Annotated in this window: 49 protein-coding genes and 1 pseudogene (1 of these 50 running past the window's edge); 38 read left to right on the top strand and 12 right to left on the bottom strand. The window is 63.4% G+C overall.

The features are described 5' to 3' along the window. Positions 1–749: the 3' portion of a pantoate--beta-alanine ligase gene (gene panC, locus QZ564_RS08815; protein WP_297108018.1), read on the top strand. Its footprint begins 106 nt before the window's first position; 749 of the gene's 855 nt are visible here — the last part of the coding sequence; its start codon lies beyond the left edge, outside the window; the stop codon is at positions 747–749. Here the strand turns inward: panC and QZ564_RS08810 are convergent. After that, a complete protein-coding gene (locus QZ564_RS08810; protein ID WP_297108014.1) occupies positions 729–1,130 on the bottom strand; it encodes a YciI family protein in 402 nt (133 codons plus the stop codon). The two genes, panC and QZ564_RS08810, sit on opposite strands and share 21 nt — an antisense overlap. A gap of 48 nt (positions 1,131–1,178) precedes the next feature. Further along, on the bottom strand, positions 1,179–2,054 hold the full coding sequence (locus tag QZ564_RS08805; protein WP_297108011.1) for an EamA family transporter: 876 nt from the start codon (positions 2,052–2,054) through the stop codon (positions 1,179–1,181). Between the two features lie 370 nt (positions 2,055–2,424). On the opposite strand from QZ564_RS08805, the gene QZ564_RS08800 reads away from it, so the two are divergent. The 6 genes and pseudogenes from QZ564_RS08800 to QZ564_RS08775 all read left to right on the top strand — a co-directional run bounded on the left by QZ564_RS08800 (position 2,425) and on the right by QZ564_RS08775 (position 9,086). After that, the gene (locus QZ564_RS08800; protein ID WP_297108008.1) at positions 2,425–2,736 is read left to right on the top strand and encodes an endonuclease domain-containing protein; all 312 of its coding nucleotides are present in this window, start codon (positions 2,425–2,427) and stop codon (positions 2,734–2,736) included. Positions 2,737–3,132: 396 nt separating this feature from the next. After that, on the top strand, positions 3,133–4,194 hold the full coding sequence (locus QZ564_RS08795) for an aldo/keto reductase (protein WP_297108005.1): 1,062 nt from the start codon (positions 3,133–3,135) through the stop codon (positions 4,192–4,194). Position 4,195: 1 nt separating this feature from the next. Continuing rightward, positions 4,196–4,870 (top strand): fumarylacetoacetate hydrolase family protein, encoded by a 675-nt coding sequence (locus QZ564_RS08790; protein WP_297108034.1) that lies wholly within the window; start codon positions 4,196–4,198, stop codon positions 4,868–4,870. Next, complete coding sequence (locus QZ564_RS08785) at positions 4,870–5,961, top strand: AAA family ATPase (protein ID WP_297108002.1); 1,092 nt, start codon at positions 4,870–4,872, stop codon at positions 5,959–5,961. Before QZ564_RS08790 ends, QZ564_RS08785 begins: the two co-directional genes overlap by 1 nt. Before the next feature lie 262 nt (positions 5,962–6,223). Next, a pseudogene (locus QZ564_RS08780) lies at positions 6,224–8,002 on the top strand (cation:proton antiporter); the annotation flags it as partial. Positions 8,003–8,657: 655 nt separating this feature from the next. Next, complete coding sequence (locus QZ564_RS08775) at positions 8,658–9,086, top strand: Rrf2 family transcriptional regulator (protein WP_297107999.1); 429 nt, start codon at positions 8,658–8,660, stop codon at positions 9,084–9,086. Between the two features lie 130 nt (positions 9,087–9,216). Here QZ564_RS08775 and purU read toward each other — a convergent pair whose 3' ends face one another. The 5 genes from purU to QZ564_RS08750 all read right to left on the bottom strand — a co-directional run bounded on the left by purU (position 9,217) and on the right by QZ564_RS08750 (position 14,621). Next, entirely contained in the window at positions 9,217–10,071 is an 855-nt protein-coding gene (gene purU / locus QZ564_RS08770) for a formyltetrahydrofolate deformylase (protein ID WP_297107996.1), read from the bottom strand. A 315-nt stretch (positions 10,072–10,386) separates the two neighbouring features. After that, complete coding sequence (locus QZ564_RS08765; RefSeq protein WP_297107993.1) at positions 10,387–11,196, bottom strand: ABC transporter permease subunit; 810 nt, start codon at positions 11,194–11,196, stop codon at positions 10,387–10,389. A gap of 1 nt (position 11,197) precedes the next feature. Continuing rightward, positions 11,198–12,151, bottom strand: a complete 954-nt coding sequence (locus tag QZ564_RS08760; RefSeq protein ID WP_297107990.1) for an ABC transporter permease subunit — start codon at positions 12,149–12,151, stop codon at positions 11,198–11,200. Between the two features lie 178 nt (positions 12,152–12,329). Beyond that, positions 12,330–13,481 (bottom strand): polyamine ABC transporter ATP-binding protein, encoded by a 1,152-nt coding sequence (potA, locus tag QZ564_RS08755; RefSeq protein ID WP_297107985.1) that lies wholly within the window; start codon positions 13,479–13,481, stop codon positions 12,330–12,332. A 57-nt stretch (positions 13,482–13,538) separates the two neighbouring features. Continuing rightward, positions 13,539–14,621, bottom strand: a complete 1,083-nt coding sequence (locus QZ564_RS08750; RefSeq protein ID WP_297107982.1) for a polyamine ABC transporter substrate-binding protein — start codon at positions 14,619–14,621, stop codon at positions 13,539–13,541. 439 nt (positions 14,622–15,060) lie between these two features. Between QZ564_RS08750 and QZ564_RS08745 the strand changes: the two genes are divergently transcribed. Beyond that, positions 15,061–16,002 (top strand): pseudouridine-5'-phosphate glycosidase, encoded by a 942-nt coding sequence (locus QZ564_RS08745; protein ID WP_297107979.1) that lies wholly within the window; start codon positions 15,061–15,063, stop codon positions 16,000–16,002. Further along, complete coding sequence (locus tag QZ564_RS08740; RefSeq protein ID WP_297107976.1) at positions 15,999–16,883, top strand: PfkB family carbohydrate kinase; 885 nt, start codon at positions 15,999–16,001, stop codon at positions 16,881–16,883. Before QZ564_RS08745 ends, QZ564_RS08740 begins: the two co-directional genes overlap by 4 nt. 185 nt (positions 16,884–17,068) lie before the next feature. Here QZ564_RS08740 and QZ564_RS08735 read toward each other — a convergent pair whose 3' ends face one another. Further along, complete coding sequence (locus QZ564_RS08735; protein WP_297107973.1) at positions 17,069–17,878, bottom strand: siderophore-interacting protein; 810 nt, start codon at positions 17,876–17,878, stop codon at positions 17,069–17,071. 109 nt (positions 17,879–17,987) lie between these two features. Between QZ564_RS08735 and QZ564_RS08730 the strand changes: the two genes are divergently transcribed. Together QZ564_RS08730 and QZ564_RS08725 are read left to right on the top strand one after the other, a co-directional pair. Next, positions 17,988–18,956: a zinc-binding dehydrogenase gene (locus QZ564_RS08730; protein ID WP_297107970.1), complete on the top strand. Its 969-nt coding sequence runs from the start codon at positions 17,988–17,990 to the stop codon at positions 18,954–18,956. Positions 18,957–19,048: 92 nt separating this feature from the next. Further along, positions 19,049–19,573: an HPP family protein gene (locus QZ564_RS08725; RefSeq protein ID WP_297107967.1), complete on the top strand. Its 525-nt coding sequence runs from the start codon at positions 19,049–19,051 to the stop codon at positions 19,571–19,573. A gap of 3 nt (positions 19,574–19,576) precedes the next feature. On the opposite strand, the gene QZ564_RS08720 is transcribed toward QZ564_RS08725, so the two are convergent. Next, entirely contained in the window at positions 19,577–20,890 is a 1,314-nt protein-coding gene (locus tag QZ564_RS08720; RefSeq protein ID WP_297107965.1) for an NAD(P)H-dependent oxidoreductase, read from the bottom strand. 304 nt (positions 20,891–21,194) lie between these two features. Here QZ564_RS08720 and QZ564_RS08715 point away from each other — a divergent pair, with 304 nt between their 5' ends. The 5 genes from QZ564_RS08715 to QZ564_RS08695 all read left to right on the top strand — a co-directional run bounded on the left by QZ564_RS08715 (position 21,195) and on the right by QZ564_RS08695 (position 26,074). Further along, a complete protein-coding gene (locus QZ564_RS08715) occupies positions 21,195–21,485 on the top strand; it encodes an STAS domain-containing protein (protein WP_297107962.1) in 291 nt (96 codons plus the stop codon). Further along, positions 21,482–21,847: a response regulator gene (locus QZ564_RS08710; RefSeq protein WP_297107959.1), complete on the top strand. Its 366-nt coding sequence runs from the start codon at positions 21,482–21,484 to the stop codon at positions 21,845–21,847. The genes QZ564_RS08715 and QZ564_RS08710 overlap by 4 nt, the downstream gene beginning before the upstream one ends. Before the next feature lie 43 nt (positions 21,848–21,890). Then, positions 21,891–24,263, top strand: a complete 2,373-nt coding sequence (locus tag QZ564_RS08705) for a chemotaxis protein CheA (protein ID WP_297107957.1) — start codon at positions 21,891–21,893, stop codon at positions 24,261–24,263. Between the two features lie 97 nt (positions 24,264–24,360). Next, positions 24,361–24,849 carry a chemotaxis protein CheW gene (locus QZ564_RS08700; RefSeq protein WP_297107955.1) on the top strand — a complete coding sequence of 163 codons (489 nt, stop codon included), beginning with the start codon at positions 24,361–24,363 and terminating at the stop codon, positions 24,847–24,849. Positions 24,850–25,033: 184 nt separating this feature from the next. Continuing rightward, positions 25,034–26,074, top strand: coding sequence for a zinc-dependent alcohol dehydrogenase family protein (locus QZ564_RS08695; protein WP_297107951.1), 1,041 nt, complete (start codon positions 25,034–25,036; stop codon positions 26,072–26,074). Positions 26,075–26,165: 91 nt separating this feature from the next. Here QZ564_RS08695 and QZ564_RS08690 read toward each other — a convergent pair whose 3' ends face one another. Then, complete coding sequence (locus tag QZ564_RS08690; protein WP_297107948.1) at positions 26,166–26,519, bottom strand: hypothetical protein; 354 nt, start codon at positions 26,517–26,519, stop codon at positions 26,166–26,168. A 165-nt stretch (positions 26,520–26,684) separates the two neighbouring features. On the opposite strand from QZ564_RS08690, the gene QZ564_RS08685 reads away from it, so the two are divergent. The 19 genes from QZ564_RS08685 (at position 26,685) to QZ564_RS08595 (ending at position 52,368) form a co-directional block, all read left to right on the top strand. Continuing rightward, a complete protein-coding gene (locus QZ564_RS08685; protein WP_297107946.1) occupies positions 26,685–27,275 on the top strand; it encodes a chemotaxis protein CheD in 591 nt (196 codons plus the stop codon). A 142-nt stretch (positions 27,276–27,417) separates the two neighbouring features. After that, complete coding sequence (locus QZ564_RS08680) at positions 27,418–28,917, top strand: methyl-accepting chemotaxis protein (protein ID WP_297107943.1); 1,500 nt, start codon at positions 27,418–27,420, stop codon at positions 28,915–28,917. 35 nt (positions 28,918–28,952) lie between these two features. Then, complete coding sequence (locus tag QZ564_RS08675) at positions 28,953–29,795, top strand: protein-glutamate O-methyltransferase CheR (protein WP_297107940.1); 843 nt, start codon at positions 28,953–28,955, stop codon at positions 29,793–29,795. Beyond that, positions 29,795–30,853: a chemotaxis response regulator protein-glutamate methylesterase gene (locus QZ564_RS08670; protein WP_363311843.1), complete on the top strand. Its 1,059-nt coding sequence runs from the start codon at positions 29,795–29,797 to the stop codon at positions 30,851–30,853. The genes QZ564_RS08675 and QZ564_RS08670 overlap by 1 nt, the downstream gene beginning before the upstream one ends. Positions 30,854–30,966: 113 nt before the next feature. Beyond that, positions 30,967–31,356, top strand: coding sequence for a response regulator (locus QZ564_RS08665; RefSeq protein WP_104892861.1), 390 nt, complete (start codon positions 30,967–30,969; stop codon positions 31,354–31,356). A gap of 249 nt (positions 31,357–31,605) precedes the next feature. Then, the gene (locus QZ564_RS08660) at positions 31,606–34,149 is read left to right on the top strand and encodes a methyl-accepting chemotaxis protein (RefSeq protein WP_297107928.1); all 2,544 of its coding nucleotides are present in this window, start codon (positions 31,606–31,608) and stop codon (positions 34,147–34,149) included. 346 nt (positions 34,150–34,495) lie between these two features. Then, positions 34,496–36,565, top strand: a complete 2,070-nt coding sequence (locus QZ564_RS08655) for a methyl-accepting chemotaxis protein (protein ID WP_297107926.1) — start codon at positions 34,496–34,498, stop codon at positions 36,563–36,565. Positions 36,566–36,870: 305 nt separating this feature from the next. After that, the gene (locus QZ564_RS08650) at positions 36,871–39,276 is read left to right on the top strand and encodes a methyl-accepting chemotaxis protein (RefSeq protein WP_297107924.1); all 2,406 of its coding nucleotides are present in this window, start codon (positions 36,871–36,873) and stop codon (positions 39,274–39,276) included. A 238-nt stretch (positions 39,277–39,514) separates the two neighbouring features. Then, complete coding sequence (locus tag QZ564_RS08645; protein ID WP_297107922.1) at positions 39,515–41,944, top strand: methyl-accepting chemotaxis protein; 2,430 nt, start codon at positions 39,515–39,517, stop codon at positions 41,942–41,944. A 240-nt stretch (positions 41,945–42,184) separates the two neighbouring features. Beyond that, positions 42,185–43,930 (top strand): methyl-accepting chemotaxis protein, encoded by a 1,746-nt coding sequence (locus QZ564_RS08640; RefSeq protein ID WP_297107919.1) that lies wholly within the window; start codon positions 42,185–42,187, stop codon positions 43,928–43,930. Between the two features lie 129 nt (positions 43,931–44,059). Next, positions 44,060–45,664 carry a globin-coupled sensor protein gene (locus QZ564_RS08635; RefSeq protein WP_297107918.1) on the top strand — a complete coding sequence of 535 codons (1,605 nt, stop codon included), beginning with the start codon at positions 44,060–44,062 and terminating at the stop codon, positions 45,662–45,664. 88 nt (positions 45,665–45,752) lie between these two features. After that, positions 45,753–46,046 carry a hypothetical protein gene (locus QZ564_RS08630; protein ID WP_297107916.1) on the top strand — a complete coding sequence of 98 codons (294 nt, stop codon included), beginning with the start codon at positions 45,753–45,755 and terminating at the stop codon, positions 46,044–46,046. Positions 46,047–46,048: 2 nt separating this feature from the next. Continuing rightward, positions 46,049–46,423: a DUF1801 domain-containing protein gene (locus tag QZ564_RS08625; protein ID WP_297107914.1), complete on the top strand. Its 375-nt coding sequence runs from the start codon at positions 46,049–46,051 to the stop codon at positions 46,421–46,423. Positions 46,424–46,500: 77 nt separating this feature from the next. Next, positions 46,501–47,985, top strand: coding sequence for a protoglobin domain-containing protein (locus QZ564_RS08620; protein ID WP_297107912.1), 1,485 nt, complete (start codon positions 46,501–46,503; stop codon positions 47,983–47,985). Between the two features lie 68 nt (positions 47,986–48,053). Further along, a complete protein-coding gene (locus QZ564_RS08615) occupies positions 48,054–48,434 on the top strand; it encodes a methylglyoxal synthase (RefSeq protein WP_297107910.1) in 381 nt (126 codons plus the stop codon). A 91-nt stretch (positions 48,435–48,525) separates the two neighbouring features. Next, a complete protein-coding gene (locus QZ564_RS08610) occupies positions 48,526–49,311 on the top strand; it encodes an ABC transporter ATP-binding protein (protein ID WP_297107865.1) in 786 nt (261 codons plus the stop codon). A gap of 52 nt (positions 49,312–49,363) precedes the next feature. Beyond that, on the top strand, positions 49,364–50,068 hold the full coding sequence (locus QZ564_RS08605; protein WP_297107862.1) for an ABC transporter ATP-binding protein: 705 nt from the start codon (positions 49,364–49,366) through the stop codon (positions 50,066–50,068). A gap of 3 nt (positions 50,069–50,071) precedes the next feature. Then, on the top strand, positions 50,072–51,076 hold the full coding sequence (locus QZ564_RS08600; protein ID WP_297107860.1) for a branched-chain amino acid ABC transporter permease: 1,005 nt from the start codon (positions 50,072–50,074) through the stop codon (positions 51,074–51,076). Beyond that, positions 51,073–52,368, top strand: coding sequence for a branched-chain amino acid ABC transporter permease (locus tag QZ564_RS08595; RefSeq protein WP_297107856.1), 1,296 nt, complete (start codon positions 51,073–51,075; stop codon positions 52,366–52,368). Before QZ564_RS08600 ends, QZ564_RS08595 begins: the two co-directional genes overlap by 4 nt. On the opposite strand, the gene QZ564_RS08590 is transcribed toward QZ564_RS08595, so the two are convergent. Then, entirely contained in the window at positions 52,365–52,952 is a 588-nt protein-coding gene (locus tag QZ564_RS08590) for a class I SAM-dependent methyltransferase (protein ID WP_297107853.1), read from the bottom strand. The two genes, QZ564_RS08595 and QZ564_RS08590, sit on opposite strands and share 4 nt — an antisense overlap. A gap of 72 nt (positions 52,953–53,024) precedes the next feature. Next, on the bottom strand, positions 53,025–54,221 hold the full coding sequence (locus QZ564_RS08585; RefSeq protein WP_297107851.1) for an ABC transporter substrate-binding protein: 1,197 nt from the start codon (positions 54,219–54,221) through the stop codon (positions 53,025–53,027). Positions 54,222–54,454: 233 nt separating this feature from the next. Here QZ564_RS08585 and QZ564_RS08580 point away from each other — a divergent pair, with 233 nt between their 5' ends. From QZ564_RS08580 to QZ564_RS08570, 3 genes are all read left to right on the top strand, one after another. Further along, on the top strand, positions 54,455–55,492 hold the full coding sequence (locus QZ564_RS08580) for a glycine betaine ABC transporter substrate-binding protein (protein ID WP_297107847.1): 1,038 nt from the start codon (positions 54,455–54,457) through the stop codon (positions 55,490–55,492). 236 nt (positions 55,493–55,728) lie between these two features. Next, positions 55,729–56,757 carry an ABC transporter substrate-binding protein gene (locus QZ564_RS08575; protein WP_297107844.1) on the top strand — a complete coding sequence of 343 codons (1,029 nt, stop codon included), beginning with the start codon at positions 55,729–55,731 and terminating at the stop codon, positions 56,755–56,757. Positions 56,758–56,888: 131 nt separating this feature from the next. Further along, positions 56,889–57,671, top strand: a 783-nt coding sequence (locus QZ564_RS08570; protein ID WP_297107841.1) for an ABC transporter permease subunit, incomplete at its 3' end; no start/stop codon positions are given.

Below are 57,671 nucleotides of genomic sequence, written 5' to 3'. Positions count from 1 at the left end.
GCCATATGAGCCTGATGGCACGGGCGCGGGAGGCTGCGGACCTGGTCATCGCCTCCATCTTCGTCAATCCGCTGCAGTTCGGGCCCAATGAGGACCTGTCGCGCTATCCGCGTCCCATCGAGGCTGATATCGACAAGCTCGAACGGGCGGGCGTCGATGCGCTGTTCCTGCCATCGGTCGAGGACATGTATCCCGAAGGCGCCTCGACCCTGGTCGAAGAGACGCTGGTCTCCGGCCCGCTTTGCGGGGCGATGCGGCCAGGGCATTTCCGCGGCGTCACCACGGTGGTGCTGAAGCTGTTCAACCTGGTGCAGCCGCATGTGGCGGTGTTCGGGCAGAAGGATGCGCAGCAATGCGCGGTGATCGAGCGCATGGTGCGCGATCTCGACATACCGGTCGAGATATTGCGGGGGCCGATCGTGCGCGAGCCGGACGGTTTGGCGCTCAGTTCACGCAATGTCTATCTCTCGGCGGAAGACCGGGCGGCGGCGCCGCTGATCCACAAGAGCCTGCAGACAGTGGCTGCTGCCTATCAGGCTGGCGAGCGCGATGCGGAAAAACTCGCGCAGATCGGGTTGGATGTGCTGGCCCAATCGGACCGGATCAAGGTGCAATACTGGGAGGTGAGGGACCCGGAGAGCCTGGGCGCCATCACCCAGATCGGCGCGCGTGGCGCGCTTCTTGCGGTGGCGGCCTATCTGGGGGCGACGCGGCTGATCGATAATCTCCTACTCGGCGGCGACGCTTAGAAGTTCGGTGCTTTTGAGCTTGTTGTCGCCAAAGAAGCGCAGCGGCCGGATTTCGTAGGAGCCGGTGCCCGGATTGGCCTTGGCCAGCTCGCGGGTGAATTCGAGTGCTTCATCCATATCGGCGCAGTCGGCAACATAGAAGCCAAGGAACTGTTCCTTGGTTTCGGCAAAGGGGCCGTCAAAGACCACCGGGTCGCCATTGGTCTTTTTGAGGGTCTTGGCCTCGTCGGTGTTCCACAGCCGCACCACGGGCCCCAGCTTGCCCTTGCCGGCCATGCCCGATTGCACATCCATCAGCCGCGCCATGCAGGCATCGTCCTCCTCCTGGGTCCAGGTGGCGACGACATTTTCCTCGTTGTAGCAAAGGATGGCGTAGAGCATCCGGACCTCCCGACCAATATGCGCGGCGGGCACTATGCTCCTGTCAGATCAGGATTCCAAGACCTCGGGCGGCGGCACCCGGCGGGCGATGGTGAGTGTTGCGCCGATGGACGCGGCGATGATCGCTGCCATGCCGGCCAGCTGGCCCCAGCTGAGCACTTCGCCCAGAATAACGAGGCCCGACAGGGCGGCAAAGGCGGGCTGGCCACTCATCAGAATGCCGAACAGGCGGGACGGGATATGGGGGAGGGCCACCATGTCGAGCGCATAGGGGATGGCGCTGGAAAGCAGCGCCACGGCCAACCCCAGCGGCAGAAGCGCCGGATCGATGAGGCTCGCGCCCGCGGTGGCCACGCCGAAGGGGACGGCGATGAGGGCGGCCGTGCCGACACCGAGCGCCGCGATATGGGCGCCGCCACCCGTCCCGGCGCGCTGGCCAAAGACAATATAGCCGGCCCAGCAGGCGCCGGCACAGAGCGCCAGCACCATGCCGATGGGGGCGATGTCGCCGCTGGTCTGGGTCCAGGGCAGCAAGAGGGCAAAGCCGGACACGGCCAGGACGATCCAGAGAAAATCGACGAGCTTGCGCGCGCCGAACAGCGCCACGGCCAGCGGGCCGGTGAATTCGAGCGCCACGGCGATGCCGAGCGGGATGTGCTCAAGCGCAGCATAGAAGAAGAGGTTCATGGCGCCCATGGCCCCGCCATAGAGCAGCACGGCGCGCCATTGCTTCGGGCCCAGTCTATAGCGCCAGGGGCGGAAAACGGCGATCAGCACGAGGGCCGCCAGGGTCAGCCGCAGCGCGGTGGCGCCGCCGGCCCCGACCAGCGGAAACAGCATTTTGGCGAAGCTCGCCCCGGTCTGGGTAAAGACCATGCCCAGGGTGACGAGCAGGACGGGGAGAAGGATGGAATTGGGCCGCACGGGTTGGGCTTTCGAGATGGTGCAGTGGTCCTAGCAGGGATTGCCCGTCGTCAGATAGCCCTGTGTCGACTGCGAAGCCAGGCTACCCCCACCCTAGCTTCGCTAGCGCCTAGTCGGCGCAGCTGCGCTCCGCCATTCGCGCGTAGCGCTCATGGCCTTCTCGCCTCAAGTCTCTCCACCGGAGAGACTTGCCCTTTGGGACGGGTCGAAGCCCACAAGGGGGAGGGAGAGGATGAGCATTGCATCCATGAGCTTGATGATCGAACTTGGTTTGTGACGGCGCCGCGGCGCCTCCCTCCCCCTTGTGGGGAGGGAATGAGGGTGGGGGGTATGGGCGTCGAGCGCGCACGGCAATTGCGAAAGACCATGAGTGCGCCGGAAGCCAGGCTCTGGGCCGCTCTGCGACAATTGCGCGCAAGGACACCATTTCAGGCGGCAGGTGCCTATTGGCCCCTATTTTGTCGACTTCGCCAGCCACCGGGCCAAACTTGTCATCGAGGTGGACGGTGAAACCCATTTCGGTGGAGGCGCTGAATTGCGGGACGCCTTGCGGACCAAGAGGATACGCGCCGATGGGTACCGCGTTGTGAGGGTGCTCAATTCGGACGTGATGTCCAATCTTGCGGGTGTCATGGACTATCTCCTGCGCGAATTGGCGGAGAGGTCGCGGCTGCATCCGTAAACCCCCACCCTAGCGCCGCGAGGGTCCTGACGGACCCAAGCTTTGCTTGCCCTCCCCACAAGGGGGAGGGAGACGATGAACATTATGTCCTCAGGGTTGATGGTCGAGATTGGGTCGCGTGGGCGCCGCGGCGCCTCCCTCCCCCTTGTGGGGAGGGAATGAGGGTTGGGGTACTGGGGGAAAGCGGACACGAGCTTTGGACCTTGCGCCGCCGGTCGAGCATAGCTCTCAAGGCCCCTCACCTTTGTCTCTTCGGTCTGGCCCGAAGCCTACAAAAGGGAGATGGGCAGGAGAGGATCAGATCTGTGAGGCCTGCTGCGCTGGGCAGTGCACTCCCCAATTGACCCAACTCCCTGCCCCCTTTAGTCCTGTGTGGCGGAACAAAGGAGGAATCTCATGGAATACCGATATCTCGGACGCTCGGGGCTGAAGGTCTCGGTCTTGACCATGGGGACCATGACTTTTGGTGGCAGCGAGAAGATCGGCAATACCAGCCGGGAGGATGCGGCGCGGCAGGTCGATATGTGCCTGGATGCCGGGATCAATCTCTATGACACGGCCAATGTCTATAATGCCGGGGTGTCCGAGGAGATATTGGGGGCCATCCTCAACGAGAACGGCCGGCGGCAAAAGGCGCTGGTGGCGACCAAGGTGCGCTTCCGGATGGGGGACGGGCCCAATGAGGCGGGGCTTAGCCGCCATCACATCATCGAGCAATGCAAGGCGAGCCTCAAGCGCCTCAAGACCGATGTGATCGACCTCTACCAGGTGCATGAATGGGACGGGATGACGCCCATTGAGGAAACCATGGAGGCGCTTGATACGCTCGTCCGTCACGGGCATGTGCGCTATATCGGCTGCTCGAATTATTCGGGCTGGCACATCATGAAGGCGCTGATGGCGGCCGAGAAGCGCAATGGCCAGCGCTTCATCTCCCAGCAGATCCATTATTCCCTGCATAGCCGCGACGCGGAAAACGAGCTGGTGCCGATCAGCCAGGATCAGGGGCTGGGCATGCTGATCTGGTCGCCGCTGGCCGGGGGCCTGTTGTCGGGCAAATATCTCCGGGACAGCGCGCCCGAAAGCGGGCGGCATGTGGGCGGCTTCCGCGAGCCGCCGGTCTATGACTGGGACAAGCTCTATGAGGTCATCGACGTCATCGTGGCCATCGCCCAGGAGCGCGGCGTATCCGGCGCGCAGGTGGCGTTGCGCTGGCTGCTGGGGCGGCCGGGCGTCACCTCGGTGATCATTGGCGGGCGCAATGAAAAACAGTTCGCCGACAATATCGCGACAGCTGATTTCACGCTTTCCGATGACGAGCAGGCCCGGCTCGAGGCTGTCAGCCGCCCGCCGCTGCTCTATCCCTATTGGCACCAGTCCTTCACGGCGCAGGATCGCCTGAGCCCCATCGATCTTGACCTGATCGGGCCCTATGCCGAGGAGTTCAAGCGTGGCTGAGCTGGTGGTGTCGGCGCCCGAGCCGGTTCTGGTGCCGGTGCAGGGGGGCGGGTTTTTCCCGGTGCGCCGGGTCTATTGCGTGGGGCGCAATTATGCCGAACACGCACGGGAGATGGGCCATGACAGCCGCGAGCCGCCCTTCTTTTTCGACAAGCCGGCCGATGCGGTGGTGATCGATGGGGCGCCCATGGCCTATCCGCCGCAGACGGGTGATCTGCACCATGAGATCGAGCTGGTGGTGGCCATTGGCAAGGATGGCGCGGCGATTGGCGAACATGCAGCGCTTGAGCATGTCTTCGGCTATGCGGCCGGGCTCGACATGACGCGGCGGGATGTGCAGGCCGCGGCCAAGAAAGCCGGGCGGCCCTGGACCATGGCCAAGGGGTTCGATCAATCCGCACCCATCGGCGCCATTGCACCGGCCAGCGCCATCGGCCATCCGGCAAGCGGGGCGATCACGCTCTCGGTCAATGGGGCCGAGCGGCAGCGGGGCGATCTCAGCGATCAGATCTGGAGCGTGCCCGAGACCATTGCCTATCTCAGCCGCCTGGTGACCTTGCGCGCGGGAGATTTGATCATGACCGGCACCCCAGCCGGGGTCGGCGCGGTGCGGCGGCGGGATGTGCTGGAGGGCCAGATCGAAGGGGTGGGCAGCGTCTCGACGGTGATCGCCTGATGCCGCCGGTCTGGTCGAGCCAGCAGGACGCGGCGCTGGTGGCTGTCTCGCAATGGCTCAAGGACAAAAGCGGGCCCCAGGTGTTCCGCCTGTTCGGCTGGGCGGGCACGGGCAAATCGACCCTGGCGGTGCATCTGGCGCAGGATGTGCGCAGCGTCAAATATGCTGCCTTTACCGGCAAGGCGGCGATGGTGATGCGCAAGCGCGGCTGCAAGGGCGCGCAGACCATTCATAGCCTCATCTACACTTTGGTGAGCGAGAAGGAGGGCGAACCGCGCTTCGTGCTCGACCCGGAAAGCCCGGCGGCTGATGCCGATCTCATCGTCATCGACGAAGTGTCGATGGTGGATGAGCAATTGGGCGCCGATCTTTTGAGCTTCGGGGTCAAGGTGCTGGTGCTGGGCGATCCGTTCCAATTGCCGCCGGTGCAGGGGGCGGGCTTCTTCATCAATGAAGAGCCCGACATCATGCTGACCGAAATCCACCGGCAGGCGGCGGACAATCCGATCATCCAGCTCTCCATGGCCGTGCGCGAGGGCGGTTATCTCGAACATGGCCGCTATGGCGAAAGCGTCGTGGTGGGGCGCGACCAGGTGGACCGGGACGCGGTGCTGGAAGCCGACCAGGTGCTGGTGGGGCGCAACAAGACGCGGCTGACCTATAATGATCGCTTGCGCGAATTGAAGGGCCTGCCCTTCCACGAGCCGGTGGTGGGCGACCGCATGGTCTGCCTGCGCAATAACCCGCGCAAACGCCTGCTCAACGGGCAGATCTGGATCGTCACCGACGCCACAAGGCGCTCGAACGGCAAATGGAGCCTGCTTTTGGCCGATGACGAGGGCAAGGGTGAGGCGCGGGTGCTGACGCACAAGGCGTTCTTTTCGGGTGAGGAGGATGCCATGAGCTGGCCGGAGCGGCGGCAGTTCGACGAGTTCACCTTCGGCTATTGCCTCACCGTCCACAAGGCGCAGGGCAGCCAGTGGGACAATGTCTATCTGTTCGACGAGAGCTTCGTCTTCCGCGAGGAGCGGGCACGCTGGCTTTATACCGGCATCACGCGGGCGGCGGAAAAGATCACCATTGTGAGCTGAGAGGCGGTCCGCGCAGCGGATGAATGGCTCCGGTGGAGCCATTCAAGCCCCGAAGGCCATGAGAGCTATGCTCGAATGGCGGTGTCCTATCTCGTTTTTGCCAAGCATCGAGACAAAGTTCGACCATACTTGACCTGATCTATAGAGCTTGGCGCGTGACCGATCCGAATGGCTGATATGCCATTGGCAGGGAAAGCTTGCGCGAGGAGCAAAAAATACTCCATTGTTTCTATCGACATAGCCTCATGCCCCGGAGACGTTCATGCATCATGATACCCCCCTGATCTCCACGATCGTTGCGGGTCTGGTGCTGGCCTATATTTTCGGCATGGTGGCCAACCGGCTGCGCATGCCGCCACTGGTGGGGTATCTGTTTGCCGGCATCATCGTGGGGCCCTTTACGCCGGGTTTTGTGGCGGATCAGGAACTGGCACTGGAGCTGGCCGAACTGGGGGTGATCCTCCTGATGTTCGGCGTGGGCCTGCATTTTTCGCTCAAGGACCTGATGAGCGTGCGGGCGCTGGCCATTCCCGGCGCCGTGGTGCAGATCGGTTTTGCAACCTTGCTCGGTGCGGGGCTCGGGCTCTTGCTGGGCTGGAGCCTCTTCGGCTCCATCCTGTTCGGTCTGGCGCTGTCGGTGGCCTCCACCGTGGTGCTGCTCAAGGCGCTGCAGGACCGGCGGCTGATCGAGAGCGAACGCGGACGAATTGCCGTCGGCTGGCTGATCGTGGAGGATCTGGCCATGGTGCTGGCCCTGGTGCTGGTGCCGGCCATTGCCAGCCTCAATGGCACGGGAAGCGGATTGCATGATCCGTTCGTGTCCTTCGTCACCCGGCTGCTCGACATTGATATCGGCATCTGGGGCATATTGGGGCTGACCCTGCTCAAGGTCGCCGCTTTCGTGGGCTTCATGCTGGTGGTGGGGCGGCGCATCATCCCCTGGGCGCTGCATGGCACGGCTCATACCGGCAGCCGCGAATTGTTCCGCCTGGCGGTGCTGGCCATTGCGCTGGGCGTGGCGCTGGGATCAGCGGTGCTGTTCGGCGTGTCGCTGGCGCTGGGGGCGTTTTTTGCGGGCATGATCCTTTCGGAAAGCGAGCTGTCTCACCGCGCCGCGCAAGAGACCCTGCCGCTGCGCGACGCTTTTGCGGTGCTGTTCTTTGTGTCGGTGGGCATGCTGTTCGATCCCTCGATCATCGTCACGCAGCCGCTCCTGGTGCTGGCCACGGTGTTCATCATCGTCATTGGCAAGTCGCTGGCGGCCTTCTGGATCGTGGTGCTGTTCCGGCGGCCGGTCGCCACGGCGCTGACCATTTCGGCTTCGCTGGCGCAGATCGGTGAATTTTCCTTCATCTTGGCCAGCATGGGTGTGGCGCTGGCCATTCTGCCGTCCGAAGGTCAGGACCTCATCCTGGCTGGCGCGCTGATTTCCATCGTGCTCAATCCGGTGGTGTTTTTCGTGCTCGACCTGGTCAAGCCGCGACTGGAAGCCAGGGCGGCGGCGCGGCGCGGAGAGAGTGTGGAGCCGGTTGCCAGTGAAGTACGCAGGGAGCCCTCCATGGCGGCCGAAGGGCCGGCCACCACGGATGCGCTATCGGAAGGCGCAGTGGATCGCGGTGCACCGGGTGCCGATGACGACACCGGCGAACCCTCCCATCAGACGGGGCATACCGTGCTGGTCGGCTATGGGCAGGTCGGCCGCATCGTGGCTGCGGGTATCAAGGCCGATGGCGGCGGACTGGTGGTGATCGAGGATTCCGACCATGACGTGGCCGCCGCCCGCGCCGAAGGCTTTGAGGTGATATTCGGCAATGCCGCCAGCGAGGACGTGCTCAAGCTTGCCAATCTGGGAGCGGCCAAGGCGCTGCTTGTGGCCATCTCCAATGGCTTCGAGGCCGGATCGGTCTGCGAAAGCGGGCGCAAGCTCAATCCGGGTATTGCCATCATTTCGCGGGCCTATTCGGAAGAGGAAGAAAGCTTCCTGCGTAATCTGGGCGCCACCACGATCATTCGCGGCGAGCAGGAAATCGGGCGGGGAATCCTGGCCTATCTGCGCAGCAATGCCGATGGCGATGGCGCCAGTGTCGACATGCCATCCGAGCTCAAGCTGCCCACTGCCGAGAATATCCTGGCCAATGCGGCGATGGGAGCGGCGCTGACGGAAGCGGCGCTGAACGAGCCGTCGACGACCGGGCAAACCACCGAAGAGGGCGCGGAGACGGCAAATCCTGTGCCGGAGAGCGTGGTAGACGGGACCGAAGAGGCCGGCCCAACCGATGTTGAAGCGGTGGCAGCAGAGGACAGGTCCGAACAGATCCCGGTGGTCGAGGCGAACCCCGCGTTTTCTGATGACGCGGAGCCGGCGATCGAACCGGCGGAAGAGGACGCGTCTGTGCCCCCCGCCGTCATCGAACCCATCGGCGCAACGCCATCGGTGGGTGAAGCGCCTGCGGCGATCGATGAGATCGTGACACCGTCAAGCGAAGGGCCGAATGAAGACCAGGCGGTCGCCGCGCCGGCCGATGATGAAATGACGGCGGCTGAACCGGGTGAGGCCGGTCCGAATAAGGACGAAGCCAGTGATGCCGAAAAGGCAGGGGCTGGTGAGGACAAGCCGGATGAGGATGCCGCCGAGGCCATTCCCCCGGTGGAACCGGAGAACAAGCCATAGTCATGGCAGGGGGCTGGGGGGAGCAATGATATCGCAAAAGGCCAAATATGCCTTGCGGGCACTGGTGTCGCTGGCGCGGGCCGGGCGCGGCCAGAGCCGGATGATCGGCGAGATTTCCAAGGATCAGGCGATCCCCAAGAAGTTCCTCGAGCAGATCCTGCTTGAGCTCAAGCGGGCCGGCATCGTCAATTCCCGACGCGGACGCATGGGTGGCTATGAGCTGCTCAAGGCGCCCGAGGAAATCACCTATGGCGAGGTGCTGCGGCTGATCGACGGCCCCATCGCGCCGCTGCCCTGCCTTTCCAAGATCGCTTACAAGAAATGCGTCGACTGTCAGGACGAGCAGAGTTGCGAAATCCGGCACGTCTTCGAGCGGGTGACGCTGGCGACGCGGGCGGTGCTGGACCAGACGAGTTTGGCGGATTCGCTCAATCTGGAAGATTTGCCGGTTTAGCTTGTAACAGTGCTGCTGTCGTCACCCCACCCTCATTCCCTCCCCATCGAGGGGAGGGATGCGCAGGGTTCAGTCGCCGGTGTTCATCGTCTCCCTCCCCCTTGTGGGGAGGGATCAAGGGTGGGGGTTCTCACCCAAACACCACCGTCTTCTTGCCATTGAGCATGACCCGGCTTTCCAGGTGCAGTTTTACCGCCCGGGCCAGCACGCGGCTTTCGATGTCGCGGCCGGCGGCCACGAGGTCATCGGCGCTCATGGCGTGGGTGACGCGCGCCGTCTCCTGCTCGATGATCGGGCCTTCGTCGAGATCCGGGGTCACATAGTGCGCCGTAGCGCCGATGATCTTGACGCCGCGCTCATGGGCCTGGTGATAGGGCTTGGCGCCCTTGAAGCTGGGCAGGAAGGAGTGGTGAATATTGATCACCTGACCGAAGAGGCGCGTGGAGAGATTGTCCGAGAGCACCTGCATGTAGCGGGCAAGGACCACAAGATCGGCGCCGCTGGACTTGACGATGTCGAGGACCTGGGCTTCCTGGCTTGCCTTGGTGTCCTTGCTGACTGGCAGATAATGGAAGGGTATACCGGCGTCTTCGGCGATCCTGCGGGCGTCCTCATGGTTGGAGATCACCGCGGCGACGTCGGCATCGAGCCAGCCGACCCGGATCTGGTAGAGCAGGTGCAGCAGGGTGTGGTCGAATTTGGAGACCAGGATGACAATGCGCTTGCGACGGCTTTCGTCGCTGAGGGCCGTCTTCATGTCGAAGCGCTCGATGGGCGATTTGAGGGCCTTTTCGATAGCGTCGCGATTGACACCCTCGGGGGCAGCGAAGGCAAGGCGCATGAAGAAGCGGCCGGTCTCGCGGTCCCAGAACTGATTGGACTCGGCGATATTGGCATTGAGCGCCGCCAGTTCGGTGGTGACGGCGGCCACGATGCCGGGCCGGTCGGTGCAGGAAAGGGTCAGAACGAAGTTGGACGAGGACAAACCGGCCTCCACATGAAAACGCTTCGCAGCGGTATCAATGGCTTATGCGGCTCCGTCAAGCCTTGCCGGGATGATTGGTGAAAGGGCGGAACAACAGAAAAGGGCCGTTCTTACGAACGGCCCTTCCTGAGCTTATCGGCCTCGAGGGCCGGGAGGTGTGTGCTTGTTAGCCGAGATCACTCCCGCTCAACACACGAAAACCCAGACCTTCCTCGAGAGCCAAAACCTCATAAGACACTGGATCACCTCCTTTGCTTTGGTTGAACATGAGGTGAGCTTGCGCCCGTTTCACGCTTCTGTCCAGTCACGAAAGAGTCACGGGGCGGATGTCTTCGGCTTGCTCCGCAATTGAATGACCGTTGCTGCCAAAACGCCCAGTGCGACGATGCCGATGATGATGGTGGCCAGCGCGTTGACGTCCGGTGACACGCCGAGACGCACCTTGGAAAAGATCACCATGGGCAGGGTCGAGGACCCCGGACCAGAGACGAAGCTGGCGATGACCAGATCGTCGAGGCTGAGGGTAAAGCCCAGCAGCCAGCCCGAGACCAGGGCAGGGGCGATGATGGGCAGGGTCACATCGAAAAAGGTTCGGACCGGCGAGGCGCCCAGATCCATGGCCGCCTCTTCCAGGCTCCGGTCGAAATCGGAAAGGCGCGACTGCACCACGACGCAGACATAGGCGGTGCAGAAGGTGGCGTGGGCAATGATGATGGTCATCATGCCGCGACCCTGCGGCCAGCCGAGCAGGCTTTCCATGGCCACAAAGAGCAGCAGCAGCGAGAGGCCGGTGATGACATCGGGCATGACCAGTGGGGCCGAGACCATGCCGGAAAACAGGGTGCGGCCGCGGAAGCGGCGGAAACGCACCAGGGCCACCGCGGCCAGGGTGCCGAGCACCAGCGCGATGGTGGCGCTGAGCGCGGCGATCTGCAGACTCAGCCAGGCGGCGCCGAGCATTTGCGGGTCCCGGAACAGCTCGCCATACCATTGGGTGGAAAAGCCGGACCAGACCGTGACCAGCCGGCTTTCGTTGAACGAGAAGATGACCAGCGAGACGATGGGCGCGTAGAGAAACGAAAAGCCCAGGGCCGCTGCGATGGGAAGGAACCAGCCGCGCTTCATGTCACTTCTCCACCACCGCGCCCTGGGCGCGCTGCAACAGCATGATCGGCACGACCACCACCAGCAGCATGGCGACCGCCACGGCCGCGGCGCGCGGCCAATTGGTATTGGTGAAGAACTCGTCCCAGAGGACGCGCCCGATCATCAGGGTTTCGGGACCACCGAGGAGCGAGGGAATGACGAACTCGCCGATGGCCGGAATGAACACCAGCATGGATCCGGCAATGATGCCCGGGATCGACAGCGGCAGGGTGACGAAAAGGAAGGTGTGCACGGGCCGTGCGCCCAGATCGGCGGAGGCCTCGAACAGCGAAACGTCGAGCTTCACCAGGGTCGTATAGAGCGGCAGGATCATGAAGGGCAGGTAGGTGTAAACAATGCCCACATAGACCGCGAAATCGGTCTGCATCATCACGATCGGCTCGATGCCGAACAGCCCGAGAAACTGGTTGATGACGCCATTGCCGCGCATGAAGCCGGTGAGCGCATAGACCCGCAACAGGAAGGAGGTGAAGAAGGGCAGGATCACCAGCATCAGGAGGATATTGCGCCAGCGGTCGGGCGCGCGGGCAATGGCATAGGCCATGGGGTAGCCCACGATCAGGGTGATGATGGTGGCCAGAGCGGCAATGCGGATCGAGGACAAATAGGCCGCGACATAGAGATTGTCGGTGAACAGGCGTATGTAGTTGTTGAGGTGCAGCGTCAGTTGCACCGTGCCCTCTTCGCTGGTCAGAAGCGGGGTGTAGGGCGGACGGCCGAACTGCTTGTTGGCCAGCGAGATGCCAAAGACCACGGCCAGGGGCACCAGGAAAAAGACGAGCAGCCACAGCACCGGCGCGGCCAGCACCAGCATGCGGCCGGTGATGCCGACCCGGGCGAGCCCCTTTTCGACGGCGGACCAGGGTTTGAGGCGCCGCGGTGGCGGAATTGTGGGGTCGCGGGTGGCGGTCATGAACGGGCTCCGAGGCAGGAGGCGAACGCGATGCACCCCCTCTCCCTGGGGGGAGAGGGTTGGGGTGTGAGGGCCTTCCGACAGTTGCGGAGCAAGCCGAAGGCCCCCTCACCCGGCGCTGCGCGCCGACCTCTCCCCCAGAGGGAGAGGTGGCCTACGGCCATTTGAAAAAGCATCATCATGACGTCAGCACCGAGCCGGCGTCTTCGTCCCAGCTGACATAGACCTGTTCTTCCCAGGTGATGGCATCGGGATTGCCGCGGACCGAATTGGTCTGGGAAACGCGGATGCGCTTGCCGCTTTCAAGCGCCACCTGATAGACCGAGATATCGCCGAGATAGGCGATTTCCTCGACCACGCCGGTGGTGACATTGGCGCCGTTGAGGCCTTCGGGCTTGTCGCGGCTAAGGACCATTTTTTCGGGCCGGATGGCCCACCACAGGATCTGCTCGGGGGCGCAATCGACGCCGTGGCCGACATAGATGTCCGAACCCAGTTCAGCCGAGCGGATGCGCACATGGTCCGGCTCGTCCTCGGTGACGATGCCTTCGACCATATTGACCGAACCGATGAAGCCGGCAACGAAGCGCGAATTGGGGAATTCGTAGATATCGGTGGGCTCGCCCACCATGACGATCTCGCCTTGGTTCATCACCCCGATGCGGGTGGCGAGCGTCATGGCCTCTTCCTGGTCGTGGGTCACCACGATGAAGGTGACGCCCAGGCTCTCCTGGATCTTGACCAGTTCGAACTGGGTTTCCTCGCGCAGCTTCTTGTCGAGCGCGCCGAGAGGTTCGTCGAGGAGGAGGAGTTTCGGGCGCTTGGCGAGGGCACGGGCCAGGGCGACGCGCTGGCGCTGGCCGCCCGAAAGCTGGTGCGGCTTGCGCTTGCCATAGTCCTCAAGCTTGACCAGGGCCAGCAATTCGGCGACGCGGGCATTGATCTCGGCGCGGGGCAGGCCGTCGCGCTTAAGGCCATAGGCGATGTTCTGTTCGACCGACATGTGCGGGAACAGCGCATAGGACTGGAACATCATGTTGACCGGCCGGTTGTAGGGCGGCACGTCGGTCATGTCCTGGCCATCGATCTCGATGGTGCCCGAGGTGGGATTTTCAAAGCCGGCCAGCATGCGCAGCAGGGTCGATTTGCCCGAGCCGGACCCGCCCAGAAGGCAGAACAGTTCGGACTTGTAGATGTCGAGCGACACATCGTTGACCGCGATGACGTCGCCGAATTTCTTCGAGACGCTGCGGATGCGCACGAAGGGCTTGTTGTTGGCGGTGTCGCGCCACGGACGCGTATCAATCGCAAGCTGCGGTTTTTTTGCCATGACGCTCTATGCCGGATAAGGGCAGGGACGGCGAGTGCCGTCCCTGCTGTGTGGGTGTTACTGGCCGGTTTTGATGCGGGTCCAGGTGCGGGTCAAGACCTCTTCGAACTCGGGCGAATGGGCGGTCAGCGCGAAGGCATTGGCCACGGTCTCGGCTGGCGGATAGATGCCGGGATTGCCCTTGACTTCCTCACTCACGAACTCGGTCGCGGCCAGGTTCGGGTTGGCGTAGAAGACGTAGTCAGTGATCGCGGCAACGACTTCAGGCTGCATGATGTAGTTGATGAACTTGTGGGCATTGTCCGGATGCGGGGCATCGGCGGGAATGGCCAGCAGGTCCATCAGCGTGGCGGCGCCTTCCTTGGGGATGACGTAGCCCACTTCCACGCCTTCGGCGGCATTGTCGGCGGCGATGAAGATGTCGCCCGAATAGCCCAGGGCCAGACAGATTTCACCATTGGCGAGGTCGTCGATGTACTGGGAGGAGTGGAAGTAGCGGATATAGGGCTTAACAGCCGTCAGGGCCGCCTCGGCCTTGGCCAGGTCTTCCTCGCTCTCGGAATTGGCGTCCAGCCCGATATAGTGCAGCACGGTGCCCATGACTTCGGAGGGGCTGTCGAGCAGGGCAATGCCGCAACCGGCGAGCTTTTCCGCGTTTTCGGGCTTGAACAGGATATCCCAGCTGTCGATGGCCACATCGGTGCCCAGGGCTTCGGTGACCTTTTCGACATTGTAGCCGAGGCCAATGGTGAAGGTCATGTAGGGGACCGAATGGGCGTTGTCCGGGTCATGCTCGGCGGCAACGGCCATGACGGCGGGGTCGAGATTGGAGAGGTTGGGCAGCTTGGACTTGTCGAGCGGCAGCAGCAGGCCGGCCTTGACCTGGCGTTCCAGGAAGTTGCCGGTGGGCACGACGATGTCATAGCCGGAATTGCCAGCCAAGAGCTTGGCGTCGACGATCTCGTTATTGTCGTAGACGTCGTAATTGACCTTGATGCCGGTCTCCGCCTCGAAATTGGCGATGGTGTCGTCGGCAACATAGTCGGACCAGTTATAGACGTTCAGGACCGGCTCCTCCTGCGCAAAGGCAGGGCTCGCGACCAGAAGAGCGCCAAAGGCAATGGCGAGCGACTTTTTCATCGGATTTAGTCTCCTGTGGGGACCGTGGTGAAGGCGATTGGTGTCCAATGTGGACGACCGGTTCGAGGTGGCATGCGCCGGTTCGCGGAAAGAGCCGCGGCTCAACCCCGGGGCCTCATCTTGATGACCCCGGAAATGCTAAGAAACTGAACAGGATATGCGGTATGGGACGGCGCCCGGGGGCGCCTGATGCTGTCGCTGCGAATAACCCGGAAACGGGCGCGTATCGAGGCGCAATCGACGCGCCATCAACAATGCATCTAGCCAGCGAAGTGCCCTTTCCCTCTCCAAGCCAAGGGCAAATTATCGTCAAACCAGGGGGCCGACAAGGCGGTCAGGCTCAAGTTTTTGCGGGGCTTGACCCGGTTGTTGTCGGGGCGCACAAGCACGGCCAATCTGATCGCCCTGCCGGGCGAACCCCAAGTCTATCTGGAGTGAAATGCGCATGAACGCCCAGCCTTATCTGTCGATCTCGAGCGAAGTTGGTTCGGCATTGGCGGCAGGCCGGCCGGTGGTGGCGCTTGAATCGACCATCATCACCCACGGCATGCCCTATCCGCAGAATTTGAGCATGGCGCGCGAGGTCGAAGATGTCGTTCGGGCCAGTGGGGCCGTGCCGGCGACGATCGCCATCATGGACGGGCGGCTTTGCGTCGGTGTGTCCGGGGATGATCTGGAGCGTCTGGCGCAGGAAGGCCACAAGGCGGCCAAGGCCAGCCGCCGCGATATGGCCAGCCTCCTCGCCCGCGGCGTGATGGCGGGCACGACCGTTGCCACCACCATGCAGATCGCGGCGCTGGCGGGCATCCGCATTTTTGCCACGGGCGGCATTGGCGGGGTGCACCGCGGCGCGGAGGACAGTTTCGATATTTCGGCGGACCTGGAAGAACTGGGGCGGACACCGGTGGCGGTGGTCTGCGCCGGCGCCAAGTCGATCCTCGATATCGCCAAGACGCTGGAAGTGCTCGAGACCAATGGGGTGCCGGTGCTCGGTTTCGGTACCGATGATTTCCCGGCCTTCTGGGCCCGCACCAGCGGTCACAAGGTGGACCAGCGTTTTGATACGGCTGATGAGATCGCCCGGATGCTGGCCATCCAGTCCGACCTCGGCATGGGCGGCGTGCTCATTGCCAATCCGATCCCGGAAGTCGATGCCTGGGAGGCCGCGGCCATCGAGGGCTTCATCGCCCAGGCGCTGGCTGACGCGGATGCAAAGGGCATCAAGGGCAAGGCGACGACACCGTTCCTCTTGCAGCGCATCTTTGAATTGACCGGCGGCAAGTCGCTGACAAGCAATATCGCGCTGGTCAAGAACAATGCCCGGGTCGCAGCCGAGATCGCCGTCGCGCTGGCAGCCCAGCCCGCTGCGCCCAAGGCATGAACAAGCGGGTCCTCGTCGTCGGCGACGTGATGACCGATATCATCGTGCGGCCCGAGGGGCCAATCGTGCCCGGCTCGGACCGGCGGGCCGAAATCCGCCACCGCCCCGGCGGTTCGGGGGCCAACCAGGCCGTCTGGCTCGGCGCCGCGGGCGCCGATGTGCTCTTTGCCGCGCGGGTGGGTGCCCAAGACCGGGCCGTGCACGAGGCCTATTTCCGGGGTTTGGGTGTTGTGCCTGTGCTGGCGGGGGACAAGGACCTGCCCTCGGGGATGTTGGTGACCATTCTCGATCCGTCCGGTGAGCGCAGCTTCCTGACCGACCGGGGCGCCAATCTCAACCTGGGAGCAGACGATTTGCCGGTGAGCCTGCTCGATGGGGTGGGCCTGGTCATGGTCTCCGGCTACAGCTTTTTTGCGTCCGGCCCGCGTGTCGCGGTCCAGTCGCTGCTTAAGGCAGCGCGGGCGCGGAACGTGGCTGTTGCCATCGATCCGGCCTCGGTGGGTTTTCTCGATGAGGTTGGCCCGCGTCTGTTCCTGGACTGGGTGGGCAAGGCCGATTGGCTGTTCGCCAATGAGAGCGAGGCGGAGCTGCTGACCGGAGAAGCCGGTTTCGATGCCCAGATGCGAGCGCTTGGCGAGCAGTTCACCCATGTGGTGATCAAGCGTGGACAGTTCGGGGCCGCGCTGGGTGGGCGGGAGGGCGTGACAACCAGCCAGCCCGCCCCCCTGGTCAAAGTGGTGGACACGACCGGAGCCGGTGATGCCTTTGCCGCCGGCTTCATCGCTGCCCTGATGCGCGGCGAGACCCATGAGACGTGCCTGACGACAGGTATCGCAGGCGGTGCCAGGGCGGTGCAATTCGTGGGCGGGCAGCCGCAATAGAGCGGGGTGAGCACCGCGCGCTGGAGTGCGCTCCCATCGGGCAGGCTGCGCGGACCGGCTCCGCCATTCGCGCATAGCTCTCAAGGCCTTCCGGACGGCTCCGCCATTCGCACATAGCGCTCATGGCCTTCTCGGCTAAAAGCCTTCCACTGGAAGGATTTTGCGGCTGTACCGCCGCCTCGAAGCTAATGGTCCTCATGGGCGTCGGCCACGCCCCGATGCCAATAGCCAGCGGCCTTGACCCATTCGGGATTGAAGCCGCGCTCATCGACTAGATGCGCCTTGACGGCTCGCGCCATGTTCACCTCGCCGGCGATATAGGCATAGGCGTCGCCCATGGGCAGGCTGGCGGCGGCGATGGCGTCGGGGACCAGGGTGGTGGTGCCCGCGGGTTCGCCATTGCGATGGACGTAGATGAGGGTGAGGTCGGCACGGGTCTGGAAGGCCTGCTCTTCGGCCTTGTTCTCCACCTCGACCACGGCGACGACGCGCGTGCCCGCGGGCACTTCCTCGATGCGGCGACCAATGGCGGGCAGGGCAGTTTCGTCGCCGGCCAGAAGATACCAGTCGAAAGCAAGGGGCACCACCTGGCTCCCCCGCGGGCCGCCGATGACAAGCGTACTGCCCGGTCTGGCGCTGGCTGCCCAGCCCGATGCCGGACCATCGCCATGCAAGACAAAATCGAGGTCGATCCAGCCTTCTTCAACACTCCAATAGCGAGGGGTGTAGTCGCGCATTTCCGGCTTTGCCCCCGGCCTGAATTCGGCGCCGTTGGGGCCAATGGGGGGTAGCTCCGGCGTCACGCCTTCAGCAAAGAAGAAGGCCTTGATGTGATCGGCATGTCCCAGTGACGCAAAGTCGGACATATCGCCCTCAAGGCGAATGCGGCGCATCAGCGGGGTGATGTCGGTCACCGCAGTCACCGTCAACAGGCGCATCTTGGTCTCATGGCGGACCCGCTGGATGGCGCGGGGAGTAGCGGACGTCTCTGGCATGCATTATCCTGAATTGAATACTCAGGAATTAGTCGAGAGAAATGCTGGATGCAAGCTTGACGTAAACGTCAACGTGCCTATTTCTGTCGGGTCAATACAGGAGTACCTCATGAAACGCGCCTTCTATTCCCGCTTCGGCACGCCCCAAGACGTCCTGGCGGTGGACGAAATCGAGCGTCCGCAGCCGGGCCCGGGCCAGGTGCTGGTGCGCATGGTGCTGTCTCCTGTGCATAATCACGATCTGATGACCATCGCCGGGCACTATGGCTTCAAACCGCACCTTCCCGCGGGCGCCGGCACCGAAGCGGTTGGTGTGGTCGAGGGGCTGGGCGAGGGCGTGTCGCATCTGCAGGTGGGGCAACGTGTGGCCGGTGGCGCCCAGGACACCTGGGCAGAATTCTATCTCGCCGATGGGCGCCGGGTGGTCCCGGTTCCGGACAGTGTCGATGACAATACGGCCTGTCAGCTTGTTTCGATGCCGCTCAGCGCCAAGATGCTGCTCGACACTCTGGGCCTGGAGGCCGGCCAATGGATGGTGTTGAACGCCGCTAATGGTGCGGTGGGCAAGTTGGTGGCGCAGTATGGCGCCGCGCTCGGCATCAAGGTGCTCGGTCTGGTCCGGCGGGCGGAGGCTGTCGAGGAAATGTCGGCGCTCGGTTTTGACAACGTGGTCGCAACCGAAGGCGCGGACTGGCAGGACAAGGTGCGCGTGATCACCGGCGGCGGACCGATCCTGCGCGGCGTCGAATCGCTGGGTGGCGACGGCGCCACCCAATTGCTCTCCATCCTGGCCGACGGCGCCGAATTGATCAGCTTTGGCGCCATGACCGGACGTCCCCTCAAGATTCCGGCTGGCGACCTGCTGTTCCGCGGCATCACGGTCAAGGGCTTCTGGGGTGCCAATCCGCCGGTCAAGCCCGAGCGCATTGGCGCGCTCCTGGGGGAACTCATTGCCGATGCAGCGGCGGGCAGGCTGAAGATGGACATCGCGGCGAGCTATCCGATCACCGAGGTCGCCAAGGCCGTGGCTGCCAGCGACGAGCCGGGGCGGAATGGCAAGATCGCCATTCGCGGCTAGCGGTGCACGTCGCAATCATCTGTGGTGCCAAGGGCTGACAGACCAGGAAGGGTTTGCCTATATGGGCAAATCCTTTCTGTTTGGGGCGCCTCATGCATCGGCTGCTCGCCCGCTTCATTACCCGGCACGAACCCCGCAATGACTGGCGGGTTCAGGCCAAGTCGGCCACTGCTACGGCAGCGGCGGTGACTCTGATCGGCTATCTGTCGGCCCTGACTGGGTTGCCCTTGCTGCTGGCGCCGCTGGGGCCGACGGCGCTGGTCATTTTCGGGCAACCCGAATCGGTCAATGCGCAGCCGATCAATATCTTTGCCGGCTATTTCATCGGCACGGTGGTGGCGGTGCTGGCCATGAGCGTGGTGCCCGAACCATTCTGGCTGGCGACGCTGTGCGTGGGCCTGGTCATGCTGATCATGCTGGTGCTGCGGGTGACCCATCCGCCGGCCGCGGCCATTCCGCTCCTGACCTATACCGGCCGCGTCGACGCCCTGACCCTGTTCGTGGTGCTGTTCGTGGCCTGCGTGCTGCTGGTGGTTCTGGGCACGATCCTGCATCGCCTGCCACCGCAGCGGCGGCGCTATCCGCTGCCGCTGGCGCAAGAGATTGAAAAGGAGTGAGGCTCAAAGCCCCAGGAGACGATCCTGCTCCTGCCGCAGCGCATAAAGTCTGGTCGTGACATCGGGGGTCGCATTGGTGCGGGTGATGAGTTCGCCCTTTTTCACCGGCGCCGTGACCTTGCCGCCTTCGAGCAGGCCCACCGGCAGCGCACCGGCCGCGCGGGCGTCGGTGACGGTCATGGCATAGGAGCGGTAGCAGGTCTCGCCAATGGCATCGAGCGGCTCGCCGGGCTTGAGATCGCGCTTGGCGACCGCACAAACCTCCGCCACGGGGCAGGGCAGGGGCACCATATCGGGCTTGCCGGTCAGCATGATGCGGGCGCAGGTGAGCGGCACTTCCAGGCTCGTCAAATGATAGGGCCGGAAAAAGGCGTAATAGGGTCCGTGGCCGATATGGAGGTCATCCATGCGCTCGATGATGCGCGGATGCTCGGCCTTGACGATGACGAAGACGCCGGGCGCCACACCCTTGCCAATGGTGAAATCGACCACGCCGGATGAATTGAGAATGCCGCCATCGGCCTTGGGAATGAGCACCTTGGCCATGTCGTCGCGATGGGTGGCCGGGCCATGCATGCCGGGAATATCCGGCAAAAGGCCGGTGGCATTGGCTATGGCGGTCATTTCGACGGCGGTTTTGCTGCCATCGACGAACTCGACCAGCATGCGCGGGTTCATGTTCCGGCGCGTGGCTTCCTCGCGATAGTCGTCGGGAACGGCATCGTGCTTGAGCGGGTTGTTCTTGCCCTTGCCGGCCGCGACGATATCGAGTCCGAGGGCGGAAACGAATTCGATCAGCTCCATGCAGGAGCTGGGTTCGTCGCCGGCGCCGACCGAATAGACGACGCCGAGCTTGTCGGCCTGGGCCTTCAAATAGGGTCCGATGGTGACGTCTGCCTCGACATTCATCATCACCAGATGCTTGCCATGTTCCATGGCCAGGAGGTCGTAGTCGGCGGCCACGCCGGGCTTGCCGGTGGCATCGATGACGACGTCGATATTGGGGGTGGTGACCAGCGTCTCGGCCGAAGTGATGGCGATCTTGCCGCTTTCGATGGCGGCGGTGGCGGCGGCAGGGGTGTCGACCACCTTGCCCATGCTGTCCTCGCCATAGGCGATGGTCATGGCCTCGAGCGCGGTATGGGGACGGCGGGTGGCGATGGCGGCCATCTCGATGCCGGTCATCAGGCTCATCTGGGTAACCAGATCAGTGCCCATCTCGCCCGAGCCGATGACGCCGACGCGAATGGTCTTGCCGCTTTCGGCGCGTTGGGCGAGGTCACGGGCAATACCAGTGAGAGCGATCTTGGAAGGCATGGGCGGTCCAGTGCTGGTGTCGGGCATGCGATAACGCCGTGCGGGGGCGGGGGCAAGGACTTCCGGGAAGGATCGCCCTGCGAGCGTAGCTTTCGGGGCCTATTCGCTCCCGGTCGCGCCACTGGCGCGCTTGGCCCTTTCAGGTACGGGGATCGCCCTGCGAGCATAGTTCTTCGGGCCTATGACCCTCCAATCGCGCCACTGGCGCGCTTGGCCGCGATGCGGACGGCTCATAGTTAGCAATTCTTAAACCGTTCGGGCTGAATATGCAGCGTGGAGAAAACTCCGGGGGCATCCATAGAACATGGCCAAGCAGACCCAACAAACGGTGGCCTTGCCTGAGATCATCGACCTCGATGCAATCGACGGCATTCGTGACCAGCTGATCGACGCGTTGGAGGACGGGCCGGTGACGGTTCAGGCCGGGGCAGTCGAACGGGTTTCGACCAATGCCCTGCTGCTGCTGATCAGCGCCGCAGAGACGGCCCGGAGACACCATTTCGATTTTGCTATTGAAGCGCCGAGCGCGGCCATGACCGCCGCGATCGAGCGGCTGGGCCTGGATGCCCAGTTTTCAGGGATGATGAAACAATGACGCTGCGCGTACTCACGGTCGACGATTCGCGGACCATTCTGGCCATGCTGCACCACACGCTGAGCAATGCGGGCTTCGAGGTGCTGCAGGCCGAAGACGGCAAGCAGGGCCTGGATGTGCTCAAGGCCCAGGACGTCGATGTAGTCATCACCGACATCAACATGCCCGTCATGGACGGCATCGAGTTCATCAAGAATGTGCGCGCCACCGGCCAGCACAATTCCCTGCCCATCCTGATCCTGACCACCGAAACCAGCCAGGACAAGCGCGACCAGGGCAAGGCCGCCGGCGGCACCGGCTGGATCGTCAAGCCCTTCGATCCCGAGAAGCTGATTTCGGTCATCCATCGCGTCGTGCACTGAACCAAGAAAAACAGCGGACCCAGAAGGGTTGGAAGCATAGAGAATGAGTGATCTCGACGACTTCAAGGCCACCTATTTCGACGAATGTTCCGAGCTGCTCACTGAGCTTGAGGAACAATTCGCCGCCATTGAAGAGGGCGAGCGCGGCTCCGACCGGCTCAACGCGGTGTTCCGGGCCATTCATTCGATCAAGGGCGGCGCCGGCGCTTTCGGCTTTTCGGCGCTGGTGGGCTTTGCCCATGCCTATGAAACCCTGCTCGACTATGTGCGCGACGGCCGCGTGGAACTGACCGACGACGTGGTGCATCTGTGCATCCGCGCCAATGACATCGTCGCCGATCACGTCAATGCCGCCCAGACCGGCGAGGCGCTGCCTGCCGACTACGGTGCGGAGGAAAAAACCCGCTTCGACGCCATCGCCAGGGGGGAAACGGCCAGCGATGCCGGCGGCGAGGAAGCCGAGGCCGATGGTGAAGTGATCGAGGATTTCGACATCGAATTCACCCCGGTCATGGTCGATCTTGAGGCGCCCAAGGCCAATGGCGAAGCGCCGGTCGAGGATGTGTTCGATGCCGCCCCGATGACCGCTGCCGAAGGCCAGTGGGAGATCCGCTTCACACCCCATCGCGCGCTCTATGCCCGCGCCAATGACCCCCTGCTGCTGTTCCGGGAACTGGCGGCGCTGGGCGAAATGCAGGTGCGAGCGGTCTTGGGCGAGGTGCCCCCGCTTTCCGATTTCGAACCCTTTGCGGTCTATTGTGCCTGGGAGATCACCCTAGTAGCGCCGGACCTCGGCGAGGATGCGATCCGCGAGGTGTTCGAATTCGTCGAGGGCGATTGCGACATCATCATCGCCCAGGCCGGTGCGGTGCCCGGGCTGGCTGCGGCCGCTGCGGAACCGGCCGCCGATAATACCGATGCGCCCGCCAGCGATGAACCCGATCTGTCGAGCCTGCTGGCGCTGACCGAAGAGGAAGTGGCCCAGCCGAGCGAACCGGTGGCCCCACTTGCCAGCTTTGCACCCGAGCCGGCGGCCCCGGCAGTGGGCGCACAGGACAGCTTCGAGGAGGCTCCGGGCCTGAGCTTTGCCGCCCTGGCCGAGGAAATTGCCCCGGCGCCAGCCGCCAAGGCACCGAAAGCGGACACACCGCCAGCAGCCACGGCCGCGGCCAAGCCTGTCGCCGCTCCGGCGCCCGCCGCTGGCGGTGACAGCGAAGACAATGGCAGCCGCTCGGTCGGTGTGCAGTCGATCCGCGTCGACCTGGACAAGGTTGACCGCGTGGTCAACATGGTGGGCGAGCTGGTGATCACCCAATCGATGCTGACCCAGCAAATGGATGAGACCTTGCGCGCGCGCTACACCGAACTGGTGCGCGGTCTTGAGGTTCTGGCCCAGACCACGCGCGGGCTACAGGATTCGGTGATGGCCATCCGCGCCCAGCCGGTCAAATCGGTCTTTTCCCGCATGCCGCGCCTGGTGCGCGAGCTGGCCAGCAAGACCTCCAAGAAGATCAAGCTCGAGACGATTGGCGAGAACACCGAGATCGACAAGACGGTGATCGAGCAATTGTCCGATCCGCTGACGCATATGATCCGCAATTCGGCCGATCATGGTATCGAAAGCCCGGAAAAGCGCCTGGCAGCAGGCAAGCCCGAGACCGGCACGATCCGTCTGTCGGCCGAGCAGGCCGGGGGCAATATTCTGATCGTGGTCGAGGATGACGGCGCCGGCATCAATCGCGAGCGCGTGCTCGGCCTGGCCCGCGACAAGGGAATTGTGGCGCCCGATTTCACGCCGACCGACGAGCAGATCGACCAGCTGATCTTTGCGCCCGGCTTCTCGACTGCCGAGGCGGTGAGCGACATTTCCGGGCGCGGCGTCGGCATGGACGTGGTGCTCTCCAATATCAAGAAAATCGGCGGCTCGGTGCATGTGCGCAGCTGGACCGGCAAGGGCTGCCGCATGACCTTGAGGCTGCCGCTGACCCTGGCGGTGCTGGACGTCATGCTGGTCAAGGTCGGTGGCGGCCCCTATGTGGTGCCGCTCTCCTCGATCGTTGAAACCATGCAGTGCTCGCGCGCCAGTTTTGAGCGCGTGCCATCGGGCGGCCGGGTGCTGCAGGTGCGCGGCGAATATGTGCAGGTCATCGACCTGGCACAGCGTTTCGACCTCACCAGCCAGCAGAACCCGGACGATCAGTTCGTGGTCTTGTGCGAGGCAGAGGGCAATCAGAAGGTCGCCCTGGTGGTGGACGATATCATCGGCCAGCAGCAGGTGGTGATCAAGTCGCTCGAGGAAAACTTCGAAAGCGTCGAAGGCATCGCCGGCGGCACCATATTGGGCGATGGCAACGTGGCGCTGATCGTGGACGTGCAGGGCCTCAGAACCACGCATCTGCGCCAGAACGCCGCCTAAGGGGCGCACCGCGAGGCCCCGTTAACACATTGGCGTCGATTGGCGCATTAGACTGGAAGAAAGCGCCCAGGACGGGCGGCATGAAAAGGCGAGAAAGATGGAAGCGCTGAGCCTTCGCGACGATATGAGCGACAAGTCGGCAATTGCCGGACAGAACACCTTGCAGCTGATCGCTTTCTCGATCGGCGAGCAGACCTATGGCGTGGAGATCACCACAGTGCGCGAAATCCGCGCCTGGAATGGGGCCACCCCGCTGCCCAATACCCGCGAATTCGTCCGCGGCGTGATCAATCTGCGCGGCACGATCGTGCCCATCTTCGACCTGCGCGCCCGCTTTGGCGACGGCCAGACCTCGCCCACCAAGAACCATGTGGTGGTGGTGATGAGCGTGGGTGACAAATGGGTCGGCATCCTGGTGGACGCGGTTTCCGATATCCTCACCGTCAACCGCGACGAAATCCACAATGTGCCGGAAGGCAATTCCATCGATACCGAGCTGCTCAACGGCATTGTCACCCATGACAGCCGCATGGTTGGCCTGATCGACCTGCATGCCGTGGTCAGCGGCGCCAAGATGGACGGCTAGAGCTACCCATCGACAGAGCATTCGAGAAGGGCGCCGAAAGGCGCCTTTTTTGTCTTCCGCTGGAATGCCCTTTCACTGGCGCCTTCCACAGGCGGAGCTGCGCTTCCAAAGAATTTGTCGCTGCCACGGAGCCACCAGTCTATAGGATCGCGGCAAGCACAGTGGCCGTTGCAGAGGAGCCGAAGTGAAAGCCGTTTTGTTCGAAACCTTTGGGCAGACCCCCAAACTGGTTTCCGTGGATGACCCGACGCCACCCCCGCATGGCGTGGTGGTCAAGGTGGAAGCCACCGGCGTCTGCCGCAGCGATTGGCATGGCTGGATGGGGCATGACACCGACATCACGCTTCCGCATGTGCCGGGCCATGAACTAGCCGGCGTCATCGTCGCGCTGGGCAAGGATGTCAGCCGCTGGCGGCTCGGTGATCGCGTCACGGTGCCCTTTGTGGGTGGCTGCGGCCATTGCCCGGAGTGCCACGCCGGACACCAGCAGGTGTGCGAGAACCAGTTTCAGCCTGGCTTTACCCATTGGGGCTCGTTCGCCGAATATGTAGCCATCCACCGGGCCGATTTGAACCTTGTCGCTCTGCCCGAAGCCATGGATTTTTCCACCGCGGCGAGCCTGGGCTGCCGCTTTGCCACCGCCTTCCGCGCGGTGGTCGACCAGGGCAAAGCGGGGGCCGGCCAATGGGTGGCGGTGCATGGTTGCGGGGGCGTGGGCCTTTCCGCCGTGATGATCGCCAATGCCATCGGTGCCAATGTGGTGGCGGTCGATATTGCTGAAGAGAAGCTGGCCCTGGCCCAGTCGCTGGGCGCGGCCGCCACCGTCAATGGTGCCGAGGTGGCCGATGTGGCCGAGGCGGTGATGGAGATCACGGGAGGCGGCGCCCATGTGTCGCTGGACGCGCTGGGCCACCCCGTCACCTGCTTCAATTCGGTGCAGAATCTGCGCCGGCGCGGCAAGCATATCCAGGTGGGTCTGATGCTGGCCGACCATGCCCGGCCGCAGGTGCCCATGGCCAAGGTCATCGGCTGGGAGCTGGAATTGCTGGGCAGCCATGGCATGCAGGCGCATCGTTACGGCGCCATGCTCGACATGGTGCAATCTGGCAAGCTCGACCCCGCGCGTTTGGTGGGCAAGAGGATCAGTCTGGCCGAGGCGCCCCAGGCGTTGACGACCATGGACCAGTTCACCGCCGTTGGCGCCATCGTCATCGACCGCTTCTAGGAACGCCGCAGGCAGAGGCGCCTGCATGACCGCCGGGTCAAACGCAAAAAGGCGCCAGAGGCGCCGCGTGCCGGACGGGTCGGGCGGGAGGCTAGAAGAGTTCGGCGTCCCCGTGGGCCTGGTGAGCAGCGATGCCGGAGAGAGCCGGGACGCGCAATTCATCCAGCGTCAGGCTGGCCCAGATTTCGTCATAGACCGAATCAGGGGCGGTGGGCGGCAGCAGGGCGAACTGGCGTACGGCCAGCGCCATATTGTGGCAGCGTTGCTCGATGCGGTCCTGGCCCTGAAGCGCGGTGATGATGTGCTGCACGGCCTGACGAACCGTCGGGTCCTTGCTGAGCTGCTTGTCGGCGAGCATTTCAAGCGCTTCGGTGATGCCTTCTAGCATGGAAGCGGTTTGCCGCGCCGTCTCGTCCAGTTCTCGTGCGAGTTTCTGCAGTGACATTGATAGTTTCCTAGCCCCGTTGCCATCACCCTATAGGCCTATTTCTAAACCTCCCCTTGCTGAATCATTGGTGACCAGCGAACTCGTCCGTCGTGGTTAGCAATTGGCTAACGAGTTTAATTCTACCATGGGGACAATTCGCCCGTAGAGGTAGATGAACACGACATGGCCCTGAGCAATTCCCTGCCACCCGAATTCGATCGCGGGGTGGTGACCACAGTCCACCAAGGCGACTGCCATGTCTCCAATGCTGCGGACATCACATTTTCCACGGTGCTTGGGTCGTGCATTTCGGCCTGCGTGCGCGACAAGGTCGCCCTGGTGGGGGGCATGAACCACTTCCTGCTCGCCGAGCAGTCGGGTTCGGCCAAGGATCGGTATGGGGCCTCGGCCCGCTACGGCGCCTTTGCCATGGAACAATTGATCAACAAGGTGCTGAGCCAGGGAACGGGCAAGAAAGCCAACCTTGAAATCAAGGTGTTCGGCGGCGGCAAGATCAATGCGGCGCTGGACGATGTGGGGGCCAAGAACATTGAGTTCGTCCGCCAGTTCCTGGCCGATGAAGGCTATGTGGCCCTGAGCGAGGATCTGGGCGGAACCTTTGCCCGGCGCGTGCTGTTCAAGCCGCATTCGGGCCGGGCCTTCGTCAAGCGCCTGGATAGCGATGCCGGTGCCAATGTGGCACAGGAAGAAATGGCGATCGCCCGCCGTCGCGTGGTGGTGCCGGCACCGGTGGACGATATCGAACTGTTCTAGTTTTTCGCGCCGGTGGGCCGGCTTACGAAAGTCTTACCGGCCCTCCCCGCTTTACAGACTTGGTTAACCATTCTGCAGATAGGGTCCGATCATGTCGGACCGAGCCGTCTTTACTGTTGATTCGCGAGCCCCAAGGCGGGGCATGCGGCTTATGCTGGCCGCAAGTGGATTGTGGACAGTTGCTGGCGCGGCTGCCGGTGGCCTGCTGCTGGCTCTGGGACCCGGGCCAAACTGGTTTGCCGCGGTTGGCAGCCTCGCGGGCCTGGCCATCGCCGGGAGCGTGGTGGCCGGACATCTGGCCGACCGGCGTGAGGCACAGCGACTGGCGGCGGTGGCGCAGGCTGCGGGCCTCTCAGACCGGCCGGGCGAGGTGCTTTCGATTGCCGGTATTGTCGAACGCCTGGGCAAACGGTTGGATCGCGCCCATCATTTCCGCGCGGCCCTGGGCCTGCTCGATGCGCCCATGCTGGTGGTGGATGAGCACGGAGTCATTCTGACGGCCAGCCGCGGCATGGAGCGCCTGGCGCCCAAGGCGGTGGAGGGCGAGACGCTCGACGGGCTGTTTGGCCAGGGCTATCTCGAGCGCGGTGGTGGCGCGCCGGAAGAAGCGCTGGTGCTGCTGGCGGGCCGCCGCTTCATTGCGCAGCGTCGGGCCCTGCCCTCGGGCCGCTATGCGCTGGAATTCAATCCGGCCGGACATTTCATCGAGGATGACCGTTTCGATCTGCTGCTCGAGGCCCTGCGCCAGGGGCAGACCGGGTTCCGCTTCGAGGCGGATGCGGTTGCCGGCCAGGCTGCATTGGGTGACGTCAACCGGGCGCTCGAGGCGCTCGACAATGGGGTCCTGCAATTGCGGGCGGTGCTGGCGGGCGAGGTCAGCCACCTTGAGCCCCTGCCGCTGGCGGGCGAGGCACAGATGATCCTTGAGCTGTTCTCCGGTCTCGACGAACAGCAGCGGGACGAGGCGCAGGCGCGGGTTGCGCTGGAAACCCGGCTGGCATCAGTCAAGGACTTGCTGGCCCAGTTCGAGGCTCGTGCCGCCGACCTCGAAAAATCGGCCGAGACGGCGCGGGCGGCGCTGGCCGCCGGGGTGGAAAAAATGGCGCGGCTGGAAGCACAGCTGCGGACGGCCGAGGAGCGCAATCAGGTTGCCGAGGGCCTGGCTGCCAAGGTGGACGAGGCGGCCGGACGCACCCGCGCACTGGTCAGCGAGATTGATCGCATGGCCAAGGAAATCGACACCATGACGGCCGGGATCGAGGATGTTTCCTTCCGCACCAATCTCTTGGCCCTCAATGCGGCCGTCGAAGCGGCCCGGGCCGGTGAAAAAGGAGCCGGCTTTGCGGTGGTGGCCGACGAGGTGCGCCAGCTGGCGCAGGTGACCAATCGCAGCGCCAAGGATATCCGCATCATCGCCGACAAGGGCCGGGCCCAGGCGCGGATCGGTCTGGACGAGGCCGGCGCGCTGCAAAAAATCACGGCCGCTCTCAGGGAGAATTTACGCAATCTAAGCAATGGCTCGGCAACTATTGCGTCCGATGAGGCCAAAGCCGTGCGCGAAACCGCGCCGGCCGGTGCCATTGAGCCGGTGGTCGAGCCGCAGGATCAGGAGATCGAGTTCGACCAGCGCGCTGCCAGCTGAACCCGGTAGAAAACCGGCACAAAAGGGGTGGTTGCATGGAACAGGGGGAATATGCCCTCAGCGAGCGGGAATTCGCTCGGATCAAGGCGCGGGTCTATGAGGTTGCGGGTATTTCACTGAGCGAGGCCAAGCGCACGCTGGTGGTTTCCCGCCTTTCAAAGATCGTCCGGGCCCTGAAGCTGCCAAGCTTCGACGCCTATGTCGATTATCTCGAACGCAGTGGCTCGGCCCAGGACGGGCAGGACTTCGTCAACGCCCTGACCACCAATCTCACGCGCTTTTATCGTGAGGATCACCATTTCGAGCATTTGCGCGCCTATGTCGGGGAGCTGATGGCTTCCCGTCCGCGGGGCACGCGGCTGCGGATCTGGTCGGCGGGCTGCTCGACCGGGCAGGAGCCCTATACGATCGGCATGGACCTGCTGACCGCCTTTCCCGAGCTCAAGCGCTGGGATTTCAAGCTGCTGGCGACCGATATCGATACCGCGGTGCTGGCCAAGGCGGCCGGCGGAATTTATCCCGACAGCGAGCTCAACGGCCTCTCAAGCGAGCGGGCGCGTCCATTTGAACGCTTGGGCGACGGGACCGTCCGCATTCCCGCCGCCGTGCGCGAGCTGGTCTCCTTCAAGCCGCTCAACCTGATCGGCCCCTGGCCGATGAAAGGCCCGTTCGACGCCATCTTCTGCCGTAATGTGGCAATCTATTTCGACAAGCCGACGCAAGGCGAGATGTTCGGCCGCTTCGCCCAGATGCTGGCCCCGGAGGGATTCCTCTATATCGGGCATTCGGAAAATCTGGGGTCCGGCGGCGAAGGCTTCCGGCTGGTCGGCAAAACCATCTACCAGTCACGTGAAAAACTGAACAAAAGAGCTGCATGATGAGCATCAAGGTTCTGGTCGTCGACGATTCGGCGCTTATCCGCGAGGTTCTGGCCCGCATGCTGACGCGGGATGGTGACATCGACGTGGTGGGCACAGCCACCGATCCCATTGATGCGCGCGAGAAGATCAAGACACTCAATCCCGATGTGGTGACGCTCGACATCGAGATGCCCAATATGAACGGGCTAGCTTTTCTTGAAAAACTCATGCGTCTGCGGCCCACGCCCGTGGTCATGGTCTCGACCCTGACCAAGAAAGGGGCCAGCGAAACCCTGCTGGCGCTGGAACTGGGGGCGGTCGATTTCGTGGCCAAGCCGAGTGCCGAATTTGCCGGCGGCCTCGACGCATTCGGCGTGGGCCTCCGGGACAAGATCCGGGCCGCGGCCAAGTCGGATGTGCGGGGCCGGTCGGCCAGCCGCGCCGAAACGCCCAAAACGGCCAAGACCGCGCTCAAGACAGCGGCGGCACCGGACGGCGCCCTGATCGCCATTGGCGCTTCGACCGGCGGTGTCGAGGCCATTCGCGCGGTGCTCAGCGATATGCCGGCCGATTGTCCGCCCGTCGTCATCGCCCAGCATATGCCGGCCGGCTTTACCGGGCGCTTCGCGGCACGACTGGATGAGCTTTGTGCGCTCAAGGTGGTGGAGGCCGAGGACCGCATGGTGCTGCAACCGGGCCATGCCTATGTGGCGCGCGGCGACTACCATCTGCGCGTCGAGCGCAGCTCGGGACAGCTCAAATGCCGGCTCAGCCAGGATGGCCTGGAGAGCGGCCATCGGCCCAGCGTCGATGTGCTGTTTGAATCTGTGGCCAGGACCGTGGGGTCGCTGGCCGTGGGGGCCATTCTGACCGGCATGGGCCGGGACGGGGCACGCGGCCTCAAGCTGATGCGCGATGCCGGCGCCTATACGGTGGGGCAGAGCCAGGCTTCGGCGCTAGTCTACGGCATGCCGCGGGTGGCTTTCGAAGAAGGGGCCGTGGTCGAGCAGGCACCGGTCGAACAGATCGCGACCAAGCTGGCCAACGCCCTGGTCAAGCTCAAATCGGCGGCCTGAACCGTGATCGGACAATGCCGGTTGGGCAATTGAGACATTTGTAACGCTTGATCCCTAGAGTCCGGGTTCAAGTGCGGCCCGAAGGCCGAAGGCGCGTAGAGGTAAGAACGACCATGCCAAAAGCGAGCGCTGTGAGCGTCCTGATCGTCGATGACCAGCAGTCGATGCGCGGCATCTGTAAGTACATTCTGACCCAGCTCGGGTTCAAGGACATCATCGAGGCCAAGTCGGGGCGCGATGCCCTGGGCAAGCTCGAAAAGTCCAATGTCGACCTGATCATTTCCGACTGGAACATGGAAGACATCGATGGCCTCACCCTGCTCAAGGTGATCCGCAAGCATCCGCGGACACAGGCCATGCCGTTTATCATGGCCACCGGGCGTTCGGACAAGGAACAGGTCAAGGAAGCCATTTCCTTCGGGGTCAACAATTACATCATCAAGCCGTTCGATGCCTCGACCATGAAGAAGCGCATCGAGGCGGTGATCGGTGCGCTGACCTGATCGACCCGCCCCAGGCACAAGAATAAGCCCGCCGGTCACCGGCGGGCTTTTTTTGTTCGTCCTTGGGGTCCGTTCGATTGGCAGGCAATTGCCCGGGAATTGGGCCATCGGCATTTATCCGTAAGAAGTGATTAATCATGGCCCTGTATCGTTTTCGCAATTTGGCGCCGTCTGGCGCCGCAAGGCCGGTGACGTCTGCGTTAGTAGGGATGTGGGGAATCGGTCGCCGAGGGGGTATCGAGGATAGTCATGAAGTTTTTTCCGCAGTTGAAGATCGCCCAGAAATTGCCGCTCGCCCTGGTGGGGTCGGCCCTGGTGGTGAGCGCGGGCGTCGGCATTACCGGGTATATGATCGCCTCGGCCACAGTCGAGCAGATGACCCAGCGGCAGTCCCAGGCGGTCACCAGCCAGCTTGCGCGCAAGATCAGCTCCTATTTCGAGGATGTCTCGAAGGACCTGCAGATCACCGCCACTTCCGAAGCGACGCAGGTGGCCATGCGCGATCTCGGCATCAACTGGACGCTGTTCTCAACCGGCAATCCCCCGCTGGACCCGGTGGCTACCGTGCGATCCGCCTATATCGACAACAATCCGGACCAGGAAAACCGGGAGCTGCTCGACGTCAGCACCGAGGTCAAGAAGAACAACTACGACTTCATCCACTCGCGTGTGCATGGCGCCTATCGCAAGCAGGTGCAACTGCGCGGCTATGCCGACCTGATGATGCTCGATCCAAAGGGCAATTTGATCTATTCGGTCAAGAAGCGTGACGATCTGGGTGGCAATTTCGGACCGGAAGGCGCCAGCGCCGATAGCGGCCTGGGGCGAGCCTTTGCTGCTGCGTCGGCATTGACCGAGCCGGGTCAGGTCGCGTTTGAGGACTTTTCGATGTATGCCGCGGCGGGCGAAAATCCGCAAAGCTTCATGGCCTCGCCGATCTTTGACAATCGCGGCAAACTGGGCGGAGTTCTGGCCCTGGCCATTTCCACCGATGCCGTGAATGCCATTACCGGCAATAGCGAAGGCCTGGGTGAGACCGGGGAAAGCTTCCTTGTCGGTGCTGATGGGGTGATGCGCTCGGACTCGGTGTTTTCCGAGGCGCAGGACGCACTGGTTACCACGTTCCAGAACCCGGTTGTCGACATCGCCCTGTCGGGTTCGGTCGCCAATGGCCAGTCCTCCGATTACCGCAATCTCGATCTTATCCTGACCGCGCAACCCGTCTCCTTCGGCGGCACGGATTGGGCGATCGTTACTGCCATGGGCGCGGACGAAACGCTGGCCCCGATCACCGAGATGCGCAATCTGACGCTGGCGCTGGGTGGGGCGTTGCTGGCCGTAGCCGCGATCGCGGGCTTCTTTTTCTCGCGCTCGATCAGCAAGCCGATCTCACGTCTGACTGATACGATGGACGCGCTTGCCAGTGGGGACCTCGAGGTCGAGGTCAAGGGAGCGCGGCGGGGCGACGAGATTGGCGCCATGGCCCGCGCTGTCGAGGTGTTCCGCGAGAACGCGCTCAAGGTCAATGAGATGACCGAAGCCGAAGCGGCCCGCATTGTCGCCAGCCAGGCCGAACGTGCAGAAATGATGCAGCAATTGCAGCGGGCCTTCGGACAGGTCGTGGACGCGGCCATTGCCGGTGACTTCTCCAAGCGGGTCGACGCCGAATTCCCCGATGACGAGCTCAATACTCTTGCCCGTTCGGTCAACGGGCTGGTGGAGACGGTTGATCGCGGTGTCTCCGAGACCGGCTCGGTGCTGTCGGCCCTGGCCAATACCGACCTGACCCAGCGCATGCAGGGCGATTATCAGGGCGCTTTTGCCCGTCTCAAGGCTGACACCAATGCGGTGGCTGACAAGCTGACCGAGATCGTCGGGCAGCTGCGGGATACTTCGCGCACACTCAAGACGGCGACAGGCGAAATCCTTTCGGGCGCCAACGACCTTTCCGAACGCACCACCAAGCAGGCGGCAACGATCGAGGAGACCTCGGCGGCCATGGAACAGCTGGCGGCGACCGTCCTGGCCAATGCCGAGCGCGCCAAAGAGGCATCGACCGTGGCCACCGGGGTGACCCATACGGCCGAAGAGGGGGGCGAGGTCATGGGGCAGGCAACGGCGGCCATGGAGCGGATCACCCAATCCTCGTCCAAGATCTCCAACATTATCGGCCTGATCGACGATATCGCCTTCCAGACCAATCTTCTGGCGCTCAATGCTTCGGTCGAAGCGGCGCGGGCCGGAGAAGCGGGCAAGGGCTTTGCCGTGGTGGCCGTCGAAGTGCGACGCCTGGCCCAGTCGGCCGCGCAGGCTTCGAGCGACGTCAAGGCGCTGATCGAGCAGAGCGCCGACGAGGTCAAGGGTGGGTCCAGGCTGGTGGCCGATGCCGCCGCGCGGCTTGAGGAAATCCTCACCTCGGCACGGTCTTCGAGCGAGCTGATGAACAATATCGCCCGCGAGAGCCGCGAGCAGGCCTCTTCGATCGACGAGGTCAACACCGCAGTCCGCACCATGGACGAAATGACCCAGCACAATGCGGCGCTGGTTGAGGAGATGAATGCCTCGATCGAGCAGACCGAAGCCCAGGCGACCCAGCTCGATACCATCGTCGACATCTTCGCGATCGAGCAACGCAAACCGGCTCCGGCGCCAGCCCGGGAGGCTCCGGCCAAAGGACCGGTCAAGGCGATTGCGCAGGGCGCACGAGGCCTGCAGGCCAAGCTGCAAACTGCGGCCAAATCCTATCTCTCCAAGGGCAATGCGGCCGTCGACACCGACTGGAGCGAATTCTAGCCAGTTCATGTTGGGCGGTCGGCGAATGGCTGACGCGCAAATGCGAATGCGAAGGGGCGCCGTGGCGCCCCTTTTTCATGGGTCAGCCCGTCCCGGGTGCTGCTCGCGGGCAGGTGCCGGGCGCAGAATCAATGCCCGGTAGCCCGGTTTGTTGCACCGCCAACACTCCCTGGGGGTGCGGAAAGGGTTCTGGGCGCAGGATTTTCCGACTATTTTATTCCTGAAATCGATTGCGGAAAAATCCGTACAGTTTTCGGTAAATAGTTTCTTCTAGCGTAGCTCCACTGTGGCCGGTTCCGGGAATCATTCCAGAAGGAAGGCCGGGTCCGAACGGGGGAGTACCGATATGAAGCAGATAGCGCGCTTTTTGGGCAATGTGCGCATGACGACCACGATCCTCGTCCTGGTCATGTTGTCCATCATTGGCTCGATCGCGGCGGTGTCGAGCGCCATCTATTACAGCCTGCATGCGCAATCGATGGCCGATAGCGAAGTGCAGCAGCGAACCAATCTGGGCGTTGCCGCCACCATTCTGGAGCGCCGCATTTCCGGTTCTGTGTTGAGCTGGACCGAGGAAGGCACGATCGCATCGTTCCAGAGCTGGGCCATCCCGCCGTTCTATGACAGTGAGGTCATCGATTCGGTGACCCGCGTGACCAAGCAGGATGCGGCCATCTACGTCACTGATCCGGAGACGGGCGACCTGACGGCCAAGACCACCAGCCTCAAGCTGGATGAGGAAACCCGCGCCGTGGGCGGCATTCTCCCCGCTGACAGCGATGCGGTTACCCGGATCAAGGCGGGCGAAATGGTCCTCGGCCAGCTCTCGGTCGATGGTGTCAATTATTACGCAGCGCTGCAGCCCATCCAGAAGACCAATGGCGATGTGATGGGCGCCATCTTTGTTGGCACGCCCATGGCCAATGTCGAGGCGGCCGCCAATTCGGTTCTCGGGCTCATCGGCCTGGTCGGCGGCATCGTAACGCTGGCCTTCGGTGCCATCGGCTTTGTCGTCTCGCGCCTGATCACCCGGCCGATCCCCAAGCTGGCGAGCACCATGGATGTGGTGGCTCAGGGCAATTACGATGTCGAAGTGCCCTATACCGACAAGGGCAATGAGGTCGGGGCCATGGCCCGCGCGGTGGAAGTGTTCCGCGAGAATGGCCTGCGCGTCAGCCAGATGACCGAGGCGGAAGCCGCGCGCATCGTGGCCGACGAGGAAAAGCGCCGCCAGATGATGACCGAATTGCAGGCCGCGTTCGGCGAAGTGGTCGATGCCGCCGTTTCGGGTGATTTCACCAAGCGCGTGCATGCCCAATTCCCCGATGCCGAGCTCAACAGCCTGGCCGGCAGTGTCAACAATCTGGTCGAAACCTTCGATCGGAGCGTGGAGGAAGTGGGCCAGGTGCTGGGCGCCATGGCCGACACCGATCTCACGCGTCGCATGACGGGCCATTATGAAGGGGCCTTTGCCAAGCTCAAATCGGACATCAATGCGGTGGGCGACAAGCTGACCGAGGTGGTGATGCAGCTGCGCCGGACTTCGGGCTCGCTCAAGACGGCCACGGGCGAAATCCTTTCGGGCGCCAACGACCTTTCCGAGCGCACCACCAAGCAGGCCGCGACCATCGAGGAAACCTCGGCGGCCATGGAGCAGTTGGCGACCACGGTACTGGCCAATGCCGAACGGGCCAAGCAGGCCAGTGCCAGCGCCTCGAAAGTGACCCGGACCGCCGAAGAAGGTGGTCAGGTCATGGATGCGGCCAATGAGGCCATGGAGCGGATCACGGCCTCTTCGGCCAAGATCTCCAACATCATCGGCATGATTGACGATATCGCCTTCCAGACCAATCTTCTGGCGCTCAACGCCTCGGTTGAGGCAGCGCGGGCGGGCGATGCCGGCAAGGGCTTTGCCGTGGTGGCCGTGGAAGTGCGGCGCCTGGCGCAGAGCGCGGCCAGCGCTTCGGCCGATGTGAAGGCGCTGATCGAGCAGTCTGGCGCGGAAGTGACCACCGGCTCCAAGCTGGTGGGCGAAGCGGCCGGCAAGCTGGCCAGCATGCTTGAGGCCATCCGCGAAAACACCCAGTCGCTCGAAGCCATCGCCCGTGACAGTGCCGAACAGGCAACCTCGATCGAAGAGGTGACCTCGGCGGTCCGCACGATGGACGAGATGACCCAGCACAACGCGGCGCTGGTGGAAGAGACCAATGCGGCCATCGAGCAGACCGAGGCCCAGGCCAGCGAGCTTGACCGGATCGTGGAGATCTTTGCCATCGACCAGACGGCATCCGAGGCCTTGGCCCCGACCGCCCCGCGCCGGGAGGCCGCGCCAGTGGTCAAATCCAGCCAGAAGGCAGCCAAGGCCTATCTCAGCCAGGGCAATGCGGCGATTTCCGCCGATTGGGACGAATTCTAGTCCCGGCCACATAGAACGCTATCGGCGGCCCGCTTCATGCGGGCCGCTTTTGTTTTGGGCACCCATGGACGGTCAGGCTCCCGCGAAAGCGATCGTGCTTAACCGGCTCTTAACAGCGGCCGCGCTAGTTTTCTTTCGGACGCAGAACTTGATGAGATTGCCGCCGGAAATCTGCCACCGGCGTTGACGGGCGTCCCTCCCGTCATTGCAGCATGACCGCCAGGCAGGCGGCCGCTTGCGCGCGCGGAACAGCGCGCTGGTAATATCCGGCCCAGAAGGGCCGGCACCGTGGAGCGTCAGTCCCGATGAAAATGAGCGACCTGTCCATTCAACTCAAGTTGGTCCTGGGGGCCGGCGTTCTGTTCCTCGCGGCCGCGGGCGGCCTGATTTCGGGTGGCCTGTACCTGATGTACCAGACCGCCGGCAGCGAAGCCGAGGAGCGGGCCCGGACCCTGCTTGGCCAATACAGCCAGCTGGCCGCGGGGCAGATGGGCAATGTCATCACCCATACCCAGACCATGGCTGCAGTCCTTGAAGGGCTGATCGAAGGCGCTGCTGATCGCGACGAGATCGGCCAGGTGGTGACGCAAGCCTTGCTGTCGCGGCCTTCCGTGGTCGGCATGACGGCGGCGTTCGAACCCAACGCTGTTGACGGCATGGACGAGATGTTCGTCGGGCACGCCTATTCGGACGCGACCGGCCGCATGGTCCCCTATTTTACCCAGGCCGACGGCACGGTTTCGGTCGAGCAGCTCGACATGTCGCCCGAGGCCGGCACGGAAGGCTGGTATGATCTGCCGCTGCGGGAAGACCGCACCATCCTGACGCCACCCTATACCTATCCGATCAATGGCGTGGACGTGCTGATGACCACTATCAGCGCGGTGATCCACAAGGATGGTCAGCCCGCCGGCATTGTCACCTCGGACCTGACGCTGGATACCATCGCCGGCGTTATCGGCCAGCTCCGGCCGTTCGAGGTGGGGTCGGTTCTGCTGGTCAGCAATGCCGATACCTGGATTGCCAATCCCGATCCGGCCCTGGCCGGGCAGGCGCTGGATCCGGAGATTTCGAGCGCCTTGCACAACACCGCCCTGATGGAAAAGGGCACGACCTATGTCGACGAGACGGGCGTGAACACGTTCCTGGTCACCACACCCCTCAGCTTCGCGGGCGTGGATGAACAATGGACCATGGTCATGACCGTACCGGCCGCCACGATCTATGCCGGGGTCGACGCCATGCGCAACATGGCGCTGGCGGCGGCCGGGATTGTGCTGACCGGCATTCTGGTCCTGGTCTGGTTCGGGGCCGGTGTCATCGCTGGGCCGATCCGCCGGATGACCGATCTCATGGGCGTGCTTGCCCAGGGCCAGTATGATGTCGAGGTGCCACATCAGGAGCGGCAGGACGAGATTGGCGGCATGGCGCGAGCCGTGGAGGTGTTCCGTGAGAACGGGCTGCGGATCAGCCAGATGACGGAGGCCGAGGCGGCCCGGATCATTGCAGATCAGCAGGCGCGCCAGGCGATGATGAGCGAATTGCAGCTCGCCTTTGGCGAGGTGGTGGACGCAGCGGTGTCCGGCGATTTCTCCAAGCGGGTCACCGCCAATTTCCCGGATGCCGAACTCACCAGCCTGGCCGGCTCGGTCAATTCACTGGTGGAGACGGTCGACGAGGGCATCAGCGAAACGGGCAAGGTGCTCGAGGCGCTGGCCCGGACCGATCTGACGGTGCGCATGGAGGGCAACTACAAGGGTGCCTTCGCCACCCTCAAGAACAATACCAATACCGTGGCCGAGACGCTCTCGGAGCTGGTCAACGGGCTCAAGAGCACATCACGGGCCCTCAAGACCGCAACCGGGGAAATCCTGGAAGGCACCAACGACCTCTCGGAGCGGACCACCAAGCAGGCGGCCACGATCGAGCAAACATCGGCAGCCATGGAGCAGCTGGCAAGCACGGTGCTGCAGAACGCAGACCGCGCCCGGGACGCCAACACCATCGCCCAGACGGTCAGCCGGACCGCCGAGGAAGGCGGGGAGGTGATGAGCAAGGCAACCGGGGCGATGGAGCGCATCACCACGTCCTCGGCCAAGATTTCCAACATTATCGGCCTGATCGATGACATCGCCTTCCAGACCAATTTGCTGGCTCTCAACGCCTCTGTGGAGGCGGCGCGTGCTGGCGATGCCGGCAAGGGCTTTGCCGTGGTGGCCGTGGAAGTGCGGCGCCTGGCCCAAAGTGCGGCCAGCGCTTCGGCGGATGTGAAGGCGCTGATCGAGACGTCGTCGGGCGAAGTGGGCGCCGGCACCAGGCTAGTGGCGGAGGCCGCTGCGAAACTGGAGGCCATGCTGGAAGCGGCCAAGTCCAATTCGAGCCTGATGGATGGCATTGCCCGGGATAGCCGCGAACAGGCCTCCGCCATTGAGGAGGTATCGGTCGCCGTGCGGCAGCTCGACGAGATGACACAGCACAATGCCGCGCTGGTGGAACAGACCAATGCTGCCATCGAACAGACCGAGGCGCAGGCCAGCGAACTGGACAAGATCGTGGCAGTGTTCCGCACCGAGGCCGGCGAGGAAACTGCAGTGCCCCAGCCACCGCGCGCCGCCGCCCCGGCCAAACCCGCCCAGAAGCTGCGGCAGGCCGCGAACACCTATCTCAGCCATGGTAATGCGGCGATTTCCGCCGATTGGGACGAGTTCTAGACCTGGCGGTCCAAAGCAACGCCTGACAAAAGGGAGCCCTTGGCTCCCTTTTGTTTTTTGCATTCATGCCCGGAAACCTCCGGGCACTCCGGCTCCATTTTGGTTTCCGTCGCTGCCCGGTACGTTTTTCAGCAATCTGCCCATTGTTCGAAAACGTTTTCAGTAATTCTTAACCACTCCCGATCAATAAGTTCATGTTTCGAATTAAATCAGCGACAAGCGGCTTTGGGAGGCGGTTTTGCGTCAGATCTTCGGCAGTGTGCGGGCCAGATTGTTGGCCTTGATGGGTATACTGTGCCTTGCGGTGATCCTCTTTGCCGGCGAGGGCGCCCTCCATAGATGGACCGAGGCGGAGAGCGATGATGGCGTCAGCCGCAGTATTGCCGTATCTGACCTGCTGCTGAAAAGCGCCGGCAACTGGGCGGTGGAACGTGGAGTCACCAATGCAGCACTGGCGCAGCCCGGTGCCGCCTCTGCCGAGACGGTGGCGACGATCGCGGCACGTCGTGAGGCGGCCGATGAGGCTTTCACCGAGGCGCTGAACGGCTTGACCGCAGGGCCGGAGTTCAAGGATCGCGCCGGCCTGATTGCGGGGGTGGAGCAAAGGTTCGAGGCCGTTATGGTCCTGCGGGCCCAGGCCGATAATGCGCTCAAGAAAAGCGCCTCAGAACGTCCCGCCAATCTGTCGGCCGATTGGGTGCCGACCTTCACCGATCTCATCATGGAATCGCAGCGCCTGCGGCTGGCCGCGCGCTATCTGCCCGAATCCATGGAAACGCAGGTGATGATGCTCGAACAGGTCAAGAATGCGATCTGGGTGATGAGCGAATATGCCGGCCGGGAGCGGGCGATGATCGGTGCGGTCATTTCGGCGGAAGCACCATTGGATACCGCCAAGCTGCAGACGCTGGCGACCTATCGCGGCCGGTTGGAGCAGGCCTGGATGGAGGTCGAAACCTATCTCGAGACCGAAGGCGCCGATCCGGGCATTGTCGAGGTTGCGGCCAATGTGAAGTCCGTCTTCTTTGGCTCGTTCGAGGCAGTGCGGACCAAGGTCTATGCGCAGGGTGTCGCCTGGGGTGCCTATGACCTAGACGCGGACACTTGGATCGCCGAAGCAACCAAGGCGATCGACACCCTGCTGGACCTGACCACTCAGACGACGATCGCAGCGACGACCCTGGTGTCGCATGAAGCCGATCAGGCCCGGCTTGCGATGATCTTTGAAGCCGCCATCCTGCTGGCCAGCCTTGGCTTGGCGGGCCTTGCCTTCCATGTGGTGGTCTCGCAGGTCGCCAAGCCTCTGGGCCGGATCACCGAGGCGATGCGCAGCCTGGCCTCCGGCGACCTCAATGCTGAAGTGCCCTATGCAGAACGGCGCGATGAAATCGGCGAGATGGCGGCGGCGGTCGATGTGTTCAAGCAGAACGGCATCAGGGTCGCGGAAATGACCGAGGAAGAGCAGCGCGCCAATGCGCGTCGGCTGGAGCGTGCCCGGACGATGGAGAGTTTCCAGAGTGCCTTCGAAGGGGTGGTCGAGGCGACTTTGGAGGGGGATTTCTCCAAGCGCATTGAGGAGCAGTTCGCCGATGCGGAAATCGCGCGCATCGCCGGCAATTTCAATCGCATGGTGGATTCGGTAGCCACTGGGCTGGATGATGCCGGCGGGGTTCTGGGGGCGCTAGCCCAGACCGACCTGACGCGGCGCATGTCGGGCGATTATCGCGGCGCTTTTGCGCAGCTGCAGAGCGATATCAACGCGGTTGGCGATCAGCTCAGCGACATTGTCGGCGGGCTGCAGCGGACCTCGCGCTCCCTGAAGGTAGCGACCGGCGAAATCCTCTCGGGCGCCAATGACCTGGCAGACAGGACCACAAGGCAGGCGGCCAATATCGAGGAAACCTCGGCGGCGGTCGAACAGCTGACGACGGCTGTGCAGGACAATGCCAAGCGTGCCGGTACGGCCAGCCAGAAGGCGCTGGCGGTGTCGGCGAGCGCCAACCAGGGCGGTTCGGTGATGACAGAGGCGACCGCGGCCATGGAACGCATCAGCGCGTCTTCGGCCAAGATATCCAACATTATCGGGCTCATCGATGATGTCGCCTTCCAGACCAATCTGCTGGCGCTCAATGCCTCGGTGGAGGCGGCGCGGGCCGGGGAAGCGGGCAAGGGCTTTGCCGTGGTGGCCGTGGAAGTGCGGCGGTTGGCTCAGAGCGCGGCGGAGGCGTCGGCCGACGTCAAGCGCTTGATCGAGGAAAGCACCGGTGAGGTGCGAACCGGTTCGCAACTGGTGGGGCAGGCGGCCGAGCAATTGCATGACATTCTCGCGGGGGCGCAGGAAAGCGCGGAACTGATCGATTCCATTGCGCAGGCCAATGCCGAACAATCGGCGGCGCTGGACGAGATCGCCGTGGCCGTCCGCCAGATGGATGAGATGACCCAGCACAATGCCGCCCTGGTGGAAGAGACGAATGCCGCCATCGAGCAGACCGAATCCCAGGCTGGCGAACTGGACCGCATCGTGGCCGTGTTCAAGACCGGTTCGGGTTCTGATGCTGCCGGCGCTCAGGCGATCCCGTCTCGCCCGGCCCAGAAGCCGCCTCAGGCCGGCGGGCCCCTGCTGAGCCGGGGCAATGCTGCCCTGGCGCAGGATTGGAGTGCATTCTAGGCTATCCTTGCGGCAGCGTTGAAACGGCCAGAAAATAGGGAGAAACAGGATCGAAAGCCCATAGGGGATAGTCCAGAGGCCCCCGTTAGCCTGATTTATACTTCCAATCCGGCGAGGCCATCGCGCTAAATAACTGGTGCTACGCAAAAACGTATATTGTCGTGGAGGAAGTTTTAACCGTGTGAGCGCAGCCTTGTCCCCAGAGACGTTCGAGTGCGGTCGAACGGCAAGGGGGTTGTAATGGGTGGTTTGTTTTCAGGGTCACGCGGGCGGAGCGACCGGTCAAAGGTCGAGGCGATCGAGCGCAGCCAGGCGGTGATCGAGTTTGCGCTGGACGGCACGATCATCACGGCCAACAAGACGTTCCTTGATGCCATGGGCTATGCATTGGACGAGGTGCAGGGCCAGCACCACGCCATGTTCTGCGATCCAGCCTATGCGGCCAGCGCCGACTACAAGAGCTTCTGGGCTGACTTGCGGGCTGGCAAATTCAAATCGGCCGCTTTCCAGCGCTTTGCCAAGGGCGGGCGTGAGGTCTGGATTCAGGCCAGCTACAATCCGGTGCTCGACCGGTCGGGCAAGCCGGTCCGGGTCATCAAGTTTGCCTCCGACATCACGGCGCAGAAGCAGCAGGCGGCAGATCATGCCGCGCAGATCGAAGCCATTTCCCGGGTGCAGGCGGTTATCGCCTTTGATCTGGACGGCACGATCCTCACCGCCAATGACAATTTCCTGGCCACGGTCGGCTATCGTCTGGACGAGATTGTGGGGCGGCATCATTCCATGTTCTGCGCGCCGGATTATGTGCAGTCCGAGGCCTATGAGCAATTCTGGGCGCGGCTGCGGGCCGGCCAATATGAGGCAGCCGAGTTCCAGCGCTTTGGCAAGGCTGGCAGGGAGGTGTGGATCCAGGCCAGCTACAATCCAATCCTGGACGCGGCCGGGCGGCCGGTCAAAGTCGTCAAATTCGCCACCGACATCACCGAGCGCAAGCGCTGCGAAGGCATTCTCAGCTCGCTGACGCAGAGCCTGGAGCGCATGGCCGAAGGTGACCTGACGGCCCGCATCGATACCGAATTCACCGGGCAGTACGAGCAGTTGCGACAGGCCTTCAACCAGTCGCTGGAGCGGCTCGACGGCATCGTCACCGGGTTGAGCCGGGCGTCGCGCACGCTGCGCACGGCGACGGCAGAAATACTTTCAGGCGCCAATGATTTGTCGAGCCGAACGACCAAGCAGGCGGCCACGATCGAGGAGACCTCGGCGGCGGTCGAGCAATTGTCGGGTGCCGTGGCAGACAATGCCAAGCGCGCGGCGACAGCCAGCACCAAGGCGCGCCAGGTCTCCCAAAGCGCCACCGAGAGCGGCGCCGTCATGTCCGATGCCACCACCGCCATGACCGCCATCGAGGCGTCATCGGCAAAGATCTCCAACATCATCGGCATGATCGACGACATCGCCTTCCAGACCAATTTGCTGGCGCTGAACGCCTCGGTAGAGGCGGCGCGGGCCGGAGAAGCGGGCAAGGGCTTTGCCGTTGTCGCGGTGGAAGTGCGGCGCCTGGCGCAGAGCGCGGCGGAGGCTTCCGCCGAGGTCAAGGTGCTGATCGAAGCCAGCGCCGGAGAGGTGCGAGCCGGGGCGCAATTGGTGGGCAAGGCCGCCGAGGGGCTCAATGATATCCTCTCCGGTGCCGAGGAAAGCGCCGTCCTGATCGACGAGATCGCCCGGGAGAATCGCGAGCAGGCTGGTGCGCTGGAAGAGGTGGCCGTGGCTGTCCGGCAGATGGACGAGATGACCCAGCATAATGCGGCGCTGGTCGAACAGACCAATGCAGCGATCGAACAGACCGAAAGCCAGGCGGGAGAGCTGGACCGGATTGTCGAGGTGTTCCGGCTGGCCGAGGCGTCCAGTCCGGATCGGCGCCCGGCCCAGCGGGGGGCACCCAAGCTGGTCAAGGTCGCCGGAGGGGGCTGGGTGGAGCAATAGGACCCGCTGTGGATCTTATTCACCATGGGTTTACCATAGAGTCCTAGTCTGGGCCGAACTGATCCGGACCAAGATTTGGGAGTCTGGCCTGGAGCAGGCTCCTTAATGTCTTTGCTCAAGGTGAGGCCAATGGCTGAACACGCTCCCGATGCCCTGCAATCCAGGCTCGATTTCATTGGCCTGGATGCGACCGCACGCAGCCGCATGGCCGATATCCAACCCAGTATCGAGGCGCATCTGGAAACGGCGCTGACATTATTCTACGCCAAGATCGGCACGGTTCCGGCGGTGAACCGGTTCTTCGACGGTCGACCGCAAATGGATCGAGCCAAATCCAAGCAGGTCGGCCACTGGAATGCCATTGCCACCGGCCAGCTGGACGAAGCCTATATGGAGGCCAGCTCGCGCGTCGGCCTGCGCCATGCCCAGATCGGCCTGGAGCCGCGCTGGCATATTGGCGGCTATGGCGTGATCATGGAAACGCTAGTGCGCGGTGTGGTGCTGGATGCGATGCAGGCGGCCCTGCAGCCGGTCAAGGGCCGGTTCGGGGCCCCGGTGCCGCCCAAGCCCGAGGCGGTGATGGCGAGTGTCGAAACCATGACCGAAGCCCTGATCGCCGTCCTCAAATCGATGCTGCTCGATATCGATCTGGGTGTGACCGCCTATTTCGACAAGCTGACCGGTGACGCGCGCGCGGCCGATGACGCCGCCCGCGCCAAGATCGAAAAGGCCGTTGCCGCGACCGGCGCGGTGCTCAAGGACGTTGCAGAGGGCAATCTGACCAGCCGGGTTACCGAAGAGCTCGATCCCGAGTTCGAACAGATCAAGCATGATACCAATGCGGTGGCCGAAAAACTCGCCGGCATTGTCGGGCAGTTGCAGCAGACCTCTCGATCGCTGAAGACCGCAACGGGCGAAATCCTTTCCGGGGCCAATGACCTGGCCGACCGCACGACCCGCCAGGCAGCCACGATCGAGGAGACAACGGCCTCCATCGAGCAATTGTCATCGGCCGTGGTTGAGAATGCCAAGCGGGCCGGGGTGGCCAGTGAAACAGCCCGTCGCCTGGCCGGCAGCGCCAATGACGGCGGCATCGTCATGGGCGAGGCGACCCAGGCCATGTCGGCCATCGAGAACTCCTCGTCCAAGATTTCCAACATTATCGGATTGATCGACGATATCGCCTTCCAGACCAATCTGCTGGCTCTCAATGCCTCAGTCGAAGCGGCGCGCGCCGGCGAGGCGGGCAAGGGTTTTGCGGTGGTTGCGATCGAGGTGCGGCGCTTGGCCCAGAGCGCCGCGCAGGCATCGAGCGACGTCAAGCAATTGATCGAAGCCAGCGCCGGGGAAGTGCGCAACGGAACGCAATTGGTGGTCCGGGCCGCCGAAACCCTGCAGGATATCCGGGCCCGGGCGGAAGAAAGCGCGAACCTGATCGATACGATCGCGCGGGACAATGGCGAACAATCCGCCTCGCTCGAAGAGATCACGGTGGCCGTCCGGCAGATGGACGAGATGACCCAGCACAATGCAGCCTTGGTCGAAGAGACCAATGCGGCCATCGAACAGACCGAGGCCCAGGCCAGCGAGCTTGACCGGATTGTCGAGGTGTTCCGCATCGAACAGGGTCGGTCCGCCTCGCCAGGCAAGCAGGCGGCGGCGGAAACCCGATCCCGCCCGGCCTTGCGCAGCACCGGCAATTTGGCCCTGTCGAGCGACTGGGAGGCCTTCTAGCCGGTTCTGCTGACGCGGCCTGTCACGACCTTGCACCAGAAGGCAATGGCGGCAGTTGTAACGCCGCGATTGTCATCTGGAGTGAATGATGCAGGTTCTTGAACTGGTTTGTTTCCGCCTCGCCGATAATGATGCGACCAGCTTTCTCGCCGCCAATGAGGCGGTCAATGCATGGGCGCAGAGCCAGCCCGGCTTTGTCAGTCGTACACTGACCGAGGCCGAGGACGGCGAGTGGACCGACATGGTCATCTGGTCCGGAGAGGCGGAGGCCAAAGCTGCGGCAGCCGAGATGAACCGGGTGATGGGCCAGTTTCCGGCCATGATGATGATCGATCCGGCAAGCATTGTCATGCGGCACAGCACCATCCGCTTGGCGGCGTAAGAATGGACGATCTCGACCGGCTGTTGCAGCCACTGCCAGAAAAGATCGGCGGGCTCTGCCGGTCGGTCGTCTCCCAGCTCGCCGCCATGCCGGACCTGTCTGGCACCGTCAAATTCGGCTGGCGCTCTATCAATTTCCGGCACGCGCGGGCCGGTCTTATCTGTGCGGTGTTTCCGCATGAGGACCGGGTCGCGATCTATTTTGAACAGGGCCGGCTGCTCGAGGACCCGGAAGGACTGCTTGAGGGTGATCACCTCAAGAAGGGTCGTTTTATGCGCCTTTGTCCCGGCGACGCTGTGCCGGAGGCCGGATTGGCGATGCTGGTCGGGGAGGCTATCGCACTTTCCTCCGGGCCGGACCTACGTAGAAGCCGATAGGGTTTTGTTAACCATGATATTTACCGCCAAAGGGTCTGATCGGAGCTGAAGCTGGGCTTTGACGGAACGAGGGTGGCATGCAGGAAACACTTCAGCAAAGGCTCGATTTTCTCGGGCTCGGTGCAGATGTGGAGGCGCGGCTCGCCCCCCTATCAGCCCTGATCGAACCCCAGGTGGAGCAGGCCCTGCAGCGGTTTCAGGCGCAATTGGCGACGACGCCCAGCGCCGCGCGCTTCCTCTATGGCCGCGACCGTATCGAGGCCAATGGCGATGGCCTGGCCGAGCATTGGCGGGCCCTGGCTTCGGGACGGTTTGACCGGCAATTTGCCGAGGCCGCGACCCGGATGGGGCAGCGCCACGCGCGGATCGGGCTTGAACCGCGCTGGCATGTGGGCAGCTATGCGAGCCTGGTGGATAGCCTGGTCAGGGGCATGCTGCAGGCGGGAATGGTGTCGGTGCTCAAGACTCGCCGCCCGGCGCTGAGGCTGTTCGGTGGCGCGGACGACAGCCGGATGGTGCAGGCGGTGGATGCCCTGGCGGATGGGCTGGTGGCTCTTCTTTGCGGCATCCTGCTCGATATCGATCTCAGCATGTCTGGCTATCTGGGCAAATTGCGCGAGGAGGGGCTGAATGCCGTCGAAGCCCAGCGTCAGCGCCTGCGTGCCACGATCAGCAAGGCCGGGCGGATGCTGGAACTGGCTGCGGAGGGCCAGCGTGACCCAGATGCCGCAGCGGCAATGGACCCCGAGCTGGCGCCGATCCAGGAGGGGGCAGGGCGGCTGGCTGACAAGGTCCTCACCCTCATCGCCGATCTCGAATCTGCTAGCGCCGCGACACGGCATATCGCCGGTCGCGCGGTGGAGGGGGGCAGGGCGATGCTGTCCGGCCAGGATGAGCGGGTGGCGGCGGCCACTGCCCTGGCCGAAGCCCTGGTGGCGGCGAACGAGCTTGCACAGGATACCGGGGTGACCGCTGAGCTGGAGCGCAGAGTCCGGACGCAGTCCCGGCAGCGCGGGGGAGCCAAGAAATCAGCGGCTGGTGCAGCGCAAGCGTTGTCGGCGCTGCAGGCTGAGCTGGAGACTCTCGCCGCCCTTGCCGAGCAGGTCGAGGGTCTGCAGCTCAATGTGCAACTGGCGACCGCTCAGGAAGGGGGCGGGGCGTTGCAGGCGCTGGGTGCAGGGCTGACCGGGCTCGCCGGTCAGTTGCACGGCGTGCGCACCCGGCTTGACCACCAGAGCCAAGTGCTGGACCGCGCGATGACCCGGCTCAGTGCGACCGTGGAGGGTGCCGACAGCACCAGCGATGTCGTTGGACTGCTGCGCACCCAAGGCGCGGCGCTGGCGGACGCCGCATTGGCGGCCGAGCAATTGCGCCACGACCTTACCGGCGACCTGGCGCAACGGCAGGCCGCCATGGCCGGCCTGCGTGAGGCGCTGGAAGGCGCCGAAGCGCTTGCCGATCTGGCCGCTGCCTTCGCACCGGACTGCGCAGACGAGGTGGATGCGGCGCCCTGCCTGGTCCAGGACCAGGCGGCGCTGGCGGCGCATTGGCATGTTGGTTAGGGGGACCGGCTTGCCCTTTCTCCATGTGACAGGCAAGAAGGCGCCAGCTCGCAAGGGAGACGGATGGCATGGCGCGCATTGGACTGGTGGCCCACGACGACAAGAAGGACGATCTCTGCCGCTGGGCCGAGGCGCACAGGGACAGGCTCGGCCTGCATGAACTCTGGGGCACCGGCACCACTGGCAGCCGCGTCAAGGCTGCGACCGGGCTCGATGTGCATCTGCTCAAGAGCGGCCCCCTGGGCGGCGACCAGCAATTGGGGGCGATGATCTGCGAGGGACGGCTGGATGTCCTCATCTTCTTTATCGACCCGCTTTCGGCCCAGCCGCATGATGTCGATGTCAAGGCGCTGACGCGGCTGGCCACACTCTATGATGTGCCGCTGGCCAACAACAAATCCACAGCAGACGCCGTGCTCGCTGCCGTCCCGAACCCAGCAGAAGGTTGATATTGGGGCGCTCTTGTGAGCAGATGCCGCAAAATTGCCCGGATTGAACCGGGCACACAGGCATTCAGGAACAACCGGGGCGAAATTCAGCTTGTCCTCAGACTTGGTCATAGACGTTCGCAACGTCTCAAAACGCTTTGGCGGGCTTACCGCCGTCAATAATTGCTCCTTGTCGGTCCGTCGCGGCTCGATCACCGGGCTGATCGGCCCCAATGGCGCGGGCAAGTCCACCCTGTTCAACATGGTGGCGGGCAATATCGTCCCTGATGAGGGGCAGGTGATCTTTGACGGAGAAGACGTCACCGGCCTGCCGCCACACCAGCTGTTCCGCATCGGCATGCTGCGCACCTTCCAGATCGCGCATGAATTTTCGCAGATGACGGCGCTGGAAAACCTGATGATGGTGCCGGGCGACCAGCCAGGCGAGCATCTGGTTGATGTCTGGTTCCGCCCCGGCCTGGTCAAGAGCCGCGAAACCGAGGTGCGCAAGAAGGCGCTGGACGTCATCGATTTCTTGAAACTCGGCCATGTGCGCGACGAATTGGCGGGCAATCTCTCGGGCGGCCAGAAGAAGCTGCTCGAACTGGGGCGCACCATGATGGTCGATGCCAAGGTGGTGCTGCTCGACGAGGTGGCGGCGGGCGTCAACAAGACCCTCCTCAATGACCTGGCCGGCAATATCGAGCGCATGAACCGCGAACTGGGCTACACCTTCTTCGTCATCGAACACGATATGGACCTGATTGGCCGGCTCTGTGATCCGGTGATCGTGATGGCGCAGGGCGAAAAGATCGCTGAAGGCCCGATGGCCGAAATTCGCGCCAACCCGGCCATCGTCGAAGCCTATTTCGGCACCCCGGTGGAGGCCGACACTTGATGCGGGTCTCCTTGTCCGAAAACCGGTTCCCACTTTTCGGGGAGACCCGTTGATGCCACTGATCGAACTCAAACACGTCGTCGGCGGCTATGGCGGCGCGCCCATTCTCAATGGTGTCAACATCGCCATCGAGAAGAGCGATATCGGGGTAATTGTCGGACCCAATGGTGCCGGCAAATCGACCACGCTCAAGGCCATTTTCGGGCTGCTCAAAGTCACTGGCGGCACCATCGATTTCGGCGGCGAGAATATTGCCAATTCACTGCCCGACAGGCTGGTGCCCAAGGGCCTGAGCTTCGTGCCGCAGGAAAAGAACGTCTTCACCTCGATGAGTGTCGAGGAAAATCTGGAGATGGGTGCCTTCACCCGCAAGGACGATTTCAAGGGCACCATGGACTGGGTCTACCAGATGTTCCCAGTTCTCGCCGAGAAGCGCCGCCAGCCGGCTGGCGAGTTGTCCGGTGGCCAGCGCCAGATGGTGGCCATGGGCCGGGCGCTGATGAGCAAGCCGAGCCTGCTCATGCTAGACGAGCCATCTGCAGGGCTGTCGCCGCGCTATGTGATCGAGATTTTCGAGACCATTCAGCGCGTCAACAAGGAAGGTGTGGGGATCTTGATGGTCGAGCAGAATGCGCGCCAGGCGCTAGCCTTTGCCACCAAGGGCTTTGTGCTTGCGGGCGGGCAGAACCGCTATACCGGCACCGGGGCCGAGCTGATCGCCGACCCTGAAGTCGCCAAGTCTTTCCTCGGGGGCTGAGCCGTGACCGAAATTGTCTTCTTCATCAATCAGGTGGTCATTTCCGGCCTGGTGCTGGGCTGCATTTATGCGTTGGGGGCCATCGGCATCACGCTGATCTTCGGCATTCTGCGCTTTGCCCATTTCGCCCATTCCGAGCTGATGACCGGCGGCGCTTTCATCGCCTTCCTGCTCGCCTCGGCCTTTGCCGCCTGGGGGATCGTCACGCCCATACCGACCGGTTTCGTGGTGCTGCCCATTGCCATGGTGCTGGCCGCCATTCTGGCGCTGGGGATCGACAAGGGCTTTTATGCGCCGCTCAGGAAGCGCGGCGCCAAGCCGGTGACGCTGCTGATCGCCTCGATCGGCGTGACGCTGATGATCCAGGGGCTTATCCGCCTGTTCTTTGGTGCGGGCTCCTATTCCTTCTTCGAGACCGAAACCAAGGAAATCTTCCGCATTGATACTTCGACCATCGGCTCGACCCGGCCGCTGGTGATCACCGAGCCGCAAGTGCTGATGATCGTGGTGACGCTGGTTTCCGTCATTGCGCTGCACTTCTTCCTCACCCGCTCGCGGCTGGGCAAGGCGATGCGCGCCATGGCCGACAATGCCGATCTGGCACAGGTTTCCGGTATCAATACCGCGCTCGTGGTGCGGGTCACCTGGGTGATTGCCGGGGCGCTGGCCTGCATGGCCGGCACCATGCTGGCGCTGGATGTGACACTCAAGCCCGACCTGGCCTTCAACATCATCCTGCCCATCTTTGCCGCTGCCATTGTCGGCGGGTTGGGCCAGGCCTATGGCGCCATTGCCGGTGGTCTGCTGATTGGCTTTGCCGAGACATTGGCCGTGTTCAACTGGACCATGCTGTTCCGGCCGCTCAATGCGGTGCTGCCTGACTGGCTGCAATTGCCGGCGCAACTGGCGCTGGTGCCCACCGAATACAAGCTTACCGTGGCCTTCGTCATTCTCGTCGTGACCCTGCTTGTCCGACCCACCGGTATCTTCAAGGGAGCCTCGTCATGATCCAGCGTTCCCTTGCCCTGTTCGGCGGGTTGTTCGTCCTTATCCTGGTCATCGGCTGGGTGATGGGCCTGCCCTTCACATCCTCGCGCCTGGTGGAAGCGGCTGCCTATGCGCTGATCGCGCTCGGGCTCAATATCCAGTGGGGCTATGGCGGGCTCTTCAATTTCGGCATCATGGGCTTTCTCATGGTGGGCGGCGCCGCCGTCACCTTCATCTCCTATCCGGTCAATCCCGAGTTCTGGGGGTCGGACGGTCCGATGATGCTGGGCCGGGCGTTGTTCGCCTTTGCAATCGGCGCGCTGATCGTCCTGGCCGCACGGCAGGCCCATCGCATTGGCATTACCGGCAAATGGAAAGGCGCGCTGACCGTTTTGGCCTGGTTCATCGCCTATGTGCTTTATCGCAGCCAGCTCGATCCGGCGGCAGCCTATATCGAGAGCGCTGGTGGCGGCTGGGTCGGCGGCCTGGGCGCCCATCCGGTTCTCGGCTGGGTCTTTGGCGGTGTCCTGGCGGCCGGCATCGCCTATATCGTGGGCAAGATCTGCCTGGGCCTTCGCACCGACTATCTCGCCATTGCCACGATCGGCATTTCGGAAATCATCCGCGCGCTGATCAAGAACATGGATTGGCTGACCCGCGGCACGCTCACCGTCTCACCCATTCCCTGGCCGACGCCACTGCCGCAGGATTACCAGGCCGGCGGCATGGATATTGCCGGCTCGCTGATTGCCGCCCGCGCCGGCTATTTCCTCCTGGCGCTGGTGGTTTTGGGGCTCGTCATGTGGCTGATCTCGCGGGCCTATGCCGGCCCCTGGGGCCGGATGATGCGCGCCATCCGCGACAATCACATCGCCGCCTCCTCCATGGGCAAGAATGTCACCGCGCGGCAGCTGGAAATCTTCGTCTTCGGCTCGGTGCTGATGGGCATTGGCGGGGCCATGCTGGTCAGCTTCGTGCAGATCTTCGATCCGTCCAGCTATCAGCCGATCAACCACACTTTCCTCATCTGGGTCATGGTGATCGTCGGCGGCGCCGGCAATAATTGGGGGGCGCTGTTCGGTGCGGTGCTGCTCTGGCTGGTCTGGGTGGTGTCCGAGCCGCTTTCCAAGGCCGTGTTCGACTTCGTCAGCTATTGGTCGACCAATGCCGGCTGGGGCGCCATTCCCGAAATCGAAGCCCGTTCGGCCCAGATGCGCGTCTTCGTGCTGGGTCTGGTGATCACCATTGCCTTGCGGTTCGCGCCCAAGGGATTGATACCGGAAGTGGTGAAGCGGGAGGATGCGCGCGGCTAGCGCTGCGCCGTCATCCAGAGCCATTGAGTGGGCAGCGCATCAAAACCGCTGCCCATTGTCGTTTCGAGCGCCATGTCGGTCCAACCGGCCGTTCGGTAGACGGCCGTCAACCCCTCAGCAGTTGGGTAGTTATAATAGCGGCCAATGCCGTCACGGCCTTCGCCGCTTCCGGCCTTGAAGCTGGCGACGAACACCCCGCCCGGTCGTATTGCGCGCCGCACACGGGCAAGTATGTTGGGCAGATCGGTAGTGGGCACGTGCAACAGACTGGCGCAGGCCCAGACGCCGTCATACTCGGCCTCGGCGTCCAATTGCTCAAACCGCATCACCCTTGTCCGTGCGCCCAAGCGCGTTTGCGCCTCGGCCACAAGTTCAGGCGTGCCGTCAGTGGCATCGACGTCAAACCCCTGCGCCAGCATGTGTTCGGCATCCATGCCATTGCCGCAGCCAAGTTCGAGGATACGAGCGGCAGCGGGCAGAGCGGCGAGGAAAGACCGTAGCCTTTCGCCCGTCGGTCGGGTGCGATGCAGGGCATAGGTCGCTGCGTTGTCGGCGTAGAAGCGCAAGGTGTCGTCGTCGGTCATGGCTACTCCTCTGAAAGAAAAGGCCCGGGATTGCTCCCGGGCCTCTGCGTTCAGTTCAGTACTCGATCCAACTTACTGGATCAGGCCCTTCTCAACGAAGGTACCGCCTTCAACGGCCAGTTCGACGATGATGCCGTCCACGTCGCCGGCTTCGTCGAAGTCCAGCGCGCCGCCGGCGCCTTCATAGTTGATGTCGGTGCCAGCCGCGATCAGTTCCTTGGCCTTGGCCCATTCACCCGGACGGATGATTTCGCCCGGAGCCGAGGCGACGTCACGCAGGGCGGCAGAGAGGCCATCGCGCGAGGCCGAACCGTTCTTCTCGATGGCCAGGGCCATCAGGAAGGCAGCGTCATAAGCCTGCGGGGCATAGGTGGCATTGGCCTGGAAGCTGTCGCTGGCAAAGCCGTTGTAGATATCAACCGATTCACCGCTCGGCGCACCGGCGCGGGTGGCGATCAGGCCTTCGACGGCCGAAGCGTCGATACCATTGAGCAGGTCGTCACCGACCATGCCGTCACCACCGACATAGGTGGTGAAGTTGCCGCTCTCGACAGCCTGGCGCAGGATGGTGTTACCCGAAGCGTTGGCATAGGCGAGGATGACCAGGTTCTGGCTGGCAACGAGGTTGCCCAGCTCGGCGCGGTAGTCGGCCTTGCCTTCTTCGTGGGCCAAATTGGCGGCAATGGTGCCACCACCGGCTTCGTAGGCGGCGGCCAGCGCGTCGGCAAAGCCCTTGCCGTAGTCGTTGTTCACATAGGTGATGGCGATGTCGTTGACGCCCTTGGCAAGCAGCAGGTTGGCCAGCTTGACGCCCTGGAGCGCGTCGGACGGGGTGGTGCGGTAGACAAGGTCATTGTCTTCCAGCGTGGTCAGCGCCGGGGCCGAAGAGGCCGGGGAGATGAAGACCACATTGCCCGAGAGGCCCGAGCCGTTGAAGGCGCCGATGGTTTCGCCGGTGCAGAGCGCGCCGACCACGCCGGTGACGTTGTCGGTGTTGATCAGGCGGTCGGCGGCAGCGGCAGCGGCGGTGGCGTCGCAGGCACCGTCGGCGGACAGAATGGTGAGCTCACCACCCAGGATGCCGCCCTGCTCGTTCACCTGGTCCACAACCAGCTCGGCGCCGGCAAAGATCGGCGGGGTCAACGATTCGATCGGGCCGGTAAAGCCGCCGATGAAACCGATGGTGGCGCCGCTGTCCTGGGCCAGGGCCGGAGCGGCCATGGTCAGGGTGGTGGCGGCGACCGCCAGGGTCAGGGTTTTCTTGAACATAGACGTCCCTCTGTTTGCTGTTGGGCGCCGGGTGGCCTTGCTGGCCTCGCTTCTTGCGGCGCGACAACGGTCAAGGGGGCGCAAGACGCGCCCCGCTGGGACCGGACTGTTGCACATTCCGGGCTTGCGTGTCACCGGGGTTTGCGCGCCAAATCCATGAGGCTGGCCGGTTGCTTAACGGGCCGTGCTTGGGCAAGACTGCCGGCTCATTCCTGCATGGCCCGGGAGGCAGAATGCAATTGCAACGGCTCCTCTTTGCCCTCGTTTGCCTCGCCCTGATGGCGACGCCGGTCCTGGCGCAGATCACCGTGCTTGATCAGGCGCAGGATGCGGGGTCGGGCGGGCAAGCCGCGCCGGTGCCCCCGGCAGAACCGCCGCCGCCCTGTGGCACAAGGCCTATTTCGATCGCCCGCATGAGCTGGCCGTCCGCAGCCCTGCTGGCGGAAATTCACGCACGCATTCTGGCTGCCGAGTTCGATTGCGACGTCCGGGTGGTGCAGGGCGACCAGGCGGCGACGGCTTCGTCCATGGGCTCGATCGGCCAGCCGCAGGTGGCGCCCGAATTGTGGATCAACCGTATCGCCGATCTCTGGAACGGTGCCATGGAAGGGCAGATGGTGCGCAGCGCTGCGCCGAGCTATGGCACCAGCCAGTTCGAAGGCTGGTACATGCCCTCGACGCTGGCCGACAGCTTTGCCACCCCGCCAGACGCTGCCGGCCTGGCCGCCGCGCTGCTGCAACTGCAAGATCAGCTGCCGCTGCGCTTCATTTCCTGCCCGCCCGACTGGGCCTGTGCGATCATCAACAAAAACCTGATCAGTGCGCACGGCTTGTCCGGGCTGGTCGACCTGGTCGAGCCGGCCAACCGGCTGGAGATGGACCGGCTGATCGCCGAGGCTCTCAACCGCCGCGAACCGTTCCTGTTCTATTATTGGCAGCCCAATGCCATTCTGGCGCAGCTCGACTTCGTGCCCATCGAGATGGGCGCCTATGAAGAGAGTGCCGCGCAGTGCCTGGCCGATCGCATCTGCGCCGATCCACAGCCCTCAGCCTTCCCGCCGGACAATGTGGTGATCGCGCTGGTCGAAAGGGTCTTTACCGAAACGCCCCTGATCGCCGGTTATTTCCAGCGCGCCAGCCTGCCGCTGGCCGAGATGAACGCGATGCTGGCGCAGCTCAATGCCCCCGGTGCGACCATCGAAAGCATCGCTGACCGCTTCGTGGCCGAGAGAGCCGAAATCTGGGGTGGCTGGCCCGGCCCCAGGCCCTGATGCCGCGCCGTCAGTTCAGATTTTTTTCGACTTGAGAATAGTCCAATTTCTACATGGAGGCTGCTTTTCCAATCAAGAAAAGTGGTCGATTCAGTTTTTGAGCAGGAAGAGCCAGTCTCCCTGGTCAAGAAGAGGCAGTCTGGAAGGTCTGTTATTGGGCAAATAGTGGCGGATTTGACACACAATTCTGCCATCTTTAAGGTCCGTCTCATCCCACAACCGCAGGAGCAGACCTGATGATTTTGAAATCCGGTGGCATTGCCGCCGTGATCGCTGTCGCCTTTTTGTCCGCCGGCAGCCTTCCGGCCGTCGCTCAGGACGCCGGTGCCACCGAATGCGGCACCGATCGCACCATCGATATCGCCGAGATGTCCTGGCCCTCCGCTGCAGCCCTGGCGCATATTCATGCGACGATCCTGGAACAAGGATATGGTTGTGACGTCGAGATCGTGGCCGGCGACACCGTCCCGACCTCTTCGTCCATGATGACCCGCGGAACCCCGGCGGTGGCGCCGGAGCTGTGGACCAGCGCCATTGAGGATGCCTGGGCCGACGCCATTGCCGATGGCACTGTGGTGCAGCTCGCCGACGCCATCACCGATGGCACCGTGGAAGGCTGGTTCATCCCGCAATATACCCAGGACGCCAATCCGGACCTGACCACGGCCGAAGCCGTGATCGCGCGGCCGGACCTGTTCCCCGATCCGGAGGAGCCCAGCCAGGGCCGCCTTTATTCCTGCCCGCCGGGCTGGGCCTGCGAATTGTCGACGTCGGCACTGTTCGAAGCCTTCGACATGGACGAGACCTGGAACCTGTTCTCGCCCGGTTCGGGCGGCGCGCTTGACGCCTCGATTGCCCGTGCCTTCACCCGCGAAGAGCCGATCCTGTTCTACTATTGGGGTCCCACGGCCATTCTGGGTAAGTATCCGGCCGTGCAGCTCGATATCGGTGAGACCGATATGGAGGTCTATCAGTGCAACACCAATCCCGATTGTGAAGAGCCGGCCGGCGTGACCGCCTATCCGTCCAGCCCTGCCGTGATCGGTGCAGCGGCGTGGATTCAGGAAGATGCTCCGGTGGTTGCCGAGTACTTCTCCAAGGTTGGCCTGACCAATGCGCAGATCTCCGAGCTTCTGGTCTATGGCGATGAAAACCAGGCCGATGCCGAGGAAACCGCCGAGAATTTCCTCAAGACCAAGCAGGATGTGTGGACCCAGTGGGTTCCGGCCGACGTGGCCGACAAGGTGCTGGCCGCGATTGGCTAGCATCAGTCCCTGACTTTCCTCACAGCGGCCGGGTTCCGACCCGGCCGTTTTGTGCGTCCGATCCCCAAACCAACCCGGGCTGCTTTCGGGATCGCACGCCAAGACCGGTCCTCTTTTGAGAAAGAGCCAAGATGTTTCCAGAACTGATCGATACCCGCCCCTGGCGCCGCGCCATCGATGATGGCCTGAATTGGGTCGTGCGCAATTGGGGCGACGAATTCGAGGCGGCGGCCTATCCGCTGCTGATGCTGCTCAACTTCATTGAAGACGTGCTCATCGCCACCCCCTGGTGGCTGATCATGGGCCTGCTGGTCGGCATTGCCTGGCTGGCCACGCGCCGCTGGCAATTGCCGGTGATCGTGTTGTTCTCGCTGTTCTTCCTGGGCATCATGGAACTGTGGGAAGACGCCATGGCCACCACCGCGCTGATGATCGCGGCGACCATTACGGCCATCATCTTTTCCATTCCGCTGGGCGTGTGGATGAGCCGCTCGGCGCGGGTGCGGCAGGTGGTGACCCCGCTGCTCGACCTGATGCAGACCATGCCCAGCTTCGTCTATCTGATCCCCACGGTGATGATCTTCGGGCCGGGCAAGATTCCGGCGCTGATCGCGACCATCGTCTACGCGGCGCCGCCCCTGGTGCGCCTCACCGATCTGGGGCTGCGCTCGGTCGACCCGGCGGTCATGGAAGCCAGCCGCGCTTTTGGCACCACGCCGAGCCAGCGTCTGTTTGGCGTTCAGATCCCACTTTCGCTGCCAACTATCCTGGCCGGGGTCAACCAGACCACCATGATGGCGCTGGCCATGGTGGTGATCGCCTCGATGATCGGTGCCGGGGGCCTGGGCTATCAGGTGCTGCAGGGCATTGGACGGCTCGAGGTCAGCCGTGGCCTCTTTGCAGGCCTGGGAATT

This window comes from uncultured Devosia sp. (assembly GCF_913055165.1).
GTDB lineage: Bacteria > Pseudomonadota > Alphaproteobacteria > Rhizobiales > Devosiaceae > Devosia.
The sequence above is the reverse complement of the archived record's forward strand: the minus strand, read 5'-3'. Positions and strand labels throughout refer to the sequence as shown.

Bases quoted from the DNA above. Each gene is read 5' to 3' on its own strand.
- QZ564_RS08750 (WP_297107982.1), bottom strand. From the start codon at position 14,621: ATGAAAAAGTCGCTCGCCATTGCCTTTGGCGCTCTTCTGGTCGCGAGC.
- QZ564_RS08690 (WP_297107948.1), bottom strand. From the start codon at position 26,519: ATGTCACTGCAGAAACTCGCACGAGAACTGGACGAGACGGCGCGGCAA.
- QZ564_RS08710 (WP_297107959.1), top strand. From the start codon at position 21,482: ATGACGCTGCGCGTACTCACGGTCGACGATTCGCGGACCATTCTGGCC.
- QZ564_RS08785 (WP_297108002.1), top strand. From the start codon at position 4,870: ATGCCGCCGGTCTGGTCGAGCCAGCAGGACGCGGCGCTGGTGGCTGTC.
- QZ564_RS08605 (WP_297107862.1), top strand. From the start codon at position 49,364: ATGCCACTGATCGAACTCAAACACGTCGTCGGCGGCTATGGCGGCGCG.
- QZ564_RS08655 (WP_297107926.1), top strand. From the start codon at position 34,496: ATGAAGCAGATAGCGCGCTTTTTGGGCAATGTGCGCATGACGACCACG.
- QZ564_RS08795 (WP_297108005.1), top strand. From the start codon at position 3,133: ATGGAATACCGATATCTCGGACGCTCGGGGCTGAAGGTCTCGGTCTTG.
- QZ564_RS08765 (WP_297107993.1), bottom strand. From the start codon at position 11,196: ATGAAGCGCGGCTGGTTCCTTCCCATCGCAGCGGCCCTGGGCTTTTCG.
- QZ564_RS08670 (WP_363311843.1), top strand. From the start codon at position 29,795: ATGAGCATCAAGGTTCTGGTCGTCGACGATTCGGCGCTTATCCGCGAG.
- QZ564_RS08700 (WP_297107955.1), top strand. From the start codon at position 24,361: ATGGAAGCGCTGAGCCTTCGCGACGATATGAGCGACAAGTCGGCAATT.
- QZ564_RS08730 (WP_297107970.1), top strand. From the start codon at position 17,988: ATGAAACGCGCCTTCTATTCCCGCTTCGGCACGCCCCAAGACGTCCTG.
- QZ564_RS08615 (WP_297107910.1), top strand. From the start codon at position 48,054: ATGGCGCGCATTGGACTGGTGGCCCACGACGACAAGAAGGACGATCTC.
- QZ564_RS08595 (WP_297107856.1), top strand. From the start codon at position 51,073: ATGATCCAGCGTTCCCTTGCCCTGTTCGGCGGGTTGTTCGTCCTTATC.
- QZ564_RS08575 (WP_297107844.1), top strand. From the start codon at position 55,729: ATGATTTTGAAATCCGGTGGCATTGCCGCCGTGATCGCTGTCGCCTTT.
- QZ564_RS08660 (WP_297107928.1), top strand. From the start codon at position 31,606: ATGAAGTTTTTTCCGCAGTTGAAGATCGCCCAGAAATTGCCGCTCGCC.
- QZ564_RS08650 (WP_297107924.1), top strand. From the start codon at position 36,871: ATGAAAATGAGCGACCTGTCCATTCAACTCAAGTTGGTCCTGGGGGCC.
- QZ564_RS08705 (WP_297107957.1), top strand. From the start codon at position 21,891: ATGAGTGATCTCGACGACTTCAAGGCCACCTATTTCGACGAATGTTCC.
- QZ564_RS08715 (WP_297107962.1), top strand. From the start codon at position 21,195: ATGGCCAAGCAGACCCAACAAACGGTGGCCTTGCCTGAGATCATCGAC.
- QZ564_RS08590 (WP_297107853.1), bottom strand. From the start codon at position 52,952: ATGACCGACGACGACACCTTGCGCTTCTACGCCGACAACGCAGCGACC.
- QZ564_RS08685 (WP_297107946.1), top strand. From the start codon at position 26,685: ATGGCCCTGAGCAATTCCCTGCCACCCGAATTCGATCGCGGGGTGGTG.
- QZ564_RS08735 (WP_297107973.1), bottom strand. From the start codon at position 17,878: ATGCCAGAGACGTCCGCTACTCCCCGCGCCATCCAGCGGGTCCGCCAT.
- QZ564_RS08775 (WP_297107999.1), top strand. From the start codon at position 8,658: ATGATATCGCAAAAGGCCAAATATGCCTTGCGGGCACTGGTGTCGCTG.
- QZ564_RS08640 (WP_297107919.1), top strand. From the start codon at position 42,185: ATGGGTGGTTTGTTTTCAGGGTCACGCGGGCGGAGCGACCGGTCAAAG.
- potA (WP_297107985.1), bottom strand. From the start codon at position 13,481: ATGGCAAAAAAACCGCAGCTTGCGATTGATACGCGTCCGTGGCGCGAC.
- QZ564_RS08680 (WP_297107943.1), top strand. From the start codon at position 27,418: ATGCGGCTTATGCTGGCCGCAAGTGGATTGTGGACAGTTGCTGGCGCG.
- QZ564_RS08620 (WP_297107912.1), top strand. From the start codon at position 46,501: ATGCAGGAAACACTTCAGCAAAGGCTCGATTTTCTCGGGCTCGGTGCA.
- QZ564_RS08675 (WP_297107940.1), top strand. From the start codon at position 28,953: ATGGAACAGGGGGAATATGCCCTCAGCGAGCGGGAATTCGCTCGGATC.
- QZ564_RS08745 (WP_297107979.1), top strand. From the start codon at position 15,061: ATGCGCATGAACGCCCAGCCTTATCTGTCGATCTCGAGCGAAGTTGGT.
- QZ564_RS08720 (WP_297107965.1), bottom strand. From the start codon at position 20,890: ATGCCTTCCAAGATCGCTCTCACTGGTATTGCCCGTGACCTCGCCCAA.
- QZ564_RS08665 (WP_104892861.1), top strand. From the start codon at position 30,967: ATGCCAAAAGCGAGCGCTGTGAGCGTCCTGATCGTCGATGACCAGCAG.
- QZ564_RS08635 (WP_297107918.1), top strand. From the start codon at position 44,060: ATGGCTGAACACGCTCCCGATGCCCTGCAATCCAGGCTCGATTTCATT.
- QZ564_RS08625 (WP_297107914.1), top strand. From the start codon at position 46,049: ATGGACGATCTCGACCGGCTGTTGCAGCCACTGCCAGAAAAGATCGGC.
- QZ564_RS08580 (WP_297107847.1), top strand. From the start codon at position 54,455: ATGCAATTGCAACGGCTCCTCTTTGCCCTCGTTTGCCTCGCCCTGATG.
- QZ564_RS08810 (WP_297108014.1), bottom strand. From the start codon at position 1,130: ATGCTCTACGCCATCCTTTGCTACAACGAGGAAAATGTCGTCGCCACC.
- QZ564_RS08630 (WP_297107916.1), top strand. From the start codon at position 45,753: ATGCAGGTTCTTGAACTGGTTTGTTTCCGCCTCGCCGATAATGATGCG.
- QZ564_RS08725 (WP_297107967.1), top strand. From the start codon at position 19,049: ATGCATCGGCTGCTCGCCCGCTTCATTACCCGGCACGAACCCCGCAAT.
- QZ564_RS08760 (WP_297107990.1), bottom strand. From the start codon at position 12,151: ATGACCGCCACCCGCGACCCCACAATTCCGCCACCGCGGCGCCTCAAA.
- QZ564_RS08585 (WP_297107851.1), bottom strand. From the start codon at position 54,221: ATGTTCAAGAAAACCCTGACCCTGGCGGTCGCCGCCACCACCCTGACC.
- QZ564_RS08740 (WP_297107976.1), top strand. From the start codon at position 15,999: ATGAACAAGCGGGTCCTCGTCGTCGGCGACGTGATGACCGATATCATC.